The following is a 57,671-nucleotide window of genomic DNA, read 5'->3' on the forward strand; positions in this document are numbered from 1 at the left end:
GACTTACCAAATTAAAATTTGGAGTACTTTTTAAAGGAAACTCGACTCACTGCGTTCGCTGAGTAAGTTCGACTTACCAAATTAAAATTTGGAGTCTCACTTAACTTGGCTTCCTGTTGGAAGTTGGCCTGGTATTGATACAGTAAACAATTTACTGTCATCATCAGTGGCTGCTGCAAGTATCATTCCTTGAGAAATTTCTCCTCTAAGTTTTACCGGTTTTAAGTTTGCTACTAAAACAACATATTTCCCGATTAAATCATCTGGTTTGTAGTACTTAGCAATTCCTGAAACAACCTGTCTTTGCTCTCCTGCTAAATCCACTTTTAATTTTAAAAGTTTATTTGATTTTTTAACTGGTTCACAGGCAAGTACCTTCACAACTCTTAGATCAAGCTTATCGAAATCATCTATAGTTATTTCATCTTTTATTGGTTTAATGTTTTCATGTTGAGTTGCTTTAACTTGTTCTTCTTTTATTTTATTAAGAACTTCTAGTTTTTCATCTACATCTATTCTTGGGAATATTACTTCACCTTTTTCAATTTTACTGCCGCTTCTTGTGCCATCAAAAGAAAATAAACTATCCCAAGTTGTAAGTTCTATGTTAAGTTGTTTATTTATTTTTTCACTTGTTTCTGGCAAGAATGCTGATAAAAGTGTAGATGCTATTCTAAGGCTTTCAATTAAGTTGTATAAAACTGTCCCAAGTCTTGCCTTTTTACTCTCATCCCTTGCAAGTATCCAAGGAGTTGTTTCATCAATATACTTATTAGATCTTCTTATAAGATTCCAAATTTCATCAAGTGCTTCAGGTATTTTTAAATTATCAATGTGTTTCTCTATTTTTTTAGGTGTTTCAATGGCTAAAGTTATAAGTTCATCATCTATAGCTTCTTTTTCAGTTGGTGCTGGTATAACTCCATCAAAATATTTTTCTACCATTGCTGCTGTTCTTGAAACTAGATTTCCAAGGTCGTTAGCAAGGTCTGAATTTATTTTCTTTATAAATATTTCATTGTTAAAAAGTCCATCAGAACCAAATGGTATTTCATGAAGCAAATAATATCTTACTGGATCTGTTCCAAATTCATTTATTAATACTACTGGATCTACAACATTTCCTTTAGATTTAGACATTTTTCCACCATCAACTAGAAGCCAGCCATGGCCAAAAACTTGTTTTGGAAGTTCTATTCCAAGTGCCATCAATATAATAGGCCAATATATTGTATGGAATCTCAATATGTCTTTTCCTATAAGATGCACATCACATGGCCAATATTTTTTAAATAATTCATCATTTTCGGTTCCGTATCCAAGTGCTGAAATATAGTTCAAAAGAGCATCTATCCAAACATATATTACGTGTTTTTCATCAAATGGAGCTCTTATTCCCCAATCAAAGGAAGTTCTTGATATACATAAATCTTCAAGACCGGGTCTTAAAAAGTTATTAAGCATTTCATTTTTTCTTGATTCTGGTTGAATAAAGCTAGGATGATCCTCTATATATTTAATAAGTCTATCTGCATATTTTGAAGTTTTAAAGAAATATGCCTCTTCTTTTGCTCTTTCAACTGGTCTTCCACAATCTGGACATTTTCCGTCTACAAGTTGTGTTTCAGTCCAAAAAGATTCGCATGGAGTACAATACCAGCCTTCATAAGATCCCTTGTATATATCTCCCTGTTCATATAACTTTTCAACTATTTTTTGTACAGATTTTTCATGATAATCATCTGTAGTTCTTATAAATTTATCATAACTTATATTCATCATTTTCCATAAATCTTTTATTCCTGCTACTATTTCATCAACATATTCCTTTGGCGTAACACCTTTTTCTTCAGCTTTTCTTTGTATTTTTTGTCCGTGCTCGTCAGACCCTGTAAGAAGCATTACATCATATCCTGTAAGTCTCTTAAATCTAGCAAGTGCATCTGCTGCAACTGTTGTATAGGTATTTCCAATATGAAGTTTCGCTGATGGATAATAAATTGGTGTAGTAATATAGTATTTTTTCTTTTCACTCATTTGCTATTTCCTCCTAGTTTTTTAAAAATAAAAAAGCCTCTAAATAAAAGCTTTAGCTTTCATTTAGAGGCGAATTACCGCGTTACCACTCTAGTTTATCTTTGTCTTGCAACAAAGAACTCATTAAGTGACTCCTTAAAACAATTTCATCACTTTGCACTATAACGTGTGCCTTTACGTGATATCCTAAATCTAATTTCAGATATCCTACTCAGGGGCCATGTTCATAAATTTCAATGTTACCGACTTTCACCTATGCCTCGGCTCTCTTTACACATATCCGTTTATTACTCTTCCCATCAATGTATTTACTTACTTTCTTAATTATGTTATAACTTTTGAACTTTATTGTCAATACGCTATATCACAAATTTCTTAACTGAATCTTCAAGTTTTATAGAAGTAACCTTGTTATCGTCAGAAAGATTTCTTATTTTATCATTTTTTTCATTTACAAGTGTTATACTTTCCGCAATCTCATTAGATGCTTTAGATACATCTTCTATTGTCTTATTAATATCATTCATATTTTCTGAAACTATTTCCATAGATTTTGCAATTATATCCGATGCATTAGAGAATTTCACCATAACATTATTAAATACAGTTCCATCGTTTTTATATTGTTCACTTATATCTATGAAACTTTCATAATCTTTTATTATATTATTCTCAATAATATTTAAAATATCCTCTGCAACTACTGATAATGTATTAACTGCCTTTGTTACAGCTGCTACATTTGTTTGTATTTTTCCTACATTACTAGAGGATTGCTCTGCAAGCTGTCTAACTTCTTCTGCAACTACTGAAAATCCCTTTCCATTCTCACCTGCTCTTGCTGCTTCAATGGCGGCATTCAAAGCAAGTAAATTAGTCTGCTCAGCAATTTTAAGTATTCCATCCGCCATATTACTTATTTCATTAACTACCTTTGCATCTTCTATGGATTTTTTAAGTTTATCCTTAGAATTATTACATACAAGAAGCATTTCTTTTCTTGAGCTTAGAGTTTTTTCTTTTATGTCTTTTGCTTTTTTCTCTATCTCTAATGACACCTTAAGTCCATCTTTTGCATCCTCAGAAGTTTTATTTATACTGTTATTAACTTCTGAAGATTTTGCTGCTATTTCTTGAATTGATGCTGATGTCTCTTCCATTCCTGCTGAAATTTCTTCTGTTGTTGCAGTAATCTGCTGAACTTTATCACTTAATTCGCTAAACATTTCATTCATCACAGAGGTGCCTTCATTTATAGTTATACTTTCAGTTTTAACAGATCCAATAACTTCCTTTAAATTTTCTGTACATAAATTAAGTGCTCTTGCTATGTCTCCAAATTCATCTTTTGTATCTATTGATATTTTTTGTGAAAAATCGCAATTTGACATTTTAAGTACATGTTTCTTAAAGATTTCCAAAGGTTTAGTTACATTTTTTGCAATGAAGTATCCATTAATTATTCCTATTAAAATAAACAATATAGTAATTATAATTATAATTTCGGCTAACTTGTACGTTGATGCTAAAGCTTCACTTTTAGGGAGAACAACTCCTAACGACCAATTTGTATTTGAAACGGGTACATATGCAATCCACATTTCTTTTCCATCAGAACTATATTCTCCAACGCCTTTCTTCCTTGCAATCATTTCTTTTTCATATTTAACTATTCCACTAAGGTTAGGATTGTTATGTAAATTTGTTAAGTCATTATCTCCATCATATACAAGTGTAAGATTTTTATATGCTAACTTAGTTCCATCCTTATCAATTATAAATCCATATCCATTTTTGCTCATGCTTACACTATTAACAGTATCATTAAGACTTCTAGCATCTATGTCTCCAACCAATGCACCTATAACATTTCCATTATTGTCTTTAATGGGTACAGCTAGTTCTACTACAACTATTCCATCCATTGTTCTTACAGGATCAGATATTGAATTCTTACCAGCCAATGCATCTGTAACATATTTTATTTTACTATCGCCTTTTCCCTCTAATGATACATTCTCACCATCAGTATCATGTGTAGAGAGTGAAGGATCAACAACTTCAAACTTAGAAAATCCCAAGTCATTTTTTACCTGATTAAGCATACTAATTTGAGCATCAGAATTATTATTTTTCATTTCTGGTCTAGCTGCAACTAAAGCAAGTTTATCATATTGGCTTTCTAGGTATTTATTTATCATACCACTTGCATCTGCTGCAGTATTTTTAAGCATTGTTTCATTACTATCTTTAAGGGTGGTGTAGGAATTATAAAAACCTGCTGCACCTATTACTCCACCCATAAAAATAACTAAAATCGCTATTTTAACTATTATTTTCACCGTTACTCGACTCTTCATTTGTTTATAGCCCCCATTCAAATTAGCATTTTAATAATTTTATAAAGTAATTATACACTAATTTTATCGATTTTATAATAAGATATTAAAAATTTATTATATTTAGTACAACATTAATTGCCAAATATATCTTTGATGTCGCCTTCCGTCATTTTAAATATGGAGGATTCGTCAATATTGTCCATTTTCATAACTTTATTTATAATTTCTTTCTTTTTTTCTTGAATCTCATATATTTTTTCTTCTATAGTTCCTCTAGTTATAAGTTTAATTACTTCAACTGTTTTTTTCTGTCCAATCCTATGTGCTCTATCAGACGCCTGTTGCTCTACAGCTGGATTCCACCAAGGATCGTAATGGATGACTATATCTGCTCCAGTTAAATTAAGACCAGTTCCACCAGCTTTTAAAGATATGAGAAAGATTTTACTATCTCCTTCATTAAATTCTTCAACGATATGCCCTCTCTCCTCCATCTTTGTCTGTCCATCAAGATACATATGTTTAATATTTGTTTTCTTAAAATGGGTACTTATATTTTTTAACACACTAGTAAATTGAGAAAACAATAATATTCTATGCTCCGAATTTATATTTTCTTCAATTATGTTATCTAAAGCCATAAGTTTACCATTTTCTCCACCGTAATTTTCAATAAAAATTGCTGGATCACAGCATATCTGCCTAAGTCTTGTAAGAACTGCTAATATAGCTATTTTACTTCTATCAAAACCTTTTTCTTTTATATTTCTATCGATTTCCTCTTTTGCATTTTGAAGATATGCAGCATACACTTTTTTCTGATCATCACTCATTTCAACTAAAACTTTATGTTCAATTTTAGGTGGAAGTTCTTTAACAACTTGTTTTTTTAGTCTTCTTAATATAAAAGGTCTAACATGTTTATTAAGTTCCTCAAGAGCAACTTTGTCATTAAATTTTACTATAGGTAATTCATAGGCTTTAACAAATTTTGAATGCGATAATAAGTATCCTGGCATTATGAAATCAAATATTGACCAAAGTTCAGTAAGTGAATTTTCAATAGGTGTACCTGTAAGTGCAAAATAATTTTTTGCTTTTAACGACTTTACAGATTTTGCATTTATTGAATTTGGATTTTTTATTTGCTGAGCCTCATCTAAAATACAATATTTGAAATTTATATCTTCATAAAAATCAATATCTCTTCTAATAAGCGGATATGATGTTATTAATAAATCATAACTTCCATAATCTTTTATTAATTTTTCTCGTTCTGCTTTTGAGCCATTTATAATTAAAATCTTTAAATCAGGATAAAATTTTTCTATTTCATAACTCCAATTATAAACTAAAGAAGTAGGTGCAACTACTACACTTGTTCCACTTGCTCCCCCTATCTCTGATGCCAAAAGACATATAACCTGCAATGTTTTACCTAGTCCCATTTCATCTGCAAGAATACCTCCAAACCCACAACTAGCCATTGACTTTAACCATTTAAAGCCTATTCCCTGATATTTTCTCATTATTTTTTCTAGGTTTTTAGGAATTTTAAAATCTGAGTTTTCAACATTTTTTATACTACTTATTAAGTCTTTAAACCTACTATTTCTTTCAAAATAATTCATGTTGAAATTTTTTATATTATCATCTATATATAATGAATTGTATTTTGGTATAATTATTTTATCTTTTTCTAAATCTGAATCACTTATATCTAAATAATCTATCATATTTCCAATGGATCTTATATCATTTGAGTCAAGTGGTACAAAACCACCCTTTTTTAATCTATAATATTTTTTTTTCTGTTTTAATGCGTTAAATATATTTTTCAACTCACTTTTATCTACTCCATCAATTTCAAAATTAAACTCTAATAGGTCACTGTCATTAATCCTTATTCCACCTATATAATTAGCTGTATTATAAATTTTAAAATTTTTAAATGAACTAGAATAATATATTTCACAAATATCTTCAATTTCGTTTATTCCTCTATATAAAAATTCAACTATATTTTCTTCATCGTTATTTATAAAATCGTCACCATATTTCTGAAACTTATAACTTCTAAATAAATTCACTATTTTTAGCTCTGTTTGTATGTCCCTAACTAACACAGTCTCTTCTTTCCTATATTCTTCTTTTCTAAGTGGATTTATCTGTATTTCTCCGTAACAAAATTTTATTGTGGCAATTATCATATCATTTGATTTATCTAAATAAATTTTTGTGCTGAGGGTTTCCTCACGAAACTTTTGCTCTAATGACTTATCAATAGTTACTCTATCGCTTATTTTTTTAAGACTGGGTATTATATATGATGCTATTGCTTCTCCATCAGATAGATTAAAACTAATAGTATTTTCCTTTTCACGCTGAAATGCATTATAAAATGGTATAAACAACTTCCTATGTGCTGAATTAATTTTATATATATTTTCTTCATAAAATACATACTCTACATCTCTTGTTACTGGGTATGGTTTTTCGCCTTCTATGGAGAGTTGTATATCTTCTTCTTGTTCTAACAATTCAAATTTCATAGGTATTTTTTCATCATAAACTTTAACATTCTTATAAGTTCTGCCTTTTACATTAACACTTATATTTCTATTACTAATTAGTTCCATAAATCTCTTGACTTTAATATCCGTTAAATATATCTTTTTACCTACTAAAAACTTTTGAGAATTGCTGCCGAATGCACCAAAATTTCTTTCATCATCTTCATAAGCTTCCTCGATTAGATTTATGATATCTTTATCTTCATCACTAAAATACTGAATTAGTGGCTTAAATGTGAATTCTTTTCCATATTCTATTTCATTGTTTTTTAACAAGTATGCAATTATAAAATCTCTAACATTTTTCACCACATACAATTTTTCCATACCAATTTTAATCTCTATATTGGAACCCTTCATAGACCAAGGGTTAATTTCAAGTTTAACTTCCATATTTAACAATTCTATTGGCTGTTCTGTTTTTGCCATTCCTTGTTTTATCTCATTGAAAAGTCTCCGAGATTTAATAGAGTACCTATTATCAATATTAATTATACTATCCTTGTCCCTTATATATTTGAACATAGTAGCTGCTATATGCGGGCAAATTCTTTCATTCAAATAGTAGTTATGAAAGCCCATACATTGGCATCTTACCTTAGTAACACCCGATTTATCATTAAATACTATTTCATTAAATAAATCTTTATTCTCATCTTCTACTAATGAGTTAATATGTGTTTCTGTAAATTTATGAGTGTCATCTACAGTTTTTGTTGAACTTATATTTTTAACTTTTCCTTCTTCATAATATTTCTCTGCAATTTTATATGCAACATCATCAGCCCAATATCTAACAGTTTCCTCTCTAATATCAAACACTATCATCACCTGCCTATTTATACATTCTATCCAAAAAGATATCTTCCAATCTCACAATATAATACTATATTATATAATACCATATTTTATATATTATGTTGATGTCTAACTTACATTTAACTTCGTAATATGAAGCTGTTACCCATAATTGCTAATGTGTTTAGTATATTATATAATGTAGTCATAATGACTAATGTGAGGTGTTTCAGAATGAATAAAAAACGTATACAAATATTGTTTGTCTTAATACTCTCAGCACTTTTAATATCTGCCTGCGGTAACAATAGCAAAAAGTATATAAACTCTGGAGATTCCTTGTTTAAATCAGGGAAATACTCACAAGCAATAAATTCTTATAATGAGGCAATAAAAAGCTACAACAAAAATCCCGAAGCATATACCAAAAGGGGCTATTCCTATTATATGCTTAAAGACTATACTAATGCTTTGGATAGTTTAGATAAATCAATTAATTTAGATCCAACATACATAGATGCTTATTTATACAAAGCATATACACTTTCAGTAGAAAACAGATATTCTGAGACAATCACTTTGTTAAATAAAGCTTTAAAAATAGAACCCAAAAATCCTAAACTACTTAACCAAAAAGGCTTTGCTCTAATGCTTTTGGGAAAATATACTGATGCTGCTACCTGTTTTGACAATGCAATAAAATTAAGTCCTAAACTAGCAGATGCCTATGCAAATAGAGGAATGTTATATGCACGATTGAACGATATTAATAATACAGATAAATATTACGATATTGCATTTAAATTATCACCAAATAACGGCGATTTTTATAATCAATATGCTTTAGCACTTAGACACTTAGGTAAAAATGATGATGCTTTAAATGCTATAAATAAAGCTATAACCATCAACCCAAAAGATGCATTATATCATTTTAATAAAGGTACACTATTAGATGAAAAAGCTTTATACAATGATGCCATAGCCGAATATAATGCTGCAATAAAAATGGACCCAAAATATTCAGAAGCTTTTACTAGCAAAGGTAGTTCTCTTTCGGCTTTAGGTAAATATACCGAAGCCATTACTGAATTTGATAATGCAATAAAATTAAATCCTCAAAATAGCTATGCATATAATAACAAAGGTTGTGCTCTTTACAAACTTGGTAAATTTGATGAAGCTTTAAAATGTTTTGACGCTTCTATAAAACTTAATCCAAGTTTCTATGATGTATATGTAAATAAAAGCAATGTACTTTCTTCTGAAGGTAAGATAAAAGAAGCCTCTGATGTACTAAAGGCTGGTAGTAAATTTAAAAGTAATAATTAATATATAAACTTTGCAGATATAACCGCCATAATAATTGCTGTTATATCTGCAAACACAGCGGCAATTAAGGTGTGTCTAATCTTTCTTATATTAACAGCTCCATAATATACAGTTATTGTATAAAATATCGTTTCTGTAGAGCCCATCATTATTGAACCTACTAGACCTATATAACTATCTGCTCCATATTTTTTAAGCGTTTCTGCAAATATTCCCATGGCACCACTACCAGACAACGGTTTAATCATTGCTAAAGGTACAAGTTCTGGTGGCAAGCCTATTACATTTACAAATGGCTTAACAAGTTTTATAAAGTAGGCCATTGCCATAGAGGATCTAAAAACAGTAACTGCCATTATCATTGCTAGTAGATATGGCATTATTTTAATACATATGTTTATGCCATCCTTTGCTCCTTCTACAAAGCACTCATATACCTTTACGCCTTTAAGCATTCCACTTATTACTACAAGACCTATTATTATTGGAATTATTGCCTTTATTATATAACTCAATTTTTACACCACCTAAAAATATCTTTCTAAAATGCTACAGTATATCATTCCCATAATTGCAGCAACTGCTGTTGTTATTATTGCTGGAATTATAATTATTCCTGGATTTTGTGATCCAGAAGCAGCTCTTATGGATATTACAGATGTTGGTACAAGCTGTATGCATGCTGCATTTAACACTAAAAATCTTGCCATATCATTAGTTGCTACGCCCTTATTTGTATTTACCTTCTCCATAGCCTCCATAGTTTTTATTCCAAAAGGTGTAGCTGCATTTGATAATCCCATAATATTCGATGTTAAGTTCATAATCATAGGTGCAACTATCTCTGGGTTATTGGAACTTTTTCTAAAAATTATTTTTAATAAAGGCCGTAAAATTTTAGATAGCATATTTGTGATTCCACTCTTTTCCGCAATCCTCATAACTCCACACCACAGACACATAAGCCCAATTAATTGGATTGTTAATTCCACTGTAGCTGCCGTGGAATCTATTATAGATTTTGAAACTATCTCTCCCCTGCCCGTTATGATTCCAAATACTATCCCAACAATTAAAATAAAAAACCATACATAATTTATCACAATAATCACCTCATTTATTTATATAAACAAGCTGTCATTAAAATTACTAAAACAAAAAAATACTGGTTAACATACATAATTTATGCTAACCAGTATTTAAGTTTTAAGTTTTAAGTTATTACTGTATCCATATACCAGAACCAATTGGAACATTATCATATATATATTTTGCATCTTCTAATGCTAATCTTACACATCCATGTGATACCCCATTTCCTAAAGTACCATCTACTAAATTACCATTTTTGTCAAATAAAACACTATGAAATAAATAATTGCCTTGTATCTGTGTAAAATATCTACATACTATGCCATTTGGAGTTGAAAATTGTGGGCCTTTATTGCCTACAAAGAAGTGTCCTGTAACCGTTGGTGTACCTGAGGTGCCTGATGCACAGGAAAATTCATTTATTAACTTCCAATTTCGATTAGTGCCATTATATATATATACCTTTTGTTCCGCTATATTCACCATAATTAAGTAATTTGTGTAACTTGATAAATCCACACTGTTAACTCTATTTTCATAGGTAGCTACATTTGATGCATCGCTTCCATTTAATACTGATTGAGCTTTTGGAATATACATATCAGCCGCTGTGGGTTTCTTTTTTAAGTCAGCTAATGTTTGACCTTCTACTATGCCGCTAGTAGATAGTCCATGCCTATGTTGAAAATCCATAACAGCATAAATCGTTTGTTCTCCATAATCCCCGTCTAGGCCTACGCTATATCCAAACCCATTTATTTTTTTCTGAATATCCTTTACGTCATCTCCCTTATCCCCTGCTTTTAAAACTGTTCTTGCTGGTGTTTTTGGCTTAACAGGCGCTTTCTTAGTTTTAGTAGCTACATAATATTTAGAATTGCTTTTCTTTTGACTTTCAGTCTTATTTCCGCAAGCAGAAAAACTTAAAGCCAATATGAATATCATAGTTACGATAAAAATTTTATGTCTCATTTACATCCCATCCCTTTATTGAATTGTATTTTAGGATTTTTAATTATACAATTATTTATGCTCTAGGTATAATACCAGTTTAATTATACTGCAAATTTTATATATATTTATATAAATATTAAACTTTAATTCTTTAATTTATCCATTCGCTACCATCCGTAAGACTCCAACTTCTGCAAGCATTGAGTTAACGGATGCTACGCGCTGGATTGGTTCAACTAACACTCAGATGGTGTCAAAACCAAAACACCATCTGAGTGCAAGTTTCACTTTATCTATCTAAAAAAAATGATTTTATCACACCAAAATATTCTCTTACATAATAATTAGGTATTAATATATAATTGACTGGAGATGCTATTCCTTCCGAATCTATTCCAGCCCTTTTCGCCAAAAATCTCGCTCTAAACACATGAAAATTACTTGTTACTATAGCTATATTTACTTCTTTTTTATCGTTTATATTCTTCAATATATTATATGTATATTTCATATTCTGAATGGTATTTGTTGACTTATCTTCTTTTATTATCGATTCACTTTTAACTCCATTTTTCACAAGATACTCTTTCATTGCTTCTGCTTCAGAAATATCTTCCCCTGGTCCTCTTCCACCAGATACAATGATTTTTACTTTTGGATATTTATTTATATATTTTAGCGCTGTTTGTGTTCTTTGAAGCTGAACTAGTTGCATTGTTTTGCCTTTTATCCCAGCACCAAGTACAATAATATAATCTGGCTTACTTCTAAGATTAGTATGTGAATTGTAAACAATATTTCCCTCTATTAATATAAATGAAATAATAATAACACTAATCAAGCTTTTAAATATAAATAAAAGTTTATTGTTTTTATTTATATTTAATTTATCCTTTAATAAGGCAAATATTATAAAAATACACCCTAAAGCAAAAAAGAATTTAACAAAATTAATATTTGTTCCAAATCTAAAAATACATATAAAAAAATATAATATATTTATTAAACCTAAAAATAATAGTGCTTTTTTCAAATTATCCACATATATACCTCTACCTTCTTCTAATATAAACATCTTCTGTTTCAATGTTATAAACATCTATGGTATTATTATACATATACTTTATATAAGATTTCAACTTTCTTTAAAACAAAATTTGCTATTTTTTACTTTTAATACTTTGCAGGAGAGGAAGGTGCAATTAAATGCATTTCATTCTATTAATTTATTCTAAATATTATTATATATTTTTTTATTTTATTATTTATTCCTTTTTAGGCTGGTGTTTAGAAGTGCTCTATTCATTTAAAAATAAATGTAAATTTGTCAATAGAGGTTTTTTAAATGGACCTTTTTGTCCGATTTATGGCTTTGGTGCTATTTCTTTAATTACTGTGTTATCTCCTCTAAGGCAGAATTTACCGTTTTTACTTATTGGATGCTTTCTATTTCCTTCTGCTATTGAATATTTTACAGGTTTTGTTTTAGAAAAGGCTTTTTCTGCCACTTGGTGGAATTACTCTCGTTATAAGTTTAATCTAAAAGGCAGGATATGCCTTCGATTCTCTATTTTGTGGTGGGTAGTTTCAGTTTTTTTAGTAGTTTTTATTAACCCTAATATTACTGATAAATTAGCACAAATGCTGCCAATAAGATGTAGATATGTACTATTGATTTCATTTACCTCGTATTTCATTATAGATTTTTATATAACTTTACTTTCATTAATTAAACTAAAGAAATTATTTACTCAAATCACACATATATCTTTTCAATTGAATATAAAGTCTGATTCTATATATAAAATTAAAAATTCAATAAAAGCATTAGAATTAAGATCTACTGCTAAAAATTTTAGTAACAAAGTGTCTGATTTAATTGAAAACAAAATATATAAACAGGAAGACGATTCATTAGAAAAACTTGAAATTAAATTGTCTGAACTTAAGCGTACTTATGATCAATTATTAAATAAAATAGCTCATAGTCACAAAAGATTTTTTACTGCATATCCAGACTTAAAGACTAAATTTAACAAAAAAATCTTAAGCGAAATTCACGAAAAGATAAGAAAAATAAATAATCACTAAATAATTTAAATTTATTAAACATTTTTAGGCAATATAACAACATCATATCTCATGCTTAGATTTTTTGACAACGGATTCTTTTCGGTTATTTGCCTAACTTCCTCCATGTCCTTTGCCTTAAATACTAAAGTTCCTCTATTTTTATTATAAAAACCACCTGCAATTAAATACTTGTTAGCTTTTATATCGCTATTTCTTATCTTTGTGCTTTTAACACCATCTTGAGCAATATTGTTGTAGCTTATTCTTACAAATAAATTGTTTTTCTCCATATGTACCTTCCTCCATTAACTCTATTATTTTTTATAATATATACTTAAAAACCCTTCGAACTTTTGTTCGTATTATAATTGTACAGAACATTTGTTCGTGTGTCAATATAATTTTTTTGTTTTATAAAAATATATGCTATAATACATGATATATTAAGTTTTAATTTGGAGGCCATTATGATATTAACTGATATAATGAAATTTATTGAAAGTGAATATAAAGTTATAAACAATACTCCTTGCGAGATTTGTGGTGGCGATTACGAAGCTGACCAATTAGAAATTCTTCTAATTGATGATGTACCATTTGACGTTTGTCAATGTTCATGCTGTAATTGCGGTCATGAAAAAACATTTGAATTTTATGCACCTTTTGTAACCGAAAATGATTTAAAAAACATAACTAATTTAAATTAAAGGAGATATAAAATGGACAAAACAAGCATTGAACTTGCAACTAAAGAAATTGATGAAGCACTAGATACTGTAAATTCTATGGAAAATGATTTAGGTAAAAACAGTTTATCCGAATCTAATATTAAAGAACAATTTATATTCTTATCTAAGAAGGTAAAAGAACTTGAGAACATATTAATCGAGGAAGGAATTTTGTAAGCTATTATAGGTGATTATTAATGGATAAAGATAAGAAGCTAATATCAATGGATTTATATAAAGCAGATACCATGAATGATCCTAAAAATACTACTTCTCCTAAGAAAAGATTTTCTAGATTAAAATCCGTATTATTATCTATACTTATTATTATTTTTCTTGCTACTGTGGGAATGTTATATGCTTTTTTTACTCCAACTAGTTTTATAGTTATTGATGTTGGTGCATCAATAAACTTAAAAGTAAACAGATGGAACAAAATAATTGATGTTTCTTCCTTAAATACAAAGGGTGAAACTATATTAAGCATTTCAAAAGTTAAATATAAAAATATAGAAGACGGACTTACCCTTATTTTAAGTAATGCAGAAGAGGAAAACTATATAAATGCATTAAGTACAAATGAACAAAAAAAACAGGTTTCTGTTTTTATTTCAGGTAACCATTTAGATTTATCCTCCTTTTCAAATGTAGCACAAAGCAGGAAACTTGATTTAGAGCTAAATCAAAGTGGTACTGACAACTAAAAATATCCCAAAACACTAATTATGACAATTAGTGTTTTGGGATATTTTATTTGTAATAAGGATGATTTCTCTCCACTATTTTTCTGACGTAGGAGGAAAATTTTCCTTATAATCAATTTTTTATTTATAAAACTAAGTACATGTTAATAGTTATTGTTATTTACTCTATTCTCAAAATCTGCTTCCGTATGTTGTGGTGATATGTATACTCTACTTAGCTTAAATTTGTCATCAGTTTTATATGTCCACTTACCATCCCTACTAAACCCTAAAGTATATCCTGCATTTTTAGCATCTAATAAAGTATCTGCATTATAACTTCCAAACGGATACGAAACATAATTAACTTTTTTATTTAATAATGCTTCTAGCTTATTTTTTGAATCTTTAAGACTTTCCAATTGAGAAGTGCTTGGCAAGTTTGAAATTCTAACATTTTCATCAGTACCACTTTCTATGTCAATACCATTTTGTTGCAGTTCTTTTAACTGTGCTGAAGTCAAATAATTAGACTCTTTATCTATAGCATCTGCAACAACGAATATTGTGGCTTTAAATCCATATTTTTTTAACACTGGATAAACATTAGTATAATTGTCTTCATAACCATCATCAAATGTAAGCACTATAGATTTTTGAGGTATAGGTTTATTGTTGGTTAAAAAGTCATTTATCTCATCCATTGTTAAAGTAGTAAAATTATTATCTTTTAAATATTTCATCTGTGAATCAAAGTTTTGATTTGTTATCCTCAAAGGTGCAAATTGACTTGAAGCTGCATTATCACTCACACTATGATACATAACAACTGGAACCCCATCATTATCATTTTTCATTGGTACAGATGCAGCTGTTGTAGTATTACTATCCTTTACAGTAGTTTTATTCTGAGCTTCAGTAGTTTCTGTAGCAACACTTTTTATATTCTTTACATTTTGCGCCGAGTTATCACTTTTCTTGTTGATATTTACCACTATAGCCCAAGCAATAACTGCAATTAAAATTAAAAAACTAACACTTATAATCTTTTTCTCTTCATTTCTCATTGTTTATTCCTTCCTGTGCACTTACAATAATTATTATTCCCTTTTTAATTTTATCAAAATTAAGTAAATTTATCTATATACTTTGAAAAAATGTATTTTTATTAATATAGTTATGAACATTATCCACAGGTTGCATGTTGTTAACCTGTGAAAATAAGTTTTATCTACTGGTTTAAAAAATAATTATTTTAAACTTATTAACATTATCCACAACTTTGTGGATAACATGTGGATAATTGATATTAATTTTCAGAGAATTGAAAAAAATTTAAGAATTTTCAGATTATCTATTAACATTTACTAAAAAAAATAGTATTATAATAATATAAAGAGAATTAATTAACTCTTATGAAAGGTGGGAGTTTATATGAAAAGTAATGTTATTTATGTTGATTTTACACACAAGAAAGTTTCTGGCAGTAAAGATAAGTTTTCACTTGAACAATTAAAACAACATATTAAGGATAAGTTTTATTTTATTACTAATAGATTAAATCCTTCTAACAAATGTAAACGTATACCATCAAAAAGGCATTTTTCTTAGACCTCTGATTTGAAATAGATTAAAACTTTTCATTGACATTTATTTAATATATAAAGTTGACTTTATGTTTTAACCGAGTTTTGTTAGACTCGGTTAATTTGTTTTATACATTTAACCATACAGTATTTTTTTGATATAATAAGTATTATATATTTTAATTGGAGGTATAAAATGAGAGTTGGACTCGGTTATGATGTACATAAATTAGTTTCAGAAAGAAAACTTATACTTGGTGGAGTGACTATAAATTATGAAAAAGGACTTTTAGGCCATTCTGATGCGGATGTGCTTGTACACGCAATAATGGACAGTTTGTTAGGCGCAGCAGCCCTTGGTGATATTGGCATCCATTTTCCAGATAAAGACCCTAAATATAAAGGTATAAGCAGCATTCAGCTATTAATAGAAGTTTCTAAGCTAATAGATAAGGCTGGTTTTAAAATCGGAAATATAGATGCAACTATAGTTGCCCAAAATCCTAAGATGTCACCTCATATAAATTTAATGAGAGAAAATATAAGTTCCGCTTTGAATATATCAATAGACCAAATTAATATAAAAGCTACTACTGAGGAAGGGCTTGGTTTTACAGGATCTGGAGAGGGTATATCCTCTCATAGTATATGTTGTATTGAGGATAAGAAATAACCTATAAAATTAAGGATGATTTTTTTAAGTTCTACTTATAAAAATCATCCTTTAAATTTCTAAATATTTATATGGTCTGGATTAAAGTCTATGCATAAAATATATTCTTTTCCTAAATTATCTTTAAATGAAGATGATATTGTTATACAAAGGTTACCAGTTGCCATTGAAACATAAGGTTCTGTTACATACCTATTTAAACTCATGCTTCTTAAGAAATAATAATATTTCTTTAGAGAATGATCTGTTCCCTTTTTAGCTGGCTGAAAAATAAGAGCTTTTTGAGTTATCATATTTTTACACCTTGTGGCTGTGTTTGTGGCCTGTTCACCATTATCATTTAATATATATGCACATTCAAGTACAGAATACTCATCCACGGTTTTATCTATTATAGAATCAAAGTCTGTTTTCTTTGAATTTTCAAGCTTATTTATGATATTGTTTATTATCTCATCGTATTCTCTATGAGACTCTTCTTTGGCATTTATTTCTTCTGACATATAAGCTTTATAATCAGTTCCAATTTTATAGACTTTTTCTTTTAAATCTACCAAGTTTATTTTATCGGCAGAAATAGGATCGCAAAATGCTTTCCCTTGAATCATATCTGCTCCAAGTTCCATAACAACCATTGCTTCTGATTCATTTTCTACGTCTTCTGCAATTACAAGTGCCCCAACTTTTTTAGATAAATTTATAAGTGACTTAAAAATTTCTTGTTTGTAATAATTATAACTTATTTCCTTAGTTATAACGCTATTAATCTTTATTATATCTGGTTCTACATAAGAAATTCTATCCAGATTTGCAAAGCCTGATCCTAAATCTTTAAGTCCAATTAAGAATCCCTTGCTTCTATAAAAATTAATAAACCTCTGCATTGATTCTATATCTTCAATTTTTTCTTCAACAATCTGAAGAACTATGTTTCTTGGTTCTATTCCATATTCATTTACAACATTCATTAATATTCCAGAACCAATATACTTATCTATTATAGATATATTTATATCTATAAATAATAATACTTCTTTGTTCTTTTCGTATATGTCAAGAAAACTTTCCATAGCTTTCTCTCTGTAAAGTCTATCTAATTCTATAGCTTCCCCTTCTTTAAGTTCTTGTTGAACTATTTCATCCCTAGATATAATATTCCCATCAACATCTGGAAAACCTACAAGTAACGCTTCAAGTCCGATAACAGATTTTTTTATTATAGATACAATTGGCTCAAAATTCAGTTGTAAATTTCTGTCTTCCGTTATTTTATTTATATTCAAGCTCATGCCTTCTTTTTTATTACTCAAAGTTCAGCCCACCTCTTTCTTAAATATACTCTATTTATATTATATTTGTACTAGAACTTGCATGCAAGATTATTTGTGCTTTTAAATTGGTAAAATATCAAACTTTTTATTGAAATAGTCTAAATTTTAATAATATGTCTTAGAATTTGATATTTTATTTACAATTTTCTTAAAATTTCCTGGAAGTTGTTTTCGAATTTCTCTTAACATTTTTTTCATGTTTTTATTTTCTATATTAGCTAATATTTTGTTGAAGGAGCTATCTTTAAAAGCTTCTGTATCTAGTTCATAAAAATATGAAAATAGTCCGCTTTTAAATCTTCCTTCAACTATAGGTTTATCTAAATCTTCAAAGTTATCTGAAACCCAAGCTATATATTCCCTTGCTTTATCATTCCCACTATTATCATTGATATATTTCATTAGCTCATTTACATTATATAAAACAGTGTCATTTGCATAGACAGTTTGTTCTGCAAAAGCTACCATAATATTTCTAAAATTCTCTCTTATTACATCTTGTTTATAATATTCTCTAATTAAATGCTCCAAATTGAACATCTCCTCTCTAGATAAAGAACAAATAAAATTTTCTATCTCTCTTAATTTTATCTTACTTTCTCTATTTAAAAGAGCTTGAAGATAGTATATACTCATAAACTTTGTATCTTCTTTATGTTGAGACTTCTCTAATTCTATAGCTAATATATTTTCATAATTAACTTTATTTAAATCAATAGCCTCAAACATATACCCGTATATCTTTTTCTTTATTCTAGTCTGAAATTCCACATATTTGTCTTTATCATCAACAGTTGGGCATAATCTATAAAAATCCTTTAGATAATTATATGTTATTGTATATTCATCTACCTTTGTTTCTCTTTCTTCAATTATATCTATTATTTTATTTTCAACAAATTCACCGAAAAAATCCATACTTATTACTTTTGGAGAAGTTTTTGCCCAAAAACTTATATGCTTTAATACATCTCTTAGATCCTTTGATTCACCAATTTCATCTAATATATACCATTTGAGTATATCCTCAACAAAGGTATTATTTACGAACAATATATCTATTAATTTTCTAAAGATTACAGGATTTGTATTAGCCTTATAAAAAACACTTTTTACATAATTCAAATTTTGTGAAGTTTTAGCATCTACTATGACTAATAACAAATATGCGTTTATGGTTTTTTTAATATTTTCTCCAAATTCCTCATCAAAACATGTGTCTACATATTTATAAGAACTTAATATCATATCAATAGTATTTTCATTAGGTGTATATTTTTCTCTTTTTACCTTTTTATTTTTAAATTCTTCTTCAAATACATTGAAAAAAAATTTAACATAATTACTCTTCCTAACTTCATCTTGTGATTTTATTATGTTTTCATACAATGTTTTTAGGAAATTTAACATATCCTCACAATTTAACTTTTCTCTGTTTTCATTTAAAATAAATATTTCAGTTATATCATCATATTCACTAATGCTAACCTTATTATATACAGTATTCTCAGCTATACTCTTTAAATTTTCTATTTTCTCTTTTTCATTTAAATTATCAAAAACGAAATTTAAATAAATTGATTCAATATTCATGTTTCCTAAAATAAATTTTTCTCTTTTAAAATCAAAGCAATATTCATCTTTAATTTTTTTTAGTTTTTTCTTGTTTTCTCCTGAATATATAATTATTTTTTCATTTTCACAAGAAAAGTTTAAATGCATAACAATTTCACCAGGAATACACCTTTTTATAAATATAATAAGGCTCATAACGTATAATTCTATACTTTCTACAGGTGAATTGAGAACTATTGAAATTTTACTTTTTTCACAAACAACTTTAAAACAAGCTAATACAATATACTTAAAGTCTTTTGAATTTATATCTGCTTTTGATAAAAACTCTTCTTTTGAGGTTATAAATTTAGTTATATTTTCTTCATGGAAATCTTTAAATTCCATGTCTTCACATGAGAAAAATTGTTTATTTTCTTCTTCTATAGGAATATTATTATTTTTTTCTTTTTTTGATCTATTCCCAAATAATTTCATAAAAATATCATCCCTAAAGTTATTTTTGTGCTTTTAATATCTACATTATACCTAATAACTATAAACTATTCACTAATTTTTTATTAGAGATGGCTATTTTCCTATTCTAAATTCCTTTTAAATCTAAAAATACTTACTCCTAAAAGTACTATTCCGAAAATCAACAATACAATTACGTCTTTATATATATAACTTATGCCCACACCTTTTAATACAATTCCTCTAACTATATTTAAAAAATATGTTAATGGTATAAAATAACCTATTGCATTAATTATCTTAGGCATTGCTTCCCTTGGAAAAATAAACCCTGATAACAATACACTTGGCAAAAGTATCATAAATGTCATTTGCATAGCTTGAAGTTGTGTCTTAGCTGTAGTAGAAATTAATATTCCAATAGCAAGTGAGCATATTACAAAACCTAAACCCAGAAAAATTAGCAATGGCAGACTTCCACTTATGGGTACTCCAAAATAATCAAATCCAAAAAACATAGCCAATAAGAAATCAAAAAATCCAATGAAAACATATGGTGCAAGTTTTCCCAGTATTATATCCATTGGCCTTAGAGGTGAAACTATTAATTGTTCAATAGTTCCCCTCTCCTTTTCTCTAACAATGGCAAATGCTGTAAGCAAAATAGTTATATTTTGCAAAATAAGTCCTACAAGACCTGGTATCGTAAAATTTTTATTTTTTAAATCTGGGTTGTAAAGAACCTTTGTACTTATATTTATTCCACCTGAATTTAAATCTTTTTTTGCATTTTTATTAATATAAATTTTATTATATTTTTCGCCTGATAGAACTGCTGCATTTAAAATTGTCCTTGCAGTGGTAGCATCTGAACCGTCAATTAAAATTTTAACATTAGTTTTTTCATGTTCTTTAAGTTTTAAAGCATAATCAGCTGGTATAATAATAGCAGAATGAACCTTTCCCTCATCTAAATATTTGTCTATTTCAGTGTAACTTTTTGTTCTCTCCGTAATCTGAAAATATTTTGTGTTTTCAAAGTTTTTTATAATATCTTTACTTTCCTTTGTATTGCTCATGTCCATTACTGCAGTATTAATATTATCTAATTCAGTATTTACAGCATATCCAAATAACAAAATCATCATAACTGGCATAATTATTGAAATAATAAGACTTGCCTTATCTCTTTTTATCTGAATAAATTCCTTTTTCATGACAAATAGGAATCTTTGAAAATTCATTTTATTTTTCCTCCTTTACCGCAAATTTTAATTTTTCAACGGATATTTTAGTATTTTGATTTGTCTCTTTTTCTACATATTTTATAAATACATCCTCCAAATTTTCTACGCCCTCTTTTCTTATGAGTTCTTCTGGAGAGCCCTTCGCAATTATATTACCATTAAATATAAATGCAAGTTCATCACAACTCTCTGCCTCATCCATGTAGTGTGTTGTGACAAGCACGGTGATACCCATACGAGAAAGTTCATGAATTATATTCCAAAATGTTCTTCTTGATACTGGATCAACACCTGCTGTTGGTTCATCTAATACTAACAGTTTAGGCTGATGTATTAATGCGCACCCAAGAGCTAATCTCTGCTTCCAACCTCCAGATAGAAATTTTGTAAGCACGCGTTCTTTTCCTTCAAGTCCTGCCATTTTTATTATGTCTTTTTTTCTTAAATCCCTATCCTTTTTATTTAATCCATATATACCAGAGTAAAAATCTAAATTTTCATTTACAGTTAAGTCTTCATATAAACTAAATTTCTGTGACATATAACCTATGTTTTGCTTTACTTGCTCATTTTGCTTTCCAGTATCATAACCTAATACTTTTACAGATCCTTTTGTTGCTTCAAGTACACCACAAATCATTTTTATAGTTGTGGATTTTCCTGACCCATTTGGACCTAAAAATCCAAAAATTTCTCCTTTTTTAACATTAAAGGATATGTTATTTACAGCTATAAATTTTCCAAAACTCTTAGTGAGATTATTTATTTCAATTACATTCATAAATTTCACCCCTCATTATTTTCTTAATCCATTTAAAATAACGTCTATGATTTTGTCTATTTTATCATCTTCATTTTCAACACCACTAATTAAAATGTAATTTTGCACTACATAAGATACCATCATCCCTAATATTGCTGCCTCAGCTACTTCTATGTCAACTTCCCTAAATATACCTCTTTCCGTATATATACTTAAAAACTTTCTCATTACAAGTCTAGCTTGAGGAAATATATTATTTTTAATACTTACAGCAACCTCTGGTGTATATAAAGCTTCTGTCACAACAATTTTCATTATATCCTTATACTTTTTTACAAGTTCAATTCTATCTTTAATTAATATTTTTAATACCTCTTCCTCATTTTTATTAGAGTTTTCTTCTAAAATGTTAATTAACTTTTCTGATATTAATTTTTCACCAACAAACTTTGTAAATTCATCTATTATACCTCCAATCAATATATCTTTTTTTGTTTTAAAATATCTGAATACCGTACCTTCAGCAACCCCCGCTTCTTTTGCAATTTCACTTGTGGTTGCTCCATTATAACTTTTCTCGGCAAATATCTTTATTGCCGCCTTTAAAATTAAGTCCCTTTTGTTTTGTCTAATCAAGATATCTTCCTCCATAACATATATCAATTAAATGAGTGATTACTCACTTTTATTATATGCCAATAGTTCCTAAATGCAAAATCTTTTTCTAAATATTTTTAATGCCCTGTTGACACAAAAACTTCTATAACTTATCTTATCATTAGTAGCAACTAAATATTTTTAAGGAAGGTGAATAAATGAAAAATTTCAAAGAGCATTACCCCATATATTTAACCCTATTAGCACTTTCTGCCATTATATATTTCTTTCAATTTTTATTATTCAACGATACTCATGACACTTTTTTTTATTTACTTCAAGACATGGCTTTTCTACCTATTAATGCCCTTTTTATTACTTTAATTTTAGATCAAATAGTTTCTTCAAGGGAGAAAAAATCTAGACTAGAAAAGATGAATATGGTTATTGGGGTATTCTTTAGTGAAGTTGGTTCTGAACTAGTAAGATATTGCTCAAAATTTGACACTGAGTATGAGCAAAATAAAGATAAACTTTGTATTACCGATGCTTGGACTTTTTCAGATTTTGATGCAGCAACTGATGCTATTAAAAAATATAACTTTAAAATTGATAGTAGACTCAATACTTTTGATGAATTTAAAAATTTTTTAATCTGTAAAAGAGATTTTCTTCTTAACCTTTTAGGAAATCCTATACTTTTAGAACATGATATCTTTACGGATTTATTGTGGAGTATATTTCATATTTCTGATGAATTATACATAAGAAAGGATTTTAGTGCGTTATCAGATGAAGATTACACTCATTTGTCAAAAGACATTGATAGAGTATATGGACTCCTTATTTACCAGTGGTTATCTTACTTAAAGCATCTTAAAACTAATTATCCATATTTGTTTTCTCTGTCTCTTAAACAAAATCCATATATTTCAACAAAATAAGAGGCTGTCGCATTAGCATAAAAAAATATGCTAACGCGGCAACGTTTTTCTTAGTATTTCACAGATATTTTCATGATTTTTAGACACAAATGAATTCAAAAATTAAAAATGGCGCACTTTAATAAGCCATCCATATTGAGGTTTTTTTGATTTAATGCATTTGCTCTTGTGACTGCAGTTACTACAGTCCTCAGAGGTATATATTGTTTTTTCACAATGTTAGTCTTGATTTTTTTATATTTAGGTTGAGAACTTAGCCCTATTCGACCAAGTTATTGATTTCACTAGATTTCCTACGTCCAAGGTAAGCCTTATTGCGTCTAAGTTAGACCTTGAAAAGAAAAACTCCAACGGACACCATTTTAGTATCCATTGAAGTTTTGCTATTAGCTTGAATCATCCAGCAAGAAAAGCTTTTGTTGAATCTACTATGTTTCCCATAGCGGTCAGCATTGAAACCTCTTTTTGACGGCTGTTTGTTGCTTTTGAATGTGTTTTTTTACTTGGTAACTGACAGATTTACTGCGTAATTTGAATTACGCAGCTAACAGAATCATATTTATTTGTCTACAATCCACATGGCACAATAAATAGCTATCTTACAATTTAAGTATTTCTTTTTTGTAGTCAGATTATAAATCTATTGCGGTCACCTTATATAGAGTAAGTTACTTTGTCACTAGTTTTCCAATTATTCTTTTTGTCTTAACATCAATTATTTTTGCTATACCTGAAAAAGTATTTACTACCAAGTTTCCTTTCTCATCAGTCAAAATACCTGTATACATGTCTTCATTATGGATTATATCTTTTATATTCCATTCTATAACACCACTTGCATTTATTGCGTAAACACCATTAACAGGTTGCTCAAACATTTTTATGTTTCCTTTTTTCTCAATAGAATCGAATGTATGAACAATTAATAATCCTTCAATTTCAACAACCCTATTAATATTATGTCTAAAATCATTCTGTTTATTATTAACCATTAAAACCGTATCATCACTTATAGTGTATGTAATCATTTTCGACATCTCCCTTATGCATTCCCAAAGGAATCTCCTTCGGCTAAAGCTGGTTTAAATCCTAATTCACCTATAATATTCTTTAGGTTCGATATTTCTTCGGGTAAAATAGTTTTAATTTATAGTGTTTGAGAAAAATGTAGCATACAAATTTTAAGGAAATACCTATGAAGCCAATGACTTATGGGGTCAAGGGGCGTATACTTTAAGGCTTTTGCATTGCCAAAGAAGCCTTAAAAAATCACGCTGAGGCATATATCTCTCATAAACTCTATTTTTGAAATCTATGTTTTAATTACTGATTTGCGTTTGGTAAGAATTATTAATAAGCGTCCGTTTATAATAAATATGCTGCAAGTCACTATTTCTGTCCAAAAAATTAATTTCTCTATGTTGTTAATATTACTTACATATTTATTATACACATTATTAAACCCTTGTTCATCTGCATTGCTAAGCTTAATATCATCTAAAATAGTTTTTGTATAATAGGGTACATCAAAAATATTATCAGTAGGTAAATATTTATCTTCAATAACTACATTAAACTTTATTAAGTTAAAAATGATAATAATGCTTATTAGGAGAAACACTACTTTTGAAAAACTAAATATTAGTTCTTTTTTATAGTTAATTAATATATCTTTAAAATAATTAGTTTGAAATTTCTCTCTAAAGAATACAACAATATTTTTTAAGTATTGTAATATTATTTTAAGTATGAATATTATTACACAAATACCTATTAAAAAACATAAAATTTTCATGTATTGAAAAACGATATTTTTCAATATTGTATAATTCACCATTTTATATGATGAAAGATTTTGTCCAAGTGTTTTTGTTAAGTCATTATTTATATTCTTATAACTCATTTGTGTTGTCTCTTTAGTTGTAAAGACATCTAAAAACAAATTTTGAGTTTTATCAACTATTGTATACGATGAATATGGAATATATACTCTTTCATATCCATCTTCAGACTCTTCATAAGTAAGTGATTGATTTTCCTTGTAAACGCCAACAATTCTGTATTTTTCATTATTTAAAGTAATTGTGTCTCCAATCACTTTAATGCTTTTAAACAAATCGGCAGCCATAACATCGCTTATTACTGCTACCTTTTCTCCATTCTTTATTGATAAAGAATTAAATTTACCTCCTGCTAGTATCTTATAAGGATATAAATTAAGATAATTCTCATCTATTAAAACAATTTTTGTTTTTATAGCCTTACTAGGTGAATTTCCATATTTATTTTGTATATTGCTTATAACTTCTTTGTAACCTGTAAATATAAGTTTTGTATATTGTTTCTTTAATTTATTAAGATCTTCAAATGTTATGCCATTATTACTAGTATTTGAACTGGTATTTATTTTTTTATATTCTAATACATTAGATACATTTTTATTTAAATTTAAATCAAGATAAATGCCTAATAGAATTAAAAGAATTAAGATAATTAGATTTATTATAAGTCTTAATTTTAAGATTTTCTTTATATTCATAAAATCACCTCGACTCATTTTCATCATTATCTAATTTAACTTGTGAGTTATCATCTATTGATTTAGTTGTACTCATAACAATACCAAGATTGCTAGGTATTGTTGAACCATTAAATGGCTTTATAGAACAATTCACATCATCAGAAGCAACTACTTGCACTTGAACTTTTTGAACATACATCTCTGTACCTAATGCTTGAGATTTCTGATTTACAATAAATATATAATCTAATCCGTCTTGTTCAGTTAAACAGCTTTTTGGTATTACATTATTATATCTTTTAGAATTTTCTATAGCGCTTACGGTAACATTATCATCCTCATTAATGCTAGGGCTACCGTCTATACTCGCTGAAAAATCATATTGATTTGTTTTGTCATCATATTGTTTTTTAATAACTTGCCCTGTCAATTGTGTTATTTTAGAGTTAGAATTTGCATCACTTGATTTTGTAGCATGTATTTTTGAACCTATAAAAAATTTTTTTGCATCGTTAGAAGTAGTAGTCCAATTAACAACAAAACTGGGTTTATTATTTACAATCTCGAATAGAGCATTATTAGAACCTCCACTACTATCTGTTGATTGTGTGTCAGAGGAATCATCAGTGCCACCAGTTTGTGCATTTATTGCTACTACTGTTCCTTCTGTGTCAGACAATATGCCACCAGTTGATGTTAATCCCTTACGTATTTGTCCATACTTAAGGTTATCTGTATCTAGATTATATTGATCTTCTTTAATTTTATTTTGATCAGGATTTGGTGAGCTTTTTAAAGCTTGAATTTCATCCTGTAGTTGCATAATAGTTGCTTCTTCCTCCCGTTCACTTAACGTGATTGCGTCATTATCAACATCTCCTAAAACAGTACCTTTTTCAACATGTTGATTTAGCTTCACCAAAATATCTTTAACATTCCAATTATGCATAGCATAAATTTTATGTGTATCTGTATAATTTATAGTTCCTTCTGTCTCATAATTATTACCTATGGTTCTAGAGTTTAAAGTCACTACAGTAACTTCTGGAAGTAAGGCATTTTTTATTGTTTTGGAAAAATATGTGCACAATATTACAATGATTATAAAAAGTATAATAAATTTATTAATGATTTTATTTTTTTTATTCATATGCATCGCTCCCTATTTTAAATCAAGATGTTGAATTCCTTCTAACAATTGATTTTCACCTTTTAAAAATATAAATATTGATGGAATCATGAATAATACTCCAGCGGCAAAGGCAACTTTAATATCTGATTGATTAACCTGTGATAAAAAAATAGATAACGGTTGTTTTTCATCTGGTAGTAATATTAAAGGTTGTTCAATCATACTCCAATTATCTAAAAAACTTAGAATTGCAAGTGAAGCTACTGCTCCTTTACATTGTGGGAGTATAATTTTAAATAATATAGCTAAATGATTAGCTCCATCTACCATGGCTGCTTCACATTGTTCACTAGGAACAGATTTTACAAATTGTGTTAGTAAAAACACGCCAAATGTTGAAAATATACCTGGTAATATTACAGACGCATAGCTGTTTATTAAATTAACTTTTTTAAAAATTATGTAAATTGGTACAAGAGTTACTTGATATGGCATTAACATAAGCAAAATAAATACAAAAAAAATGCCGTTTTTAAATGGAAATTTTATTTTTGCAAAAGCATAAGAACCAAAAATAGAAATTAGTATCTGTCCACTAACTATAGGAACTGTAAGCATTATAGAATTCCAAAATTTCGATAAAATTTCAGGACTTCTAAGGAAAACTTCATAATACTGAATTAATGTAAAAAAATTTGGAATAATATGAAACGTATAATTTGAAAGGGATCTCTCAATCTCAGTTGTGTCCATAAAGGAATTTAGAACGATATATACAACTGGCAATAATGAAAATATTGAAAAAACAATAAGAAGTATATATTTAGATATTTTTAAGATCACATTTTCTTTTTTCACAATTATCATTCCTTATAAATCATATTTACTTTGAAATTTAAATAAAAAATAGACTAAAATTGATACAAAAACAAATGTTATAACCGATGCTGTGGAAAGTCTTTGATAATTTAAATTAACAAAATTATTATTTATAAAATGCTGAAGCATATAAATACTTGAGTCAGGATATTGCCCTGAAAGCAAATATGCTTCTCTATAGATTCTTAAAGAATTTATTATTGAAATTATAAATACAAAAAATATATTTGGTAGCATTAATGGCAGTGTGATATTAAAAAAAGCGCTTATACTTCCGCATCCATCAATAGATGCAGCTTCATAATATTCTTTTGGAATATTATTTAAACCTGCTAAAAATATTATCATGTTATAACCACAATTTTTCCATATATAAAGTAAAATTAGTACAAGAAATGACCATCTGGAATTTAGGTAATCTGGTCCATTGATACCAAATTTTAAAAGTATTTGATTAATAGTACCTGTTTGAGAAAAAAATATCTGCCATACCAGTATGATTGAAGCTACAGGGATAATAAATGGCAACGTTAAAACTGTTCTAAAAAAAGATTCTTTTTTCATTTTACTGTTTAAAATAAGGCTTATTATTAAAGATATAATCATAAGTAATGGTACTGCTATTAAATTAAATAGTAATGTATTTTTTATAGCTAATTGAAAAGAGCTGTTATTAAATAACTCTATAAAATTCTCAAATCCAACATAATGTATATTTCCTACGCCTTGAGTAAAACAATAGATTACACTCATTATAAATGGAATACCAAAAAATATGAGAAATCCTACTATTGATGGTGCAGCAAAAATATATCCGGCTATTCCTTCTCTTTTTTTTAAATTCATTCCTTTTTATTATCTCCTTAAATTCATTTGCACCAAAACTAATTAAAATTAAATACAACTATATCTGTAGCAACGAAGTTATCTCCTTGCTTTTTTCCCCATATATTAACCATAGAATTTACTTTAATATCTGATATACTTCCTTTTTCGTCAGTAAAAGTTTTCCCCATATTAGAACTATTACGAATTATTATATTAATAGTATTATTAATAGCAACTTGTTCTGTACTATTTGCCTGAGTTTTTGAACCTTTTTTTGATCCTACTAATGCTCCATTGGAGTTTTTATTTACCTTTGAAATTTTTATACTGTCTCCATTTAATTCTGTTACATATCCCTTTATGTCAGGATTACCTTGTAATGATTTTGATTCTGGACTTTTATTATTTGCTGAAACATCATTACTAGATAAATTTTTTTCACTATTGCTATTTGAAGTAGTACTTTTATTAATACTTTTAGTGGTAGTATCCGATTTTGAACATCCTACAGCAGATAATAAAATAAGTATACTAACCACGCCTAATAATGTTTTTATCCTATAATTAAATTTCATTGTAATTTCTCCTTTATTCATTAATATAGATTTTTATTTTACTTTTTAAAATATTAATTGCATCTTCATAAGACATTTTGTCTTCAAAGTATGGTGTTAGACACTGCATCATTAATTGCCCAAGTGTATCATCCGTTATTACCCCCTTATTTACATTGTTTACTATTTTATTGTAATAATCTTGAAAATTTTCAGATAACCTTTGTTGTATTATAGTGGTGGATTTATCATATGCATAGCTCTTACCTACTTCATTAGTCATATACTGATTTTCTAAATCTTCAGCTGCTTTTTTATTAACCGGTATATTTGAAGGTAGATTTGCTGCTTGAATCTTTTCAGACAGTGCAATTTTCAAGAAATTATATGCAGCTTCTTTATTTTTTGAATTTTTACTTATAGCCATTGAACTACCAACAATAGCAGCAACACCCTTTCCCCCTTTATAAGTGGGAATATTGTTAATTACTTGCGTTTCACCTGTAACTTCATTTAGTAAAGATTCCGAGGCTAAAAAATAACTTACTCTTTCAATAGGATCATTAGAAAATAGAGATGTTCCATCTTTAAGTGCTTCAAACCCTTCACTTCCAGAAAAACCTGATATACCTGATTCTTTTTTAGAAGCATTGTAAATTTTTTTATAATTGTTAATTATTTGTTTAAATGTTGTAGTATTAAAATATACATCTTTATTTTGATAATCAATAAAATTTTCACCAGTACTTGCTAGAAAATCTTCTATGTTCATAGGAGCCGCAAACAGTGTTTTATTTGCATCACTAGCTGAAAGAATATACGAATTTATAGAGTTCATAAATTCGTTCTCAGAAGAATTATCTTTTATGCGTATATTATTATTTTCTAATAATTCTTTGGTGGTTGTGTACTGATTAACATAGTAATCCAAAGGCATTACTAATTGTTCACCATTATATACTCCAGCTTCTATTACTTTTGTGTTATAATCTTCCTTCTTAAATGTTTTGTCCTTATCTAAAAATGGTTTTAAATTTTCAAGCATACCCGATTTTTCTAAAATCAATGTATCTGAACTGTTTAAATATAATATATCAGGTCCATCTCCAGATAAAGTATCACTTAAAAGCGTCTCCTGGTATTTGCTTATTCCATTATTCGTACTATTATCAAATAATACTGTTTTAATTTTTATGCTTGGGTATTTATTTTGAAATTCATCTATAATAGCTTGTAACCGTTCATCTATATGTCCATGTTGCCCTAGAACATACAGCTTAAGTGTATTAGTATTAGTGTTAGAATAACTCAAATGCTTTTTATTTATGATTGGATACATGCCAAGTATTATTAAAATTACTAATATAGGTATAATTATTAAAAGCTTCTTAATTCTCATAATGTTTCTCCATTTTCATTTTATAACGTTGCTTTTTATTAAATATTAGCAAAGTCAATGTTAAGATAACATTAAGATAAAAGTTTTTATAAATAATTTTTTTAATGTTAATTAACATTTTTAATTAAGCTTTCCGTTTCTTCTGCAGTATCATCTAAGTATGCTTCAGCTTGCATAGTATATAGCTTATAATAAAGTCCTTTCTTTAAAATAAGGCTATGATGTGTACCATTTTCAACAAGCTTTCCATCTTCTAATACAATAATTAAATCCGCCATTTTAACTGTTGAAAATCTATGAGATATTAATATACTTGTCCTATTTCCAACTAATTCTTTGAAATTATTAAAGATTTCATACTCAGATTGTGCATCAACTGAAGCTGTTGGCTCATCTAAAATTAATATTGCTGAATCGCTCATAAAAGCTCGACTAATAGCTAATTTTTGCCACTGTCCTAATGACAATTCCACTCCATTAGACCATAACTTTTCTAATTTTGTATCAAACTTTTTATCTAAATTTTGTATGAAATCATAGGCATTGGACTTTCGCGCTGCTGCTTCAATTGAATTAATATTGTTAACATTTTCAATATCTCCAAAACCTATATTCTCTCTAACTGTAAATGGATACTTCATAAAATCTTGAAATACAACATTTACATATTTATATAATGAAGCTAAACTATAATCTTTAATATTTACACCATCAATAAGAATCTCACCCTCAGTTGGATCATATAACCTTGTTAATAACTTTATAAGTGTAGTTTTACCACATCCATTAAGTCCAACTACGGCACAAGTCTGATTTGCTTTTATCTTAAAACTAATATTTTTAAGAACATATTTATTTGATTTAGGATATTTAAATGATATGTTTTTAAATTCTATACAATCATTTATAATACTTTTGAAAAGAACAGGGTTTGGAGAATCATTTATAATTGGTTGTAAATCTAATATATAAAACAAATTCTCAATATAGAGATTATTTGAATACAATTCAGATACATTTGATAATGTATTTTTAATAGAAGAATCAACATTAGTTAATGCAGATATATACATGTTCATTGATCCTATAGTTAACCCTCTGGATAAAGTGACAAAAATTACATAAAATTTATATATATATGAGATTATTGTACTTAAGAGATCCGTTACGCTTAAACTCATAAGCTGTTTTTTACCAACAGCTTTATCTTTGTCTAAATTTTTCCTATATGTGGACAAAATTAATTTTTCAAAATATAGACCAAGTCTATTTAATTTTATTTCCTTAATACTATTATAATTTAGCATGATTTTCTGAAGGTATTCCGCAAATCTAGTTTTTTCTATTCTATTACTATAAATGTCATATTTCATTTTTGAAAATTTTATATTTATAAAAAACATTGGAATAGACGTTAACATACATAACATTAACATTAAAGGATTTAATTGAATTACAATTACAATTGAACCTATTAATGTTGAAAAGTTTTTAACTATTTCATTTAATGAATTAACTATTGCCATTGTTGAATATGCAGATTGATTATTTGCTTTTTCAATTTTATTGTAAAAATCATTATTTTCAAAATACGAAAGATCTAATTCATTAGCCTTCCTTATAAGAAGTTGAGCTATATGATTATTTAAAGCTTTTATTTGTATATCAGAAAAATAGGTGTTTATTCTATTTATTAAGTAAGAAAGAATAGTAACACTAAATTCTATAAATAACCACATGAATACTTCATTACGATATTTAGGCATATTCTTATTACTTAATGTACTAATAACACTATCAATTAAATATTTAGATATTATCATGTTTATTGGAAGAATAACTCCATTTATAAAGGTAATTAATAATGTAGCAATAAAACTTAATCTTGAACTATTCCATATTATTTTAATTGTTTTTAAAATAAATCCATTAATACGTTTTATATTATTAATTTTAGATTTTATCTCTAACATTTTTAAGCATATCCTTTCAAATTTAATTTCTAAATCTTATTTACAAAATTACAAAAAGGAAATCTCGCATGACAAGTTTATCATGCGAGAAGTTGTAAATTATGCTTCGTATGATGAGTTATAGTTAGCATTTGAGTTAGCATCTCCATATGAACATTCACATGAACATGTGTAATCGTCAGCACTTTGATATGCAGAGTTCCATAGACTACTAGTTGAACACATACACGCACAACGATTAGCTTCTGTATTAAAGGTTGATATATCTCTTCCTGCTGGATTAACTAATTTCATTTTCTTCACCCCCCCCACGGTTTAATCTTAAGGAAAATTTTTTAATTTTCCTATTCTGAAAATAAAATACATTAATATTTTGAATATATATAATAATTTTACATTTACTTAGTAATAAATTTATTAGTAAACTAAGTAAAAGTAAATATATTATAATCTAAAAGTTTTTAAGGAACTTGTAACAAATTATATAAATCTTTTTTATTTATATCTAAACTTTCCTTGCAATTTATAGATATAAGAACATTGTTACTTGATAGAATTTTATTTATCTTCATATTTATTTCTTCAAAACTAATAGTACTTATAATTGATAAGCATGTACTATATTCGCGATTTAAAGGAATTATTGGTTCATCATATAAATAATTATCTATGCATTCCTTAGTTAAGTCTTTGTTATTAATAGTTAATTTAGCTCTATTGTAATATTCAGTTAACTCTAATAAGAAAAGTTCTCTATATCTATCAAATTCTTGTTTTGTAAAGCCAAAATTTGATAGCTTTTTAATTACTTGAATTATATATTTAATTTTTTTATAAAAATTTCTATCAGTATCCAATTGAAGAATATTAAAATTGAAGTTATACATTAACCTTCTAGAAACAAACTCTATTTTACTAAAATCTAACTTATTTTTAGAAAACATAGTACAAATATCTCTTTCAATCAATGTCAAACAAAAATATTCTAATATTTTTGTTTCTAAATCGTATTTTATTTCATTAGAATATAATGAGGATTTTAAATAATAAAATTGTATTTCATTATATTCTAAATTTTTTATAGTATTTATTAAAATTTTTCTGTGTAAAGATTTTTCTATTGCTATAGGAATTCTAAAATTTTCACTACTTTTTTGAATCCTAGAAAAATAATTTTCTATTAAATCTTTTACATTGCACTCTTCAGTTTGTCCAACTATAAAAAGTGCACTATTTTGTGTTTTGTACCAATTACTGTGAAACTTCATTATTGATTCATAACTAATGTTTTTTATAGATTCCAAGTTTCCCAAAGGTAATTTATTTTTAAAATTTTTTTTATTTACGATTTCAGGCAGTATAATTTCTTTTAATTTATAATTTGCAGTACATGTTTCTCTACTAATTTCATCAATGATCTCATGTTTTATATGATTAATATTACTTTTAAGAATATTATCTCCTGATAAAATATTCTTAAAAACTGGTAAATAGTTATTTAGTTCTTCACTCTTACAATTAATAGAATAGACAGTCTCATAAAAATTTGTATATCCTATTAATAAACTATTACGTACATTATTATTTGATTGTTGCTCATATAAAAATCTATAATTATTGTAAATGCACATATGTTCAATAAAATGAGCTATGCCTATTTCATTATCATTTTCCATTAATGATCCCACTTTTACTACCAAAGATATCCTTATCATATTTTTCTGAGAATCATTATAATAAGTAAAATATTTAAATCCATTATCTAAAGTTTTCACTATTAATTTTCTATCAGTATTCATGTCATTATGCTCTTTAAAACTTTCCATAATAGTTATACTACAACCTTAATATCACCTAAATATTCTAGCTTTTTAGGATTACTTTCTAAACATTTATGATAGAAAACTAAATTCTTTAACATATAATCTCTTGATGAATTACAATTATATCTTTTCTTTTCCATATCAAGTTTTCCATTTGTATAACATTGTGCATAACATAGATTACATAACCTAGAAGCCCAGCAATTTTTACAATCATTTATTGTTGCATCTGAAAATTCATCAACTAATATTCTTTTTACTTTTTCTTTATCAACACCTTTATCTACATCACCTATAATTGGTGATCCATCTATTCTTTCGCAAACCATAAAATCACCTTTTGTTGTAATATACAATTTTCTGCTTCCTGGTACGCAGCATCCATTTAGAGAATAGCTTTCATTATAATCTTTATATATTGGTCTTTGATGAATTTTGATTAATGGTTGCTCAATAACTACTTTTGAAAAGAAGTCTATATCCTGATTATGATCAATTTCTTTGAAATACAAATCTTTAGACCAAGATGATAGTGGATCAAAAATCTTGGTCTTATCATCCTCATTAATTTTCTCTTTTTCTTTTCTTTCTCTTCTTTCTTTATAATCTATATTACCTAAAGAAGGATATGTTATAAACTTACTAATTTGACTAGGCAACCACTCTAATTTATTGAAAAAAGAATGGATTTGAATAAGTTTTTCAATAGAATAAGGTTTACCAAAAACCATACTAAGTACTAACCTATCTTTTGCACTATCACCTAAGGCTTGTACTAATATCTTCAATCCTTTTATAGCTCTTTCAAAACTTCCAACCCCATTAATATCTTTTCTGTAACTATCGTGTATATATTTGGGTCCATCTATACTACATACAATACTTAAGTCTTTTATTGAAGCTAAATATTGTGCAATTTCTTCTGTCATTAATGTTAAATTTGTTGTCATAGAAAATCTTACTTGTCTATCTTTGATTGTTGTTTGAGCATAACCTATACAATATTTAATTAAATCAAATTTAATTAGTGGCTCCCCACCATAAAATGTTATAGCAATTCCGGCATCTTTATCCCCATGTAAACCTGCATAATCAATGGCCTTCTTTGCAATGTCTTTAGTCATATCTTGAGAGCCAAAATTTCTTTTATCAGTATAAGCTTCATTGTAAATACAATATCCACATCTTAAATTACATTTTTCTGTAAGCTCTAATACAATTTGACGTACACCATTTTCTAACATATCATATAAATTTTCATGGTGTCCCGGTGAATTAAATTCTAAATTATTTCCTGCCTTTAAAATATGCTCTGAATCAATTGCATTTTTGATATTATCTAGTGCTTCATAATATTTACTGTATTCAGAGCTAATTTCAGTATTATCTATTTCGTCCATTGTGTTATTGATAATTTTTTCTAATATCCTATACTCAAGTTCATTACAATTCATAATCTTGCTTGTACCTGTATCATAAATATAATAGCAAGAATCTGTTTTAAAAAGTTTTGCTAGAGGTCTAGGATAATTAATATTGTCTTTGAAATATTGAATATATTCTGAAATTGTGCCAAATGAATTTGTACAGTTCATTTTGTTTATCCCTCCTTTAAAATTTATACAGTTTTTTTAATTCAACATTAACGATATTACAGCAATATATTTTTACAAATTTTTTCAAATATTATTAATTATTGATTTTTTATTATAATATGTCTTATAATATACTTATTCAATAGATACGTGCTGAAACTAGTTATTTAGATGCTAATATTATAAATTGCCTAAAATTGTGTATGCTAAACTAAAATATTTGAGCTTTAAAATAAGTGTTTTACAGAATAAAAATACCTATTAAAATAACGATTTCAATGCTTATTTTAATAGTCTTAAGGTGGTTTTAATAAAATGATAAAAATATTAGTAATTGAGGACTCTAATATTCAGAGAAAAAATTTGTGTTCATTATTATCTAAAATAAATTCTAATTTGAAAGTATATGAAGCCAGTACAAAAGATAGTGCTTTAAAAATTTCAAAAAAAGCTAGTATAGATCTTTTTTTTGTAGATATCGAATTAAAGGATTCTTCTGGAATTGATTTTGCTACAGAAATTAGAAAAATTTATGAGTATAAGTACACATTGATAGTTTTTGTGACTGCATATATAAATCATATTATTGAGGCATTTAAAGAAGTGCACTGTTATGATTATCTTATAAAACCCTATAACAGTAATGATATAAGAAAAATTATTAATATTATTACTGAAAATACTCCCAGTAAGAACATTCAACAAAATAAGCCTTATGTGTTGATTAATCAAAATTCTATAGAAATAAAGATATTTTTAGATGAAATTATATTTATAGAAACTAGTATAGGAAAATGTACAATACATACAATCATAGGAAAATATGTTATGAATAGAATGACACTAAAAAAATTGTTAAAAATTATTAATTGCGACTACATTATACAATGTCATAGATCCTGTGCTGTAAATATAAAATATATACGAAAAATTGAAAAATATTCACAAGTATCTTGGAATATTTACTTTGATAAGTATGACTATTGTGCATTTATGGGAGCCAAATACAAAGACAAAATCATTAATCTGTTAAAAGTTAATTCAGTAATAAGTCAATTAATTATTTAAAGATATAAAAATTATTAAACTAAATTCTTGTATCTTTTATATAAAAAATATATAGAATTACATACTATCAGTGGAGATGATTATATGAATAGTACACAATTATTTACATTAAATTTTATTGAAATAACTTCATTTATGATATTATGGTCAATATTTAATAAAAAAAGACCTAATTTAGTTTTAAAAAATTTTATTATAATTTTAATAATATCTTTTATATCATTTGAATTAAATAATACTAATATAAAATTTGACGATATACTTAGTTATATTGCTATCTTATTCTGTATATATGTTATATATAAGAAAAACATATATGATATTATATTAGAATTTGACATAACAATAATTATATTAATAATAATGGAATTATTATTAACTGCTTTATTAAGAATTATATTTAAACAAATTAGCAGCATTTATTCATTTAACAATGGATTAATGATTAATTTAATATTGTTAATAACATGCATAGGTACGTTCTATCTATTGCCAATAAATAAGCTTTTTAGAAAATACATAATAAATAGCTTTACCATCAAAATTTTAATGTTAAACCTAACAATATGGATATTATGTTTTAAATTATTTTGGGATTATGATATGATGTTTCTTCTAAACAATATAGCAGTATTCAGCATAATGTTTTTATCTTTTAGCCTTTTGAGCTATATTCTTTACATACAAAATATAGATCTTAATAATAAAAAGAAAGTAATAGAACTAAATGACAAGTATTCTCCAGTCTTTGAAAATATACTTGATGAAATAAACAGAAAGCAACATGAATTTAAAAATCATTTAAATGCTATATACGGTATGTGTTATTCCACAGATACAAATATCTTAAAATATTGTATTCAAAAATATATAAAATCGCTAAACTACTCATTAGGCGATATAGATACTGTTATACATATTAATAATAAAATATTAGCAGCTGTCATCTATAGCAAATTATGTGAAGCCAAAAGCAAACAAATACATTTTTCATATTCAATAGAACGTGATATAGATAACTTTAAAATAACTGAATATGAAATGGTTGAAGTCTTATCAAATTTATTAAATAATGCATTCGAAGCAATTGATGATTCAACTGCTGATGAAAAAATAGTCTATATGAAAATAGGTAAAGAAAATAAATATAACTTTATAGAAGTTTCAAATAAAGGAAATATTATAGACGTTAATAATATAGACAAACTTTTTATAAAAAGATTCTCTACCAAACATAAAACTTCTGGAGGATATGGCTTATATAACGTAAAAGAAATACTTGAATCATATGATGGTCATATTCAAGTATTCTTAGAGAATGGATATACAATATTTAAGGCACTATTTTAAGTCTTTTGGTGGATCAGGTTCTCCCCATAGTATAAAAGAGCCTTGAGCTAAAATCATATTTGAAACACTTATTAATACTGCTGCTAATAATAAAGAAACATTTTTGTTTTTTTTAATTTTAATAATATTCATTATTGTTACACCTTTCTTTACATTTTATTAGATAATTTTATTACAAATCTAATTTAATTATTTTTATGCTAAAATTAGTTGAATCGCTTGAATTAATATTGTTACAAATCCACAGTTTACCAATGAATTGTTATTTCTAACAACAACTAATAAAATCAAACAAATTATAGATGAAATTGTAGAAATCACTTTTAATCTATATTTCTTTTTATTATTTCTAATTGGTCTTTTAGGGCTTGTACAAGGTGATTTAATAAAAATGATTAACACACTAATAAAACAAAAAAAATAATAAATTAAATTAGGTAATCTTGGTATCATTGGTGCTAATAAAGATGTCATTATAAATACAGTAACAGAAAAAAGTAAACATTTATTGAATGTTTTAAAATGTAGCCCACCTGAAAAATTTCTAATTGACATTAAGATAATTAATGAAAATATAAAAAATTTAAGCCTATGTAATATAAAAAATAAGAAAAATAAAAATATAAACTTTACCGATTCACTTAATATAGCTATTATTGCATAATTAATTTTTTCATTATCTTTATCACTAATTTCACAGTTATTATTAATATAACTACATATTAATTTACTTACATTACTTAATAAAATTATATATATCACCACAATTCTAACTTTAATATTAAAAATATATGTTCAATATATACTATAATACTACCTTATTTTATAAAAGTAAACCATGTTATTCATTTTTAGGAAATAATAAATAAAATTTACTATATTCTCCTTTTTGACTTTCTACTAAAACTCTGCCTTTATGTAGGTCCATTATGTGTTTAATATATGCGAGACCAATTCCTGTACTTGTTCTATTATTTGTGCCATAGTATGCATGAAATATTTTACTAAAATTATTCTTATCCACACCTATACCATTATCATAGACCTCAACAATAACATTTTTGTTATCCTGTGATATTGTGATATTTATTTCATTATTTATCTTGTCTTTATCCATAAACTTTATTGAATTATCAATAAGATTAACAATACACCTTTCTACCCAAACTTCTTTTCCTTTAACCAATTCAATCCCTTCTTCAGGTATAAAAAGTTTTATATTGCTAAAAACATTAGTATATTCGTCAACTATTTTAGCACAAATTAAAGCTATATCTATAAATTCCTCACCACTGGATAAATGTGTAGTAGACATAGCCAAAATATCATTAATAATCCCAGTTAATCTATCTATATATGATGTAACACCATTGGAGTCTTCTCCTAGCTCTATTTTAGCTCTTAAAACTGCCAAAGAATTTCTAAGTTCATGAGATGCATATGAATTCAATCTTTGCAAATCCTCATAAGATATTCTTATTTTTTCTAAAGCCTCATTATAGGCAATAGTTAGATCATAAATTTCATCTTTAATTTTAGGGGGCTCTATAAGCTCTATATTTCTAATATCCTTTTGATTCTTAACTTCTTTTGTAAAATTACTCAAAGGTTTCAATGCAAAAGCAGCATACTTCCTACTTAAGATAAAATTTATAAATGCAATTATTAATATTACCATTAGAATAACGAAAATAAACCTTTTATAAAATGCACTCATTAGTGTTTTTTGAAAATTATCCCATGTAAACTGTACACTATTTGAAGATGTATCACTTCCATATGTACTCAAATTATCACTTAATATTTGATAACGAAGAACTTTGTTATTTTTATCTTCGATAATAAGCAAATTTCCTTTGTCATGCTTATTTATAAGATCTTTCATACTTAAATCCTTTGGATTTAATACTGCATTTTCAGTTCCATATATTTTATTTATTGCATTTTCACTAAAATTATTTGATAATTCCTCCGAACGAAGAAGGTTATTATCTTTATCCAAAATTATAAGAAAATCATCTTCACTGTTTTTATTTTTTTCTCTATTGTCCTGTATACCTACAGGCTCAGACGATATTATAATACTAGAATTTATATTATCTTTTTTTATGCCTGCTGTATTTGTTTGTTTATTTGAAATCTCAAAGCTACTCATTATAGGATTTTTATCAATATTTATCTTTAATAAAGAATAAAATAAAATAGCAAATATACTAATTAAAATTATCATAAGTAAACTATATAATAGAGCTATCCTATCCTTTATTTTAAACATACCATGTATCCCTTTCCTCTAATTGTTTCAATTAAAGCTTCACCATCAGTATTTTTTAACTTTCGTCTTAAGTTAGTAATATGGACTCTAATAACATTAGAGAATTGATTACTATCTGTTCCCCAAACATGTTCAATTATTTTTTCAGCTGAAACAACGTTAGGATAACTGTAGCATAACAATTCTAGAACATCATATTCCCTTGCAGTTAAATCAATTTTTTTTTCATTCAATTCTACTAATTTTGTATTGGTGTCTATATGTAATGCTCCTATTTTAATTATATTTGAAGTTTTATCGTAATTACGTCTAATTAAAGCATGTAATCTTGCACTTAATTCCTTAAATTCAAATGGTTTTCCTAGATAATCATCTGCGCCAATATTTAATCCAATTATTTTATCATCAGTGTTTGTTCTTGCTGTTAACATTATTATTGGTGTTTTTATAAATTTTTCTCTTACCATTTTACAAAGACTTACACCATCAAGTTTAGGGAGATTTATATCTAAAATAATAGCATCATATTCATTTATTTCTGTATAATATAAACCAGCTTCTCCATCATATGCTAAGTCACAAATATAGTCATACTTTTTTAATCCTTTTTCTAACAAATTACACAATTCTCTATCATCTTCTACTATTAATAATTTCATTTTTTCTAGCCTCTCTCCTTCAATATCATCTAAAATATCACATCTTAAAATTATACCATATTATTTATTTAATGGTAAATTATAAGTGATTTTTACTAATGAAAAAACTCACACTAAAATAAAAAAGAGAAGATCTAAGTCTTCTCTTTAAAAATTTAAACTTCACGCTTGGTGAAAAAACATGTTGCCACTACCTAAGATTTAGGTTTAAATTAAATCTTTTGATAATAATAAATACTTTTTACATAAGTCTATTTTGTTTTGTTTTAAATAAACAATAGCCAATTTATCATAAATTGCTTTAAGCTTATGTCCGTTATCAGTAGTTTTTAACAATTCAATTAATTTTAGTATAACAAATAGCTTCCTCATTACTGATTGCCAAACACTCTTCAACAGTTTCTAAAGCTAAATCTATCTTTTCTAAATATTTATAAGCATTGGTTAATAAATATAATATAGGACTTATCGAACGTTTAAATTTTATCTAGATTTAATATCTATGTTCTAAATATAACGCTCTCCTTACTAAACATATATCTTGCAAAGAATATGCAAGCCACAACATATACTGCAATCCACCCTGCTGTAATTCCTATGTGTGTGTAATTATATATACCTGCAATAAGTTCCTTTATTACACATACTACATTTGCTACTGGTATATTGAAATACATAAAAGGTATATCCTTGGCATCTAGCATGTAAGTAGCATAAGCAGGTATAAATGCTATTATCATTAAAGGTGATGTGTACGTAGAAGCTTCTTTAAAGGATCTAGCATATATACTTATTGATAATTCTAATGATCCAAAAGCCATTGTTAAAAACACTATTAATATGCCAATTATTACAAGTGCCTCTGAACTAATTCCTATACCAGACATTGCTTTACTGCTCCCAAAAACTGCACTATTTTGTTTCATGGATATAAAAATACCAATTATCGTTGCCACAGTAGTCATTAATCCAACTACAGTTATGGCAAAAAACTTTCCCCATAATAATGATAGTCTTCCTGATCTTGTTGTTAAAAGCGGTTCTAAAGTACCTCTTTCTTTCTCCCCAACTCCCAAATCAATTGCAGATGACAATGGACCTGTAACACTATATATAACTAGCATTAAGGGTAGCATTATTGATAACATCATCTTAGCAACTCCTTGATCTTCCTTTACAATTGTCACATTATCCACTTTTATTGGGTTTAATATACTTGCATTAATATTTCTTTTTTCTAATCTTGTGTTCACAATTTGCTTAGAATAGGCATCAATCATTGAGTTTATTATTGCATAAGCAGTTTCAGAATCCTGACTTGAATTGTCATATGTTAGCTTTATATCACTTGTACTCTCACCTGATACTTTTTCATCAAAATTCTTTGGAATCTCAATAGCTACATATACTTTTCCGTCCTTAATATCTCCCTTGATATCTTTTGATCCCTTTATTTTTATATCCTTTTGGGTTTTGATAAAATTACCCAAAGCACTGTCGCCATTATCAACCAAAGCAATTTTAAGGTTATTTTGTACTGTGTCCTTAGAGCTGGACATACTTTTACCTATAACTCCAAAAATTATTGGAAAAAGTAATAGCGGTATAAGAAGACTTACGATAATTGTTTTTTTATCCCTAAATAAATCCTTAATCTCCTTTTTAAATACTGTTAATATTGTATTACTCATGCTTATCACCTACCAAACTCATAAATATTTCTTCCATATCATTATTGTTATATTTTTGTTTTAATTCATCTATAGTCCCTTGCTCTAACATTTTGCCTTTGTGAATAATTATTATTCTGTCACACAATTTTTCTACTTCCTGCATTGAATGACTTGAAAAAACAATGGCCTTATTCTCTTTTTTGCAGTGTTTAATGAAATCATGAATTAATCTTGATGATGTAACGTCAAGCCCCGCTGTTGGTTCATCTAAAAGTACAACTTTAGGTTCATGAACTATGGAACGTGCAATGGCAACTTTTTGCTTCATACCTCGTGAAAATTTACCAACTCTTCTATCCAAATATTCTTTCATTTCAAGCCTATCACTAAGATCCTCAATACTTTTATCTGCAGCTTCCTTAGTCATCCCATTTAGTTCTGCAAAATATCTAATGTTCTCTCTTGCTGTAAGTCTATCATAAAGACCTACTTCTCCTCCAAATAGTATTCCAATCTCATTCCTGACTTTACTCGGTTCTTTATTAATATCAAAGCCACTAACTTTTACAGTACCACTAGTACATTTAATCATGGTTGATATAATTCTAAGTGTAGTAGTTTTCCCAGCTCCATTTTCCCCTAGTAACCCAACTATTTCTCCTTCATTTATGTTAAAACTCAAATTGTCTACTGCTTTTACCTCTTTAAATTGCTTTGTAAGATTTATTACTTCTATCATGGACAGTCCTCCTTAAATAATAATCTGTATAAATTTATCCAACATAAGAATGTTAAACTTTCTCAAAATAAGCTAATCCAATGAATATTTTACCATAAATCCCATCACCAAGTATAGATAGTATTATGCCTAATTTATAAAAACAAAAAAGACCTTGAATGCCAAGGTCGTAATTTATCTATTCAATCTGTTTACTTTTTATGCTCCTAATGTGGCTACCATAACAGCTTTTATTGTATGCATTCTATTTTCAGCCTCATCAAAGACAACAGAGTTTTGGCTTTCAAACACATCATCTGTAACTTCAAATGGCTCAATTCCATACTTTTTATATAGAATTTGAACAGTTTCTGTTTTTAAATCATGAAAGGATGGAAGGCAATGCATAAACTTTACATTCTTATTGCAAGTTTTATCAAGTAACGTTCTATTTATTTGATATGGTATTAGCATCTCTATTCTTTCCTTCCATACCGCTTCTTCTTCTCCCATAGATACCCAAATGTCTGTATAAACTGCATCTGCTCCTAAAACAGCTTTATCTACATCACTTGTAATTGTAATTTTTGCTCCACTTTCCTTTGCAAAATTCATACACTCTTCTACAAGCTCTTTATCAGGTTGAAGTTTATCTGGAGCCGCTATTACAAACTCCATGCCAACCTTACTTGCACCAATCATGAGTGAATTAGCTGTATTATTTCTTCCATCACCTAGATACACTAGCTTTATTTCATTTAATGGTTTGTTTGTATGTTCCTTTAAAGTTAGAAAATCAGCTAAAACTTGTGTAGGATGATCTATATCTGTTAATCCGTTCCAAACTGGTATTTTAGAATACTCAGCTAGTTCTTCAACCACTTTCTGTTCATATCCTCTAAATTCAATTCCGTCGAACATTCTTCCTAAAACCCTAGCAGTATCCTTTATTGATTCTTTTTTACTTATTTGAGAACCTTCCGCACCAATATAAGTAGTATGTGCCCCTTGATCATTTGCCGCTACCTCAAAAGAGCATCTTGTTCTTGTTGAATCCTTTTCGAATATCAAAACAATGTTTTTGCCTTTTAACTTTTGTTCTTCTTTTCCAGCTTTTTTATCCGCTTTTAATTTTCCTGCTAAATCTATAAAATATTCAATTTCTTCTTTAGTAAAATCCTTGAGAGTTAGAAAACTTTTGTTTTTTAAGTTAACCATTATATCACCTTTCAATCACTTTTATAATTATTCATATTTGTGTATAATTATACTATTATGTGCATATAATTTCAACTATTATATACATATCAATGCAAAAATATTTAATTTTTAAATATTCTATATATTTCTAACGTGAGCTGGTTAAATATTTTTACTCTATTGTATAAGTAAAAAAGTGAAAGATTGCCAGAGTGGTAAGATGAAAGATTTAACGGTAATGCCGTTAATAGTGGGGGAATTTGCTTTAAGCAAAAAGTTAAAGAGAATTTTTTGTAGCTAGGCTACTTAAAATCCTCCTTAACTTAAATTGCCTCTTATTAAATTCATTGTTTTTCTGACGTAGGAGGGAATTTTCCTTTACCGAATGCGTAAGTAACTTCTACCACCTTTAACGGCTTTAGCTACGATAAAAATCTTTAACCTTGTTTCGCAATTTCTTACTATTACGCAATAAATACATACTATTTTATTTCCTAAATTCCTCAGCTGCCCCCCTTATGTCTTTCTTACCAAGTATTGCTGAAATAACTGCAACTCCATTAGTTCCAGACTTTAATACAGCTTTAGTATTTTCTTGATTTATACCTCCAATTGCAACAGAAGGTATTTTTATATTTTCTACTATTTCAGTAAGCCCTTCTATACCTATTGGTGTTTTTATGTCTTTTTTTGTTCCCGTAAAAAAGATTGTTCCTATTCCAACGTAATCTGCTCCATCAGCTTCAGCTTCCTTAGCCTCAGCTACATTTCCTACAGATATTCCTATTATTTTATCTTTCCCTAATATATTTCTTGCAAGCTTTAATGGTAAATCGCTTTGTCCAAGATGAACTCCTGATGCATCTACGGCTTGTGCTATATCTAACCTATCATCAATTATCAATGGAACCTTATATTTGTCTGTAACTTTCTTAACTTTTAGAGCCACCTCATAAAATTCTCTTGAAGAAGCATCTTTTTCTCTTACTTGAACTAATGTAACTCCACCTTTTATTGCTTCCTCTACGGCTTCTTCTATACTTTTACCACCTAAAAAACTTCTATCCGTAACTAAATATAAACTATAATCTATCTTCATGAATATCGCCCCTTATCTAAATAAATTCTATCTTTGCTAACTCTTTAATGGTTTCTTCATTTATATCATATATTGCATCCATAAGCTTCACCTTAAAACTTCCAGGTTTTTTTGCTTCTTCATAAGCTTTTTCTCCTGCAATACCCATAGAAATTACAGCTGTACACGCAGCTGCAAACTTATCTTTTTCCGCCCCTGCTGTACCAGCACAAAGAGCTCCAAGCATACAACCTGCACCAGTTACTTTAGTTAGAAGTTCAACGCCATTACTAATAATAGCCATTCTTTTCCCATCTGATATAAAATCACGTTTTCCTGTAGCTACTACAACGCATTTATACTCATTTGCAAGAAATTTTACAGCTTCTTCAATTCCTTCCTCACCATCTATTGAATCCACTCCTCTAACCTTTGAATCCTGTCCTGCTAAAGATTTTATTTCGCCACCATTGCCTTTTATTATATCAACTCGTCCAAGCTCAAGTATCCTTTTTACTACATCCATCTTTTTCTGTATACCTGCACAGCCTACAGGATCTAATACAACAGAAATGTTGCTTTTTTTTGCGGATATGGATGCCATTATCATAGAAGTTTCCTGCTCTTTAGTTAGTGTTCCAACATTTAAATATAAAGCGTTTGATATCTTTGCAAACTCATAACTCTCATCATATGCTTCACTCATTGCTGGTGATGCTCCAAAAGCTAAGAGTATATTTGCACAATCATTTATAGTAACATAGTTAGTAATAGCTTGTACTAACGGTACCCTTTCTCTTAGTTTTGTTACCACGCTTGAAATTTCATTTATCATTATAAATCACTCCTAAATTTAAATTATTCTACTACCGACAAACTTTTTTTCATGAAAAATGTAAATATATAATAAATGGCGGCTACTGTTAAAAATGTAAATATCGTAGGTACACCAAGGTTATTATTATTAAAATAGTTATAAATCAAAACTCCTAATATGGCTGTTATTATTGCTATAAAATTTATATTTATTGTACACTTCCTTTTAAATATATAGTCCACAGAAACCACTGTATACACCGGTACAAAAACACTTCCTATTAGCAATAAGAAATTTTGATAATTCTCCATTGGAAAAACAAAAGCTAATAATATTGACACAGCACAATAAATCAGAGTTACCAAATTCTTGTTTTTATACTCGTAAATTTGTTTAGATGAAATCACTGCAGAATATACATCTATAAATGTTGTAGTTACTGTAGCTAAAAGGACTATTAGGGATGCTATTATACCTTTTTCAGATAAAAATGCTATAATGTCTTTTCCTGTAAAAAAGCTTATATAAAGTCCTAAAGCATACATTAATATACTCCCTATAAAATATCCAAAAAAACTGGATATAAATACACCTTTACCACTTTTCCCATCTTTCGTATAGTCCCCTATAACCGGAAGCCACGATACTGGCATAGCTATTGTTATTTCAATTGCAGTAGTTAAACTAATACTTTGACCTCCTTTTACAACCATGCCGCCTGAGTGAATTTCTAAGAATAACAATATGCATAATACTATAAGTATTATAACTGATATGTCATTAACTTTTTTTGTATAATTATTGAACAATATTGACCATAAAAATATTATTCCTCCAACAACAACTATTGCCATACTTGTTGGAATTTTAACCTGACTACTTATCGTTCTCGCACCTTGAATAATCATTATGGCTGACCAACCGATAAGCTGAAGTACATTCAATATGGATACTAGTTTACTTCCTACGCCTCCAAATGAATCAGTGACTTTATCCATGGCATTTTTATTACCTTTAAATGATATATATCCACCAAATGCTAAAAATAATGTACCTATAATATGACCTATTAATATTGCTATTAATCCTTTTTTTATCCCTAACGGTGCTATCATTCCGCCAGTATATATTTCAGTTATTGAAATTGCTGCTCCGGCCCATAGGAAAAACATAGATGAATTTTTTATTTTATTCATAATCTACTCCACCTTTTTTATATAGCTCAATAAAATGTCCTACTGGTCCAACCCCTTCCCCTATTGAAAAAGAGTTTCTTATTGCCTCATTTATATATTTCTTCGATAAAAACAAGGCTTTTTCCATATCTAATCCCTTTGAAAGATAAGATGCTATAGCAGATGATAGAGTGCAACCAGTACCATGTGTATTTTTTGTATCTATCCTCTCACCTTCTAATGTTATAAATTTTTCCCCAGTATATAAAATGTCATTAGCATCGTTGCATCTATGACCACCTTTAATAAGTACATCTTTTACACCTAATTTTAAAATAATTTGTGCTGCTCTTTTCATGTCCTCTTCATCTTTTATCTCAATGCCAGTTAAAACTTCTGCCTCTGGTATATTTGGTGTTACAACATCTGCTATTGAAATTAGGTTTTTTAGTTCTTTAACTGCCTCTTCTTTTAAAAGAAAATATCCACTTTTAGAAACCATGACAGGATCTACAACTATGTTCTTAGGTTTATATTTTATTAAACTTTCTTTAATGACGTTTATAATTTCTGCATTTGATACCATGCCAATTTTTACAGCATCCACTTTAATATCTTCAAAAATGCATTGAATTTGCTTAGAAACCATATCTTTATCAACTTCTAATACATCTACAACTCCCATAGTGTTTTGTGCGGTTACTGCTGTTATAACGCTCATACCATATACTCCTATGGCACTCATTGTCTTTAAATCTGCCTGTATTCCAGCACCTCCACAACTATCAGAACCTGCTATTGTTAAAACTTTTTTCATTTTAAAAACACCTCCAAATAAAAAACTGCTCATAAGAGCAGCATAATAAGATAAAAAAAATGTACTACTTTGAAGCAGTACATTACATCATCAGTAACATGCTTCCTACGCCGGTATTATCCGAAATCAGGTTCTAAGGGTTAGATTTGTATCCTCTCAGCCAAAATGGCACCCCCGCATAAAAATATAATATTCAATTGTTATACTCTAATTTTACATAAATCACTTGTTTATTGCAACAAATTTATTCCCCTTTTTCAAAAAGATATTCATCTATAATCTTCTCTGCTATATTCTTAATAGCACTTGCCTCTGCTATTAAATTCATAACTATTAAAAATACCATTATCTTTTCTTTGTCTTCGCCCTTAATATTTGCTTCTTCTGCAATTCCCTTGAATTTTTTATCATTAAAATATTCCTTAGTCAAATATTTATCATAATTTTCTTTTTGTATATCTGAAAAAGTTTTATACGCTAGTTCCCATGATATGATATCATCATCTCTATCGTTAATCTCATTAAACGCTAATCCAAACACTTTTTTTATTTCATCAGTTGTCAGAATAGGTCTCATATGACTTAAAAGCAGCAATTGTATTAAGTGATCTTTAGTGTATCCACGTTTCTTCCCATCTTCAGGTTTTGAAATAACTTCATTTTTTATATAATTTTGAATTATGTTATTTGTGTATTTTTCACCTTTAAATTTATCGTTTAAGTAATCTGTAACCTGAGATAAAAACAAATCATATCTAGGTAAATCTTCGTATGGAATAACACTATTTTTAGATACATCTTTCGCAATTTTTTTTATATCATCTATAGTTATATTAATATTTTTCAAAACAAATACCTCCTAGTACTATAAAGCAATCTATAGTATTCATTTATACTATTAGTATATCACTATTATATGTTATTTAAAAACTTATTACAAGTTATTATTAATACATTTTTCTAATATATTACAGTGATAAACAAAGATATTTGATGATATCAAGAGATTTATTAATATATCTTAATAATAATGGATTAAAATAACCTTAAATACAGTATTATAATATTTGTTATATAGTAAAATATAACTTATAATAATCTCATCTTACTTATCACTGCAAAATGTTATATAATATAAATATATATATTTTTTTCTAAATATAAGGAGGTGCATCCCCATTAAGCAGAAAAAACATATATTATTGTGTTTACTTTTTACTTTAGCATTTTTATTCAATAGTCTAATGTTACCTAGTTTTTTGAATTTTTCTTCAAATAACAAGGTCACAGTAGTATATGCCTCAACAAGAGGTGGTTTTCACAGTGGAAGTTTTAGCAGTAAATCACATTCTGGAAGTTTTGGCAGTGGAAGTTTTAGCAAAAGTTCATCTTCATCTAGCAGCAAAAGTAGTGGAGGATGGTTTGGACACAATAATACTTCAAATAAGGGTACCACAAATTCAAGTTCCACAAAACGTTCATTTATACCAATACCTATACCATTTTTTCATAGTGGTTATTACGGAGGGTATGGTGGCGGTATATCCATATTCAAAATAATATTTTTCATAATAATTATTTTCATCATTTATAAAATGATAACAAAATCAAGAAGGTAAAAATTTTTTAAATTTTAAGGAGGATTTTAAAATGGGTGTAGTAGACAGATTATCTAATATTTTTAAGGCAAAGGTGAACAATGCAATTGACGACATGGAGAATCCAATCGAACTTTTAGATCAGAAGGTAAGGGACATGGAAAAAAGTTTAAATGATGCAAAAGTATCATCAGCTCAAATACTAGGAAATGTTCATGAAACTGAGAAAAAACTTCAAAAGGCTAAAGCTGAATCAAGTGATTTTGATGAAAAAGTTAAACTTGCTGTAAAAGCTGGTAATGATGACTTAGCTAAAAGAGCTCTTGCTAAAAAACTCGAGGCTGATAAATCAGTTGAAAGTTTGACAAAAAGTTACGCAGAAGCTTCCCAAAAAGCTCAAGCTATAAAAGCTAAATTAAAAGAACTAGAAGAAGAAATTGATAAGACTAGAAATTACAGAGATGAAGCTGCTGCAAGATATAACAATGCTGAAGCAAGCAAACAAGTTAATGAAATTCTTTCAAATGTTGATGCTGGTTCAAATAAGATTAATTTAGATGACATAGAAAGAAAAATTGAGAGAAAAGAATCTTTAGCTGAAGGTCTTGGTGATTTACAAGAAGATAATTCTTTGGATAAAGAATTTGAAAAACTAGGTGAGTTAAGCCTTGATGATGAACTTGCAAAATATAAAACTGGTTCTACTACTAAAGCTGAAGCTCCTTCAGGCAATTCAGCAATAGATGCAGAACTTGAAAAATACAAAAATCAATAATAAGGTGATATTATGAGTAAGACAGATGAATTTATTACAAGTGAAAAAAGTTATTACGGTAAAATTTATTCTGAAATAACTTTTGCTATAGACGAGATTCAAGATTTTTTAGATAATGATACCCTTAGAAACAGAAAATATTTTTCAAGACAAGCTGTTTTAAAAAGGTATATTGAGCTTTTAGATTCTGCAAAGGCTGATAACAAGAGTAAAAGTAAAGGCTTCCTTGGGGGCCTTTTCAATGGAGACAAATACATTGGTCTACTGGATGATTATAAAAAAGATCACAGTGAAGAGTTCAATCAACTTGAAAAATGTTCAAAATGTGAATGTTTAAAATGTACTGCAACCTGTAGATTTGATAGCTGTAGTGGCTGCAGGAGTGGAAAAAACATTGCCTATTGTGATCACAAAAAAACAAATGTGGCCTTTTTCGATAACTCTGAAGGTTCTATAATAAAATTAGTTAATAACAATACTGGTGAAGATGATAGATACTTAATACTTGCTATAGTTCAGGATTCTGAAAATGATAAGAGATATATACTTATAGAAAATCTTAGAGATAAAGAACGTTTTATATTGTATTATTATCCAAAGCTTCCTGAAGACGACTATGGTGAAATTACTAATGAAGCTGATTTTAATTATGCAGCTGCTGCCTATGAAAATGTTGAAAGACAATAACTAAAAAGGACTATTTTAAAATGATTAAATTCATTTTAAAATAGTCCTTTTATTAGCCTATAATTCTTCTTTATAAACTTCCATTTTATTCACAGCATCTTCTACAAGACTATCTATAGGGAGTACACTTTCTTCCTTTATTATTTCTTCAAGTACTGGCTTTGTTTTTGGATGTTTAGGAACAAATATCGTGCAACAATCTTCATAAGGTAAAATCGATGTTTCATAAGTGCCAATAGCTCTTGAAATATCCATAATATCAATTTTATCCGAAGCAATAAGCGGTCTAAATACAGGCCTATCTGCTACATCGTTACTTACAACCAGCCCCTCCATAGTCTGACTTGCAACCTGACCAATACTTTCTCCAGTAGCTACTGATTGTATATCAAATTTATCTGCAATTTTACAAGCCACTCTCATCATGAATCTTCTCATAATGATTGTAAGTTCATCTTCTCTACATTTATCCATTATGCTCATCTGTATATCTGTAAATGGTACAACATAAAGAGTTATTTCACCAGTGTAACCTTTTAAAATTGTTGCAAGCTCCTTTACCTTATCTTTAGCTCTTTCACTTGTATAAGGATGACTATGATAATATACACAGCTTAGCTTTACACCTCGTCTAGCCATCATGTAACCAGCAACAGGTGAATCAATTCCACCAGAAAGCATTAGAAGTGTCTTTCCATTAGTTCCATAAGGCATTCCACCTATTCCCTTTATCCTCTTTGAGTATATATATGTCTTATCTCTAATTTCAATATTTATTCTACGCTCTGGTTTTCTTACATCTACCGAAAAGCCTTCAGAATTATCAAGAAGATATGCTCCAACCATTTTGCTTACTTCCATTGAGTTAATTGGAAACTTTTTATTTGCTCTGTTTGTTTCAACCTTGAATGTCTTTGCTCCACTTTCCTTAAGTTCTCTAAGCGCCTCTGAATATATATTTTCCATATCTGTTTCAATCTCAGTTACGATACATAATTCTGCAATACCAAAAACTTTCTTTAATCTTTCTATAAGCTCATCTAAATCTTCAGAGTAGACAAACCATCTTCCCTGATCCATTATAAACTCATAATCTATACCTTTTAAAACATTTTTCATGTTTTCTTTCAGCTTTTTTTCGAATTTGTTTTTATTTAATCCTTTTAAAAATATCTCTGAAGCATACTTTACTAATACTAATTTTTTCATTTTTTAAATCTCCTTAAAATCTTTAAACTTTTATCAAGTTGTTCTATTGTGTAATCAACCTCTTCAAAAGAATTACTTTCGTTAAAGCTAAACCTTATTGCACCTTCTATATCCTTTGGGTCTAAACCTATTGATTTAAGTACATAACTCATTTTGTTTTTCTTTGCAGAGCATGCAGACCCATTAGAAACATAAATATTGTTCTCCTCTAATAGATGTAACAGTACCTCCGCCCTTACTCCTCTAAAAGAGACATTTAATATATGTGGAATATAGTCTTCATCAATTGAACTATTTATCCTTATATCTTCAATTTCACTGAGTCTATTTACAAAATACTCTTTAATTTTTTTAACTTTTATATAGTTCTCTTTCATATTACTATACATTATATCCGCAGCCTTAGCCATACCACAAATTCCCGCTAGATTTTCTGTACCAGATCTAAAGTTTGATTCTTGTCCACCACCGTTAATAAGAGGTTTTGGTGAAAGACCTTTTCTTACATATGCAAACCCAATTCCTCTAGGTCCATGAATTTTATGTCCACTAGCAGATAGCAAATCAATGTTAAATTTATTTACGTCTATATTTAGCTTTCCATAACTTTGCACTGCATCCACATGAAATTTAGCTCTACTACTTTTTTCTTTAATTAATTTGCCTATTTTACATAAATCCTGGACTGCACCAAACTCATTGTTAGCATGCATAATACTTACTATCTGAGTATCCTTTGTAATGGACTTTTCAAGTTCATCTAAATCTATATGTCCTCTTTCATCTACATCTAGATATGTAATACTTACACCTTGTTGTTCAAGTTCTGTGCATGTATTAATTACACTTGGATGCTCCATTTTTGTTGTAATGAGATGGCTTCCTTTTTTCACAAAACCTTTTAATAAAAAATTATTACTTTCACTTCCCCCTGAAGTGAATATTATCTCGTCTTTGGATGCATTTATTGTCTTAGCAATTATACCTCTTGCTTCATTACACTTTTTTTCTGCTTCTAAACCAAGCCTATATGCAGATGAAGGATTTCCATAATAATTTTGCATCACATTTATCATTTCCTTCATTACCTCATCATATGGTTTTGTAGTTGCACTATTATCCATATAAATTTCCATTCAATCACCTTCTAATAATTACTTGTTGTTTTTTAACTTTATGTGTAATAAAATTTTTCATTCTAAATTTAGCACTAAATATTATAATATAAGTATTTCATTATTTATTCAATATATTTTTCAATTTATACAACATCTAAGATTATGACAAATGAATTTTTTGTGGATATATCATTCATTTACAGAAAGTTATCCACATCATTAACATTTATCCACAGTTTTAAGGTTTTTATCAACAGTTTTTGTGGATAAGTGTATAAGGCCTCTATCATATTGATTTATATGAATTTCAAGTTGTACAAAAAAAATTATCAACATTATCCACAATTTTTATGTTAATAACCTGTTTAAATAATGTCGATATCTTCAAATTTTTTGACAGTTTTATTTCATTTTATATAAAATACTCGGATTTTATATATATCATTATAAAATTATCTATATTTTTTCGTGACAAATATGCCTATGTTTAGGAATAGGTTACTATTCAATATGTTATCATAAATATATTTTCGACATTTTAAATTTAATTATACATAATATTACTTTTATTATATTTTTCTTTATATTTTTAATAAATTATTAATTTTTGCTCTGTTCATATGTACAAAACCACTATTATCAATGCTTTTATACATATTTTTTAGTTTATTGGCTCATTGACATTTCTATTATATGGTAGTATATTGACTATAGATGGAAGTTTATAAGATATTTGTAATGATTTATAAAATTCCTATTGACTTTAAATGTAATATTTGTTATTATTTATTTATAGTTTTGTCGAACAATGTAATTAAAGGAGGAATTTAAAAATGAAATCAACAGGTGTAGTTAGACGAGTAGATGAACTTGGAAGAATAGTTATTCCAATAGAATTAAGAAGGACTTTAAATATTGCTGAAAAAGATGCTCTTGAAATTTATGTAGAGGGTGAACAGATTATATTAAAAAAATACGAACCAGCATGCATATTCTGTGGAGATGCACGAGATGTTGTTAATTACAAAGGAAAAAATATATGTAAAAACTGTTTAGCTGAATTAAAAGCAGGAAAATAATAAAACATTAATAGGCTGTATGAAAATAATTTGTTATTTTCATACAGCCTATTCTTTATAAACCAATAAGATTGCAGAGGAAGTATAAAACTTTCCTCCCTTATCTTACTCTTCTTGCAGCCGAATAATCACCATATAATGTGTGTATTCCTATAGCTTGTCCTGTTTCTGGTGAATCTATCATCTGACCGTTTCCAACATAAATACCAACATGGTGTGGTGATGAAGGATCGCCAAAGAAAACTAAATCTCCAGGTTGTAATGCTCCAGTTACTGGAGTACCATCTTTTATTTGATCATAAGTTGTTCTACCTAATGAGACACCATTATGTCCATAAACATATTGTACAAATCCTGAACAATCAAAACCTGCTGGAGTTGTTCCACCCCACTTATACATTAATCCAATAAACTGAGATGCGTAACTTATTACCGCATTGCTTCCAGTATAAGCACCACTACCGCCTCCTCTATTTACGGATCCTACTGGTGCTGCTGCTGTTTGTGCCGCTGCTTGTGCTGCTGCTTTCATCTCTTCTGACTTTTTATTTAAAGCATCAACTTGAGCTTTTAAACTAGATGATGAAGCTATTGCAGCATCTTGCTCAGCTTTAGCTTGTGCAACTAATGGAGCTATATCTGTTTTCTGCTTATTTAAATCTGCTAATTTTTTCTCACTATCATCTTTTAATGCACTAAGATTTAACTTATCCTTTGCAAGTGAATCTTCTTTACTTTGAACTTCAGCTTTTCTTTGATTTAAAGTAGATATTATCTCATTATCGTACTCTGTTACTTTTTTTATGATATCAACCTTTGAAATGAAATCACTTAATCCTTTAGAATCTAAAAGAATACCTAAATACCCTTTTCCACTCTCATTGGTATACATAGATTTCATCATTTTGTTATATTTATCCTGCTGTTCTTTTATATCTGCTTGTGCTTTGTTAATACTATCTTGTGTTGCATCTATGTTTGCTTGCACCTCATCAATTTTCTTGTTTGTATTATCTATGTCATTCATATTATCAGATATTTTTTCATCTAGTACTTGTACTTGTGCGTTTAAGTCGTTATATTTTTTTTGTGCTGCCGATAGATTGCTTTGACTTTGGCTATATTGATTTTTATATGTATTAAGATCTCCATCAATTGATGGATCTGCTAAGACTTGTACACTAGTTGTCAAAACTAAACTAATTGTCATAATAGCAGCTAAAGCTTTCTTATGCAAAACATCCCCTCCTTATTTTATAAAAAACAGTAATTAACTGCTTAATTTTAATTATAGTTTTAATTATAACACTAAATTCAGAATATTCCAAAGCGGTTTTATGTCAATATATGAGCATAATACATAGTCTTCATAAATAAATGCCAAATATCTCTTATATAATGACAATTTCACTATGTAATGTGTATATACATCTCAATGTATAATTTTTGCAATTGCATATACTTATCAAGTAGCCTATTAATATATACATAACCGTAAACGTTTTCTTGCAAATTGACATACTTTCCTTTCTATGGATATTCATAAATAGTGGATAATTATTTTCATATTAATTATAGCACTATTTATGAATAAATTGCAAATAACATTATTATATATCCAACGAAGCTTTATATATCTCACTTTTAGAAACTCCTCTATCCTTAGCTGTGAGTTTTATAGCATCCTTTTTTGAAAATCCTTTTTCCATATATTTTTTTATATGCTCTTCTACCGTCATATCTTCCCAAGTTGATTTCTTTTCATTTTCAATTTCCTCATCACTTTTGCCTTCCATTACAATTACATATTCACCTCTAGGATTGTTTTTTTCATAATATTCTAATATTTCTGATATATTTCCCCTAAGTATGTTTTCATATAGTTTA

Annotated in this window: 56 protein-coding genes, 1 pseudogene, 1 riboswitch and 1 other annotated feature (1 of these 59 running past the window's edge); of the genes and pseudogenes, 15 read left to right on the forward strand and 42 right to left on the reverse strand. The window is 27.8% G+C overall.

The features are described 5' to 3' along the window. Window positions 1-96: 96 nt before the first annotated feature. The 3 genes from metG to B8978_RS14915 form a co-directional block, all read right to left on the reverse strand. Entirely contained in the window at window positions 97-2,037 is a 1,941-nt protein-coding gene (gene metG / locus B8978_RS14905) for a methionine--tRNA ligase (RefSeq protein ID WP_084116931.1), read from the reverse strand. 62 nt (window positions 2,038-2,099) lie between these two features. Beyond that, window positions 2,100-2,349 (reverse strand) — a binding site (T-box leader). A 47-nt stretch (window positions 2,350-2,396) separates the two neighbouring features. Then, window positions 2,397-4,397: a methyl-accepting chemotaxis protein gene (locus B8978_RS14910; protein WP_084116933.1), complete on the reverse strand. Its 2,001-nt coding sequence runs from the start codon at window positions 4,395-4,397 to the stop codon at window positions 2,397-2,399. 113 nt (window positions 4,398-4,510) lie between these two features. Continuing rightward, complete coding sequence (locus tag B8978_RS14915; protein ID WP_176212719.1) at window positions 4,511-7,774, reverse strand: DEAD/DEAH box helicase; 3,264 nt, start codon at window positions 7,772-7,774, stop codon at window positions 4,511-4,513. Between the two features lie 210 nt (window positions 7,775-7,984). On the opposite strand from B8978_RS14915, the gene B8978_RS14920 reads away from it, so the two are divergent. Then, window positions 7,985-9,082 carry a tetratricopeptide repeat protein gene (locus B8978_RS14920; protein WP_176212720.1) on the forward strand — a complete coding sequence of 366 codons (1,098 nt, stop codon included), beginning with the start codon at window positions 7,985-7,987 and terminating at the stop codon, window positions 9,080-9,082. Here the strand turns inward: B8978_RS14920 and B8978_RS14925 are convergent. From B8978_RS14925 to B8978_RS14940, 4 genes are all read right to left on the reverse strand, one after another. Further along, complete coding sequence (locus B8978_RS14925; RefSeq protein WP_084116937.1) at window positions 9,079-9,597, reverse strand: spore maturation protein; 519 nt, start codon at window positions 9,595-9,597, stop codon at window positions 9,079-9,081. The two genes, B8978_RS14920 and B8978_RS14925, sit on opposite strands and share 4 nt — an antisense overlap. A gap of 12 nt (window positions 9,598-9,609) precedes the next feature. Further along, a complete protein-coding gene (locus B8978_RS14930) occupies window positions 9,610-10,185 on the reverse strand; it encodes a nucleoside recognition domain-containing protein (protein WP_084116938.1) in 576 nt (191 codons plus the stop codon). A 118-nt stretch (window positions 10,186-10,303) separates the two neighbouring features. Then, complete coding sequence (locus B8978_RS14935; protein ID WP_084116940.1) at window positions 10,304-11,146, reverse strand: L,D-transpeptidase family protein; 843 nt, start codon at window positions 11,144-11,146, stop codon at window positions 10,304-10,306. 271 nt (window positions 11,147-11,417) lie between these two features. Next, complete coding sequence (locus B8978_RS14940) at window positions 11,418-12,170, reverse strand: YdcF family protein (RefSeq protein WP_242950573.1); 753 nt, start codon at window positions 12,168-12,170, stop codon at window positions 11,418-11,420. 164 nt (window positions 12,171-12,334) lie between these two features. Between B8978_RS14940 and B8978_RS20270 the strand changes: the two are divergent. Both B8978_RS20270 and B8978_RS20275 read left to right on the forward strand, forming a co-directional pair. Beyond that, window positions 12,335-12,784 (forward strand): annotated as a pseudogene (locus B8978_RS20270) (putative ABC transporter permease); the annotation flags it as partial. Between the two features lie 120 nt (window positions 12,785-12,904). After that, window positions 12,905-13,219: a hypothetical protein gene (locus B8978_RS20275; RefSeq protein WP_242950576.1), complete on the forward strand. Its 315-nt coding sequence runs from the start codon at window positions 12,905-12,907 to the stop codon at window positions 13,217-13,219. A 14-nt stretch (window positions 13,220-13,233) separates the two neighbouring features. Here B8978_RS20275 and B8978_RS14950 read toward each other — a convergent pair whose 3' ends face one another. After that, complete coding sequence (locus B8978_RS14950; protein WP_084116944.1) at window positions 13,234-13,491, reverse strand: hypothetical protein; 258 nt, start codon at window positions 13,489-13,491, stop codon at window positions 13,234-13,236. Between the two features lie 177 nt (window positions 13,492-13,668). Between B8978_RS14950 and B8978_RS14955 the strand changes: the two genes are divergently transcribed. Genes B8978_RS14955 through B8978_RS14965 form a run of 3 tightly spaced genes read left to right on the forward strand, consistent with a single transcriptional unit; the run spans window position 13,669 to window position 14,633 of the window. Next, the gene (locus B8978_RS14955; RefSeq protein WP_084116946.1) at window positions 13,669-13,908 is read left to right on the forward strand and encodes a metal-binding protein; all 240 of its coding nucleotides are present in this window, start codon (window positions 13,669-13,671) and stop codon (window positions 13,906-13,908) included. 12 nt (window positions 13,909-13,920) lie between these two features. Then, window positions 13,921-14,106: a hypothetical protein gene (locus tag B8978_RS14960; RefSeq protein ID WP_084116948.1), complete on the forward strand. Its 186-nt coding sequence runs from the start codon at window positions 13,921-13,923 to the stop codon at window positions 14,104-14,106. A gap of 20 nt (window positions 14,107-14,126) precedes the next feature. Then, window positions 14,127-14,633, forward strand: coding sequence for an anti-sigma-I factor RsgI family protein (locus tag B8978_RS14965; RefSeq protein WP_084116950.1), 507 nt, complete (start codon window positions 14,127-14,129; stop codon window positions 14,631-14,633). A 143-nt stretch (window positions 14,634-14,776) separates the two neighbouring features. Here the strand turns inward: B8978_RS14965 and B8978_RS14970 are convergent, their stop codons facing one another. Beyond that, window positions 14,777-15,679, reverse strand: coding sequence for a polysaccharide deacetylase family protein (locus B8978_RS14970; protein WP_084116952.1), 903 nt, complete (start codon window positions 15,677-15,679; stop codon window positions 14,777-14,779). A 367-nt stretch (window positions 15,680-16,046) separates the two neighbouring features. On the opposite strand from B8978_RS14970, the gene B8978_RS19935 reads away from it, so the two are divergent. Continuing rightward, window positions 16,047-16,223: a hypothetical protein gene (locus tag B8978_RS19935; RefSeq protein WP_176212721.1), complete on the forward strand. Its 177-nt coding sequence runs from the start codon at window positions 16,047-16,049 to the stop codon at window positions 16,221-16,223. Window positions 16,224-16,394: 171 nt separating this feature from the next. Then, on the forward strand, window positions 16,395-16,871 hold the full coding sequence (ispF, locus tag B8978_RS14975) for a 2-C-methyl-D-erythritol 2,4-cyclodiphosphate synthase (protein WP_084116954.1): 477 nt from the start codon (window positions 16,395-16,397) through the stop codon (window positions 16,869-16,871). A 59-nt stretch (window positions 16,872-16,930) separates the two neighbouring features. Here ispF and B8978_RS14980 read toward each other — a convergent pair whose 3' ends face one another. From B8978_RS14980 to B8978_RS15000, 5 genes are all read right to left on the reverse strand, one after another. Continuing rightward, complete coding sequence (locus B8978_RS14980) at window positions 16,931-18,181, reverse strand: EAL domain-containing protein (protein ID WP_139796064.1); 1,251 nt, start codon at window positions 18,179-18,181, stop codon at window positions 16,931-16,933. A 126-nt stretch (window positions 18,182-18,307) separates the two neighbouring features. Next, complete coding sequence (locus B8978_RS14985) at window positions 18,308-20,254, reverse strand: hypothetical protein (RefSeq protein ID WP_084116956.1); 1,947 nt, start codon at window positions 20,252-20,254, stop codon at window positions 18,308-18,310. Between the two features lie 101 nt (window positions 20,255-20,355). Continuing rightward, the gene (locus tag B8978_RS14990; protein ID WP_084116958.1) at window positions 20,356-21,477 is read right to left on the reverse strand and encodes an ABC transporter permease; all 1,122 of its coding nucleotides are present in this window, start codon (window positions 21,475-21,477) and stop codon (window positions 20,356-20,358) included. Window position 21,478: 1 nt separating this feature from the next. Then, a complete protein-coding gene (locus B8978_RS14995) occupies window positions 21,479-22,261 on the reverse strand; it encodes an ABC transporter ATP-binding protein (RefSeq protein ID WP_084116960.1) in 783 nt (260 codons plus the stop codon). A 15-nt stretch (window positions 22,262-22,276) separates the two neighbouring features. Continuing rightward, complete coding sequence (locus B8978_RS15000; protein WP_176212722.1) at window positions 22,277-22,879, reverse strand: TetR/AcrR family transcriptional regulator; 603 nt, start codon at window positions 22,877-22,879, stop codon at window positions 22,277-22,279. 179 nt (window positions 22,880-23,058) lie between these two features. Here B8978_RS15000 and B8978_RS15005 point away from each other — a divergent pair, with 179 nt between their 5' ends. Next, the gene (locus B8978_RS15005) at window positions 23,059-23,784 is read left to right on the forward strand and encodes a hypothetical protein (RefSeq protein WP_084116964.1); all 726 of its coding nucleotides are present in this window, start codon (window positions 23,059-23,061) and stop codon (window positions 23,782-23,784) included. A 668-nt stretch (window positions 23,785-24,452) separates the two neighbouring features. Here the strand turns inward: B8978_RS15005 and B8978_RS15010 are convergent. The 11 genes from B8978_RS15010 to B8978_RS15060 all read right to left on the reverse strand — a co-directional run bounded on the left by B8978_RS15010 (window position 24,453) and on the right by B8978_RS15060 (window position 36,488). Further along, window positions 24,453-24,812, reverse strand: a complete 360-nt coding sequence (locus B8978_RS15010; RefSeq protein ID WP_084116965.1) for a DUF7957 family protein — start codon at window positions 24,810-24,812, stop codon at window positions 24,453-24,455. 284 nt (window positions 24,813-25,096) lie between these two features. After that, window positions 25,097-26,323: an ABC transporter permease gene (locus tag B8978_RS15015; RefSeq protein ID WP_084116967.1), complete on the reverse strand. Its 1,227-nt coding sequence runs from the start codon at window positions 26,321-26,323 to the stop codon at window positions 25,097-25,099. A gap of 4 nt (window positions 26,324-26,327) precedes the next feature. Further along, entirely contained in the window at window positions 26,328-27,455 is a 1,128-nt protein-coding gene (locus B8978_RS15020) for an efflux RND transporter periplasmic adaptor subunit (protein WP_084116969.1), read from the reverse strand. 12 nt (window positions 27,456-27,467) lie between these two features. Further along, window positions 27,468-28,304, reverse strand: coding sequence for a carbohydrate ABC transporter permease (locus B8978_RS15025; protein ID WP_139796066.1), 837 nt, complete (start codon window positions 28,302-28,304; stop codon window positions 27,468-27,470). Between the two features lie 3 nt (window positions 28,305-28,307). Then, on the reverse strand, window positions 28,308-29,162 hold the full coding sequence (locus B8978_RS15030) for a carbohydrate ABC transporter permease (protein WP_084116973.1): 855 nt from the start codon (window positions 29,160-29,162) through the stop codon (window positions 28,308-28,310). 38 nt (window positions 29,163-29,200) lie between these two features. Then, window positions 29,201-29,719, reverse strand: a complete 519-nt coding sequence (locus B8978_RS15035) for a hypothetical protein (protein WP_084116975.1) — start codon at window positions 29,717-29,719, stop codon at window positions 29,201-29,203. A 13-nt stretch (window positions 29,720-29,732) separates the two neighbouring features. Beyond that, on the reverse strand, window positions 29,733-31,097 hold the full coding sequence (locus B8978_RS15040) for an extracellular solute-binding protein (protein ID WP_084116977.1): 1,365 nt from the start codon (window positions 31,095-31,097) through the stop codon (window positions 29,733-29,735). Between the two features lie 107 nt (window positions 31,098-31,204). Next, window positions 31,205-33,070, reverse strand: coding sequence for an ABC transporter ATP-binding protein (locus B8978_RS15045; RefSeq protein WP_084116979.1), 1,866 nt, complete (start codon window positions 33,068-33,070; stop codon window positions 31,205-31,207). Window positions 33,071-33,169: 99 nt separating this feature from the next. Further along, a complete protein-coding gene (locus B8978_RS15050; RefSeq protein WP_084116981.1) occupies window positions 33,170-33,364 on the reverse strand; it encodes a CA_C0660 family putative sactipeptide bacteriocin in 195 nt (64 codons plus the stop codon). 167 nt (window positions 33,365-33,531) lie between these two features. After that, window positions 33,532-34,896, reverse strand: a complete 1,365-nt coding sequence (locus B8978_RS15055) for a M16 family metallopeptidase (protein ID WP_084116983.1) — start codon at window positions 34,894-34,896, stop codon at window positions 33,532-33,534. 5 nt (window positions 34,897-34,901) lie between these two features. Next, entirely contained in the window at window positions 34,902-36,488 is a 1,587-nt protein-coding gene (locus B8978_RS15060; RefSeq protein WP_084116985.1) for a radical SAM protein, read from the reverse strand. A 315-nt stretch (window positions 36,489-36,803) separates the two neighbouring features. Between B8978_RS15060 and B8978_RS15065 the strand changes: the two genes are divergently transcribed. Continuing rightward, complete coding sequence (locus B8978_RS15065) at window positions 36,804-37,556, forward strand: LytR/AlgR family response regulator transcription factor (protein WP_084116987.1); 753 nt, start codon at window positions 36,804-36,806, stop codon at window positions 37,554-37,556. 84 nt (window positions 37,557-37,640) lie between these two features. After that, window positions 37,641-38,906 (forward strand): sensor histidine kinase, encoded by a 1,266-nt coding sequence (locus tag B8978_RS15070; protein WP_084116989.1) that lies wholly within the window; start codon window positions 37,641-37,643, stop codon window positions 38,904-38,906. Here B8978_RS15070 and B8978_RS19940 read toward each other — a convergent pair. The 13 genes from B8978_RS19940 to B8978_RS15125 all read right to left on the reverse strand — a co-directional run bounded on the left by B8978_RS19940 (window position 38,898) and on the right by B8978_RS15125 (window position 50,165). Then, entirely contained in the window at window positions 38,898-39,038 is a 141-nt protein-coding gene (locus B8978_RS19940; RefSeq protein WP_176212718.1) for a hypothetical protein, read from the reverse strand. The two genes, B8978_RS15070 and B8978_RS19940, sit on opposite strands and share 9 nt — an antisense overlap. Window positions 39,039-39,101: 63 nt before the next feature. Further along, window positions 39,102-39,671 (reverse strand): accessory gene regulator ArgB-like protein, encoded by a 570-nt coding sequence (locus tag B8978_RS15075; protein WP_176212723.1) that lies wholly within the window; start codon window positions 39,669-39,671, stop codon window positions 39,102-39,104. Between the two features lie 76 nt (window positions 39,672-39,747). Further along, on the reverse strand, window positions 39,748-41,181 hold the full coding sequence (locus B8978_RS15080) for a sensor histidine kinase (protein WP_084116993.1): 1,434 nt from the start codon (window positions 41,179-41,181) through the stop codon (window positions 39,748-39,750). Further along, window positions 41,169-41,840 carry a response regulator transcription factor gene (locus B8978_RS15085; RefSeq protein ID WP_084116995.1) on the reverse strand — a complete coding sequence of 224 codons (672 nt, stop codon included), beginning with the start codon at window positions 41,838-41,840 and terminating at the stop codon, window positions 41,169-41,171. The genes B8978_RS15080 and B8978_RS15085 overlap by 13 nt, the downstream gene beginning before the upstream one ends. 207 nt (window positions 41,841-42,047) lie before the next feature. Next, window positions 42,048-42,212, reverse strand: coding sequence for a hypothetical protein (locus B8978_RS19945; protein ID WP_176212724.1), 165 nt, complete (start codon window positions 42,210-42,212; stop codon window positions 42,048-42,050). 128 nt (window positions 42,213-42,340) lie between these two features. Next, the gene (locus B8978_RS15090; RefSeq protein ID WP_084116997.1) at window positions 42,341-43,531 is read right to left on the reverse strand and encodes an ABC transporter permease; all 1,191 of its coding nucleotides are present in this window, start codon (window positions 43,529-43,531) and stop codon (window positions 42,341-42,343) included. Further along, complete coding sequence (locus B8978_RS15095; RefSeq protein WP_084116999.1) at window positions 43,524-44,252, reverse strand: ABC transporter ATP-binding protein; 729 nt, start codon at window positions 44,250-44,252, stop codon at window positions 43,524-43,526. Before B8978_RS15095 ends, B8978_RS15090 begins: the two co-directional genes overlap by 8 nt. Before the next feature lie 198 nt (window positions 44,253-44,450). Next, the gene (gene argF, locus B8978_RS15100; RefSeq protein ID WP_084117001.1) at window positions 44,451-45,449 is read right to left on the reverse strand and encodes an ornithine carbamoyltransferase; all 999 of its coding nucleotides are present in this window, start codon (window positions 45,447-45,449) and stop codon (window positions 44,451-44,453) included. A gap of 469 nt (window positions 45,450-45,918) precedes the next feature. Then, window positions 45,919-46,530 (reverse strand): thiamine phosphate synthase, encoded by a 612-nt coding sequence (gene thiE / locus B8978_RS15105; RefSeq protein ID WP_084117003.1) that lies wholly within the window; start codon window positions 46,528-46,530, stop codon window positions 45,919-45,921. A 16-nt stretch (window positions 46,531-46,546) separates the two neighbouring features. Next, on the reverse strand, window positions 46,547-47,344 hold the full coding sequence (thiM, locus tag B8978_RS15110) for a hydroxyethylthiazole kinase (protein ID WP_084117004.1): 798 nt from the start codon (window positions 47,342-47,344) through the stop codon (window positions 46,547-46,549). 23 nt (window positions 47,345-47,367) lie between these two features. Then, the gene (cytX, locus tag B8978_RS15115; RefSeq protein WP_084117005.1) at window positions 47,368-48,522 is read right to left on the reverse strand and encodes a putative hydroxymethylpyrimidine transporter CytX; all 1,155 of its coding nucleotides are present in this window, start codon (window positions 48,520-48,522) and stop codon (window positions 47,368-47,370) included. Beyond that, window positions 48,515-49,318 (reverse strand): bifunctional hydroxymethylpyrimidine kinase/phosphomethylpyrimidine kinase, encoded by an 804-nt coding sequence (gene thiD / locus B8978_RS15120; RefSeq protein WP_084117007.1) that lies wholly within the window; start codon window positions 49,316-49,318, stop codon window positions 48,515-48,517. Before thiD ends, cytX begins: the two co-directional genes overlap by 8 nt. Window positions 49,319-49,403: 85 nt before the next feature. Next, a riboswitch (TPP riboswitch) is annotated at window positions 49,404-49,504 on the reverse strand. A gap of 58 nt (window positions 49,505-49,562) precedes the next feature. Continuing rightward, the gene (locus B8978_RS15125) at window positions 49,563-50,165 is read right to left on the reverse strand and encodes a DUF1836 domain-containing protein (RefSeq protein WP_084117009.1); all 603 of its coding nucleotides are present in this window, start codon (window positions 50,163-50,165) and stop codon (window positions 49,563-49,565) included. Window positions 50,166-50,577: 412 nt separating this feature from the next. Between B8978_RS15125 and B8978_RS15130 the strand changes: the two genes are divergently transcribed. The 3 genes from B8978_RS15130 to B8978_RS15140 are packed head-to-tail and all read left to right on the forward strand — an operon-like array spanning window position 50,578 to window position 52,378. Beyond that, window positions 50,578-50,937 (forward strand): amino acid permease, encoded by a 360-nt coding sequence (locus B8978_RS15130; protein ID WP_242950574.1) that lies wholly within the window; start codon window positions 50,578-50,580, stop codon window positions 50,935-50,937. Window positions 50,938-50,968: 31 nt separating this feature from the next. Beyond that, window positions 50,969-51,691, forward strand: coding sequence for a PspA/IM30 family protein (locus tag B8978_RS15135; RefSeq protein ID WP_084117013.1), 723 nt, complete (start codon window positions 50,969-50,971; stop codon window positions 51,689-51,691). A 12-nt stretch (window positions 51,692-51,703) separates the two neighbouring features. Continuing rightward, a complete protein-coding gene (locus B8978_RS15140) occupies window positions 51,704-52,378 on the forward strand; it encodes a DUF1292 domain-containing protein (protein WP_084117015.1) in 675 nt (224 codons plus the stop codon). Window positions 52,379-52,435: 57 nt separating this feature from the next. Here the strand turns inward: B8978_RS15140 and thiI are convergent, their stop codons facing one another. Together thiI and B8978_RS15150 are read right to left on the reverse strand one after the other, a co-directional pair. Beyond that, a complete protein-coding gene (gene thiI, locus B8978_RS15145) occupies window positions 52,436-53,587 on the reverse strand; it encodes a tRNA uracil 4-sulfurtransferase ThiI (RefSeq protein ID WP_084117017.1) in 1,152 nt (383 codons plus the stop codon). Beyond that, window positions 53,584-54,723, reverse strand: a complete 1,140-nt coding sequence (locus B8978_RS15150) for a cysteine desulfurase family protein (RefSeq protein WP_084117020.1) — start codon at window positions 54,721-54,723, stop codon at window positions 53,584-53,586. Before B8978_RS15150 ends, thiI begins: the two co-directional genes overlap by 4 nt. A gap of 815 nt (window positions 54,724-55,538) precedes the next feature. On the opposite strand from B8978_RS15150, the gene B8978_RS15155 reads away from it, so the two are divergent. After that, complete coding sequence (locus B8978_RS15155; RefSeq protein WP_084117022.1) at window positions 55,539-55,784, forward strand: AbrB/MazE/SpoVT family DNA-binding domain-containing protein; 246 nt, start codon at window positions 55,539-55,541, stop codon at window positions 55,782-55,784. Between the two features lie 100 nt (window positions 55,785-55,884). Here B8978_RS15155 and B8978_RS15160 read toward each other — a convergent pair whose 3' ends face one another. After that, a complete protein-coding gene (locus B8978_RS15160; RefSeq protein ID WP_084117024.1) occupies window positions 55,885-57,021 on the reverse strand; it encodes a C40 family peptidase in 1,137 nt (378 codons plus the stop codon). A 373-nt stretch (window positions 57,022-57,394) separates the two neighbouring features. After that, window positions 57,395-57,671, reverse strand: partial view of a 16S rRNA (cytidine(1402)-2'-O)-methyltransferase gene (rsmI, locus tag B8978_RS15165; protein ID WP_084117025.1) — the end only. The gene runs 566 nt beyond the window's last position; 277 of the gene's 843 nt are visible here — the last part of the coding sequence; its start codon lies beyond the right edge, outside the window — the gene reads right to left on this strand; the stop codon is at window positions 57,395-57,397.

This window comes from Clostridium acidisoli DSM 12555 (assembly GCF_900176305.1).
In the GTDB taxonomy this organism is placed as follows: Bacteria; Bacillota; Clostridia; order Clostridiales; family Clostridiaceae; genus Clostridium_I; species Clostridium_I acidisoli.

What these genes read in the sequence shown, in the direction of transcription:
- metG (WP_084116931.1), bottom strand. Translation starts at nt 2,037, where the DNA reads ATGAGTGAAAAGAAAAAATACTATATTACTACACCAATTTATTATCCA.
- B8978_RS14910 (WP_084116933.1), bottom strand. Translation starts at nt 4,397, where the DNA reads ATGAAGAGTCGAGTAACGGTGAAAATAATAGTTAAAATAGCGATTTTA.
- B8978_RS14920 (WP_176212720.1), top strand. Translation starts at nt 7,985, where the DNA reads ATGAATAAAAAACGTATACAAATATTGTTTGTCTTAATACTCTCAGCA.
- B8978_RS14935 (WP_084116940.1), bottom strand. Translation starts at nt 11,146, where the DNA reads ATGAGACATAAAATTTTTATCGTAACTATGATATTCATATTGGCTTTA.
- B8978_RS14950 (WP_084116944.1), bottom strand. Translation starts at nt 13,491, where the DNA reads ATGGAGAAAAACAATTTATTTGTAAGAATAAGCTACAACAATATTGCT.
- B8978_RS14955 (WP_084116946.1), top strand. Translation starts at nt 13,669, where the DNA reads ATGATATTAACTGATATAATGAAATTTATTGAAAGTGAATATAAAGTT.
- B8978_RS14960 (WP_084116948.1), top strand. Translation starts at nt 13,921, where the DNA reads ATGGACAAAACAAGCATTGAACTTGCAACTAAAGAAATTGATGAAGCA.
- B8978_RS14965 (WP_084116950.1), top strand. Translation starts at nt 14,127, where the DNA reads ATGGATAAAGATAAGAAGCTAATATCAATGGATTTATATAAAGCAGAT.
- B8978_RS14970 (WP_084116952.1), bottom strand. Translation starts at nt 15,679, where the DNA reads ATGAGAAATGAAGAGAAAAAGATTATAAGTGTTAGTTTTTTAATTTTA.
- B8978_RS19935 (WP_176212721.1), top strand. Translation starts at nt 16,047, where the DNA reads ATGAAAAGTAATGTTATTTATGTTGATTTTACACACAAGAAAGTTTCT.
- ispF (WP_084116954.1), top strand. Translation starts at nt 16,395, where the DNA reads ATGAGAGTTGGACTCGGTTATGATGTACATAAATTAGTTTCAGAAAGA.
- B8978_RS14985 (WP_084116956.1), bottom strand. Translation starts at nt 20,254, where the DNA reads ATGAAATTATTTGGGAATAGATCAAAAAAAGAAAAAAATAATAATATT.
- B8978_RS14990 (WP_084116958.1), bottom strand. Translation starts at nt 21,477, where the DNA reads ATGAATTTTCAAAGATTCCTATTTGTCATGAAAAAGGAATTTATTCAG.
- B8978_RS14995 (WP_084116960.1), bottom strand. Translation starts at nt 22,261, where the DNA reads ATGAATGTAATTGAAATAAATAATCTCACTAAGAGTTTTGGAAAATTT.
- B8978_RS15005 (WP_084116964.1), top strand. Translation starts at nt 23,059, where the DNA reads ATGAAAAATTTCAAAGAGCATTACCCCATATATTTAACCCTATTAGCA.
- B8978_RS15010 (WP_084116965.1), bottom strand. Translation starts at nt 24,812, where the DNA reads ATGATTACATACACTATAAGTGATGATACGGTTTTAATGGTTAATAAT.
- B8978_RS15015 (WP_084116967.1), bottom strand. Translation starts at nt 26,323, where the DNA reads ATGAATATAAAGAAAATCTTAAAATTAAGACTTATAATAAATCTAATT.
- B8978_RS15020 (WP_084116969.1), bottom strand. Translation starts at nt 27,455, where the DNA reads ATGAATAAAAAAAATAAAATCATTAATAAATTTATTATACTTTTTATA.
- B8978_RS15025 (WP_139796066.1), bottom strand. Translation starts at nt 28,304, where the DNA reads ATGATAATTGTGAAAAAAGAAAATGTGATCTTAAAAATATCTAAATAT.
- B8978_RS15030 (WP_084116973.1), bottom strand. Translation starts at nt 29,162, where the DNA reads ATGAATTTAAAAAAAAGAGAAGGAATAGCCGGATATATTTTTGCTGCA.
- B8978_RS15035 (WP_084116975.1), bottom strand. Translation starts at nt 29,719, where the DNA reads ATGAAATTTAATTATAGGATAAAAACATTATTAGGCGTGGTTAGTATA.
- B8978_RS15040 (WP_084116977.1), bottom strand. Translation starts at nt 31,097, where the DNA reads ATGAGAATTAAGAAGCTTTTAATAATTATACCTATATTAGTAATTTTA.
- B8978_RS15045 (WP_084116979.1), bottom strand. Translation starts at nt 33,070, where the DNA reads ATGTTAGAGATAAAATCTAAAATTAATAATATAAAACGTATTAATGGA.
- B8978_RS15050 (WP_084116981.1), bottom strand. Translation starts at nt 33,364, where the DNA reads ATGAAATTAGTTAATCCAGCAGGAAGAGATATATCAACCTTTAATACA.
- B8978_RS15055 (WP_084116983.1), bottom strand. Translation starts at nt 34,896, where the DNA reads ATGGAAAGTTTTAAAGAGCATAATGACATGAATACTGATAGAAAATTA.
- B8978_RS15060 (WP_084116985.1), bottom strand. Translation starts at nt 36,488, where the DNA reads ATGAACTGTACAAATTCATTTGGCACAATTTCAGAATATATTCAATAT.
- B8978_RS15065 (WP_084116987.1), top strand. Translation starts at nt 36,804, where the DNA reads ATGATAAAAATATTAGTAATTGAGGACTCTAATATTCAGAGAAAAAAT.
- B8978_RS15070 (WP_084116989.1), top strand. Translation starts at nt 37,641, where the DNA reads ATGAATAGTACACAATTATTTACATTAAATTTTATTGAAATAACTTCA.
- B8978_RS19940 (WP_176212718.1), bottom strand. Translation starts at nt 39,038, where the DNA reads ATGAATATTATTAAAATTAAAAAAAACAAAAATGTTTCTTTATTATTA.
- B8978_RS15080 (WP_084116993.1), bottom strand. Translation starts at nt 41,181, where the DNA reads ATGTTTAAAATAAAGGATAGGATAGCTCTATTATATAGTTTACTTATG.
- B8978_RS15085 (WP_084116995.1), bottom strand. Translation starts at nt 41,840, where the DNA reads ATGAAATTATTAATAGTAGAAGATGATAGAGAATTGTGTAATTTGTTA.
- B8978_RS19945 (WP_176212724.1), bottom strand. Translation starts at nt 42,212, where the DNA reads ATGAGGAAGCTATTTGTTATACTAAAATTAATTGAATTGTTAAAAACT.
- B8978_RS15090 (WP_084116997.1), bottom strand. Translation starts at nt 43,531, where the DNA reads ATGAGTAATACAATATTAACAGTATTTAAAAAGGAGATTAAGGATTTA.
- B8978_RS15095 (WP_084116999.1), bottom strand. Translation starts at nt 44,252, where the DNA reads ATGATAGAAGTAATAAATCTTACAAAGCAATTTAAAGAGGTAAAAGCA.
- argF (WP_084117001.1), bottom strand. Translation starts at nt 45,449, where the DNA reads ATGGTTAACTTAAAAAACAAAAGTTTTCTAACTCTCAAGGATTTTACT.
- thiE (WP_084117003.1), bottom strand. Translation starts at nt 46,530, where the DNA reads ATGAAGATAGATTATAGTTTATATTTAGTTACGGATAGAAGTTTTTTA.
- thiM (WP_084117004.1), bottom strand. Translation starts at nt 47,344, where the DNA reads ATGATAAATGAAATTTCAAGCGTGGTAACAAAACTAAGAGAAAGGGTA.
- cytX (WP_084117005.1), bottom strand. Translation starts at nt 48,522, where the DNA reads ATGAATAAAATAAAAAATTCATCTATGTTTTTCCTATGGGCCGGAGCA.
- thiD (WP_084117007.1), bottom strand. Translation starts at nt 49,318, where the DNA reads ATGAAAAAAGTTTTAACAATAGCAGGTTCTGATAGTTGTGGAGGTGCT.
- B8978_RS15135 (WP_084117013.1), top strand. Translation starts at nt 50,969, where the DNA reads ATGGGTGTAGTAGACAGATTATCTAATATTTTTAAGGCAAAGGTGAAC.
- B8978_RS15140 (WP_084117015.1), top strand. Translation starts at nt 51,704, where the DNA reads ATGAGTAAGACAGATGAATTTATTACAAGTGAAAAAAGTTATTACGGT.
- thiI (WP_084117017.1), bottom strand. Translation starts at nt 53,587, where the DNA reads ATGAAAAAATTAGTATTAGTAAAGTATGCTTCAGAGATATTTTTAAAA.
- B8978_RS15150 (WP_084117020.1), bottom strand. Translation starts at nt 54,723, where the DNA reads ATGGAAATTTATATGGATAATAGTGCAACTACAAAACCATATGATGAG.
- B8978_RS15155 (WP_084117022.1), top strand. Translation starts at nt 55,539, where the DNA reads ATGAAATCAACAGGTGTAGTTAGACGAGTAGATGAACTTGGAAGAATA.